The organism is Paraburkholderia sp. Tr-20389, from assembly GCF_017104565.1.
Lineage (GTDB): Bacteria > Pseudomonadota > Gammaproteobacteria > Burkholderiales > Burkholderiaceae > Paraburkholderia.
On the sequence record NZ_JAAGPD010000041.1, the window covers coordinates 57,672 to 111,607 of the forward strand.

53 protein-coding genes and 4 tRNA genes (1 of these 57 only partly in view) are annotated in these 53,936 nt (G+C 63.2%); 18 read left to right on the forward strand and 39 right to left on the reverse strand.

The window, feature by feature from the left end; genetic code table 11:
- Positions 1-881: the 5' portion of a transglycosylase SLT domain-containing protein gene (locus tag G3N95_RS30670; RefSeq protein ID WP_205973852.1), read on the reverse strand. The gene continues 805 nt to the left of window position 1, outside the view; the window shows 881 of its 1,686 coding nt (coding positions 1-881); the start codon lies at positions 879-881; the stop codon falls past the left edge of the window.
- Positions 882-1,036: 155 nt separating this feature from the next.
- On the reverse strand, positions 1,037-1,840 hold the full coding sequence (gene gloB / locus G3N95_RS30675) for a hydroxyacylglutathione hydrolase (RefSeq protein WP_205973853.1): 804 nt from the start codon (positions 1,838-1,840) through the stop codon (positions 1,037-1,039).
- 19 nt (positions 1,841-1,859) lie between these two features.
- Here gloB and G3N95_RS30680 point away from each other — a divergent pair, with 19 nt between their 5' ends.
- The 7 genes from G3N95_RS30680 to G3N95_RS30710 all read left to right on the forward strand — a co-directional run bounded on the left by G3N95_RS30680 (position 1,860) and on the right by G3N95_RS30710 (position 7,535).
- Positions 1,860-2,675 carry a class I SAM-dependent methyltransferase gene (locus G3N95_RS30680; protein ID WP_205973854.1) on the forward strand — a complete coding sequence of 272 codons (816 nt, stop codon included), beginning with the start codon at positions 1,860-1,862 and terminating at the stop codon, positions 2,673-2,675.
- On the forward strand, positions 2,672-3,118 hold the full coding sequence (gene rnhA / locus G3N95_RS30685; protein WP_205973855.1) for a ribonuclease HI: 447 nt from the start codon (positions 2,672-2,674) through the stop codon (positions 3,116-3,118). Before G3N95_RS30680 ends, rnhA begins: the two co-directional genes overlap by 4 nt.
- A gap of 74 nt (positions 3,119-3,192) precedes the next feature.
- On the forward strand, positions 3,193-3,942 hold the full coding sequence (gene dnaQ / locus G3N95_RS30690; protein ID WP_205973856.1) for a DNA polymerase III subunit epsilon: 750 nt from the start codon (positions 3,193-3,195) through the stop codon (positions 3,940-3,942).
- 49 nt (positions 3,943-3,991) lie between these two features.
- Positions 3,992-4,066, forward strand: a tRNA-Val gene (locus G3N95_RS30695).
- A gap of 234 nt (positions 4,067-4,300) precedes the next feature.
- The gene (locus tag G3N95_RS30700; RefSeq protein ID WP_205973857.1) at positions 4,301-5,284 is read left to right on the forward strand and encodes a glycosyltransferase family 2 protein; all 984 of its coding nucleotides are present in this window, start codon (positions 4,301-4,303) and stop codon (positions 5,282-5,284) included.
- The gene (locus G3N95_RS30705) at positions 5,281-5,670 is read left to right on the forward strand and encodes a GtrA family protein (RefSeq protein WP_205973858.1); all 390 of its coding nucleotides are present in this window, start codon (positions 5,281-5,283) and stop codon (positions 5,668-5,670) included. Before G3N95_RS30700 ends, G3N95_RS30705 begins: the two co-directional genes overlap by 4 nt.
- On the forward strand, positions 5,667-7,535 hold the full coding sequence (locus G3N95_RS30710) for a glycosyltransferase 87 family protein (protein WP_205973859.1): 1,869 nt from the start codon (positions 5,667-5,669) through the stop codon (positions 7,533-7,535). The genes G3N95_RS30705 and G3N95_RS30710 overlap by 4 nt, the downstream gene beginning before the upstream one ends.
- A gap of 47 nt (positions 7,536-7,582) precedes the next feature.
- On the opposite strand, the gene G3N95_RS30715 is transcribed toward G3N95_RS30710, so the two are convergent.
- The 3 genes from G3N95_RS30715 to G3N95_RS30725 all read right to left on the reverse strand — a co-directional run bounded on the left by G3N95_RS30715 (position 7,583) and on the right by G3N95_RS30725 (position 10,279).
- Positions 7,583-8,041 carry a DUF2214 family protein gene (locus tag G3N95_RS30715; RefSeq protein ID WP_205973860.1) on the reverse strand — a complete coding sequence of 153 codons (459 nt, stop codon included), beginning with the start codon at positions 8,039-8,041 and terminating at the stop codon, positions 7,583-7,585.
- 78 nt (positions 8,042-8,119) lie between these two features.
- Positions 8,120-8,977, reverse strand: coding sequence for a hypothetical protein (locus G3N95_RS30720; protein WP_205973861.1), 858 nt, complete (start codon positions 8,975-8,977; stop codon positions 8,120-8,122).
- A gap of 237 nt (positions 8,978-9,214) precedes the next feature.
- The gene (locus G3N95_RS30725) at positions 9,215-10,279 is read right to left on the reverse strand and encodes a glycosyltransferase family 4 protein (RefSeq protein ID WP_205973862.1); all 1,065 of its coding nucleotides are present in this window, start codon (positions 10,277-10,279) and stop codon (positions 9,215-9,217) included.
- A 738-nt stretch (positions 10,280-11,017) separates the two neighbouring features.
- Here G3N95_RS30725 and G3N95_RS30730 point away from each other — a divergent pair.
- Positions 11,018-12,853 (forward strand): ABC transporter ATP-binding protein, encoded by a 1,836-nt coding sequence (locus tag G3N95_RS30730; protein WP_205973863.1) that lies wholly within the window; start codon positions 11,018-11,020, stop codon positions 12,851-12,853.
- A 93-nt stretch (positions 12,854-12,946) separates the two neighbouring features.
- Here G3N95_RS30730 and otsA read toward each other — a convergent pair whose 3' ends face one another.
- Positions 12,947-14,383, reverse strand: a complete 1,437-nt coding sequence (otsA, locus tag G3N95_RS30735; RefSeq protein ID WP_205973864.1) for an alpha,alpha-trehalose-phosphate synthase (UDP-forming) — start codon at positions 14,381-14,383, stop codon at positions 12,947-12,949.
- A 52-nt stretch (positions 14,384-14,435) separates the two neighbouring features.
- A complete protein-coding gene (otsB, locus tag G3N95_RS30740) occupies positions 14,436-15,185 on the reverse strand; it encodes a trehalose-phosphatase (protein ID WP_205973865.1) in 750 nt (249 codons plus the stop codon).
- Positions 15,186-15,590: 405 nt separating this feature from the next.
- On the opposite strand from otsB, the gene G3N95_RS30745 reads away from it, so the two are divergent.
- From G3N95_RS30745 to G3N95_RS30755, 3 genes are read left to right on the forward strand one after another with little or no spacing between them, the layout of a single operon-like run.
- Positions 15,591-16,190, forward strand: a complete 600-nt coding sequence (locus G3N95_RS30745; protein WP_205973866.1) for an SCO family protein — start codon at positions 15,591-15,593, stop codon at positions 16,188-16,190.
- Between the two features lie 17 nt (positions 16,191-16,207).
- Complete coding sequence (locus tag G3N95_RS30750; RefSeq protein WP_205973867.1) at positions 16,208-16,687, forward strand: copper chaperone PCu(A)C; 480 nt, start codon at positions 16,208-16,210, stop codon at positions 16,685-16,687.
- Between the two features lie 52 nt (positions 16,688-16,739).
- Positions 16,740-17,630 carry a cytochrome c oxidase assembly protein gene (locus G3N95_RS30755; RefSeq protein ID WP_205973868.1) on the forward strand — a complete coding sequence of 297 codons (891 nt, stop codon included), beginning with the start codon at positions 16,740-16,742 and terminating at the stop codon, positions 17,628-17,630.
- 13 nt (positions 17,631-17,643) lie between these two features.
- Here the strand turns inward: G3N95_RS30755 and G3N95_RS30760 are convergent, their stop codons facing one another.
- The 6 genes from G3N95_RS30760 to uvrC form a co-directional block, all read right to left on the reverse strand.
- The gene (locus G3N95_RS30760) at positions 17,644-18,126 is read right to left on the reverse strand and encodes a GNAT family N-acetyltransferase (RefSeq protein ID WP_241019043.1); all 483 of its coding nucleotides are present in this window, start codon (positions 18,124-18,126) and stop codon (positions 17,644-17,646) included.
- A gap of 187 nt (positions 18,127-18,313) precedes the next feature.
- Positions 18,314-18,387 (reverse strand) — tRNA-Cys (locus tag G3N95_RS30765).
- A 145-nt stretch (positions 18,388-18,532) separates the two neighbouring features.
- Positions 18,533-18,608: transfer RNA gene (locus G3N95_RS30770), tRNA-Gly, on the reverse strand.
- 69 nt (positions 18,609-18,677) lie between these two features.
- Positions 18,678-18,753: transfer RNA gene (locus tag G3N95_RS30775), tRNA-Gly, on the reverse strand.
- 146 nt (positions 18,754-18,899) lie between these two features.
- Positions 18,900-19,490 (reverse strand): CDP-diacylglycerol--glycerol-3-phosphate 3-phosphatidyltransferase, encoded by a 591-nt coding sequence (gene pgsA / locus G3N95_RS30780; RefSeq protein ID WP_012400260.1) that lies wholly within the window; start codon positions 19,488-19,490, stop codon positions 18,900-18,902.
- A gap of 132 nt (positions 19,491-19,622) precedes the next feature.
- Complete coding sequence (gene uvrC, locus G3N95_RS30785; RefSeq protein WP_205973870.1) at positions 19,623-21,806, reverse strand: excinuclease ABC subunit UvrC; 2,184 nt, start codon at positions 21,804-21,806, stop codon at positions 19,623-19,625.
- Between the two features lie 109 nt (positions 21,807-21,915).
- Here uvrC and earP point away from each other — a divergent pair, with 109 nt between their 5' ends.
- The 4 genes from earP to G3N95_RS30805 all read left to right on the forward strand — a co-directional run bounded on the left by earP (position 21,916) and on the right by G3N95_RS30805 (position 26,020).
- The gene (gene earP, locus G3N95_RS30790; protein WP_205973871.1) at positions 21,916-23,097 is read left to right on the forward strand and encodes an elongation factor P maturation arginine rhamnosyltransferase EarP; all 1,182 of its coding nucleotides are present in this window, start codon (positions 21,916-21,918) and stop codon (positions 23,095-23,097) included.
- Between the two features lie 331 nt (positions 23,098-23,428).
- A complete protein-coding gene (gene efp / locus G3N95_RS30795; protein WP_012400257.1) occupies positions 23,429-23,986 on the forward strand; it encodes an elongation factor P in 558 nt (185 codons plus the stop codon).
- A gap of 308 nt (positions 23,987-24,294) precedes the next feature.
- Positions 24,295-24,501: a CsbD family protein gene (locus G3N95_RS30800; protein ID WP_012400256.1), complete on the forward strand. Its 207-nt coding sequence runs from the start codon at positions 24,295-24,297 to the stop codon at positions 24,499-24,501.
- 136 nt (positions 24,502-24,637) lie between these two features.
- A complete protein-coding gene (locus G3N95_RS30805; protein ID WP_205973872.1) occupies positions 24,638-26,020 on the forward strand; it encodes a sigma-54 dependent transcriptional regulator in 1,383 nt (460 codons plus the stop codon).
- A gap of 84 nt (positions 26,021-26,104) precedes the next feature.
- Here the strand turns inward: G3N95_RS30805 and nagZ are convergent, their stop codons facing one another.
- The 22 genes from nagZ to G3N95_RS30915 form a co-directional block, all read right to left on the reverse strand.
- Complete coding sequence (gene nagZ / locus G3N95_RS30810; RefSeq protein ID WP_205973873.1) at positions 26,105-27,136, reverse strand: beta-N-acetylhexosaminidase; 1,032 nt, start codon at positions 27,134-27,136, stop codon at positions 26,105-26,107.
- 66 nt (positions 27,137-27,202) lie between these two features.
- The gene (gene acpS / locus G3N95_RS30815) at positions 27,203-27,610 is read right to left on the reverse strand and encodes a holo-ACP synthase (protein ID WP_205973874.1); all 408 of its coding nucleotides are present in this window, start codon (positions 27,608-27,610) and stop codon (positions 27,203-27,205) included.
- A 23-nt stretch (positions 27,611-27,633) separates the two neighbouring features.
- A complete protein-coding gene (gene pdxJ, locus G3N95_RS30820; RefSeq protein ID WP_205973875.1) occupies positions 27,634-28,398 on the reverse strand; it encodes a pyridoxine 5'-phosphate synthase in 765 nt (254 codons plus the stop codon).
- Positions 28,395-29,411 carry a DNA repair protein RecO gene (recO, locus tag G3N95_RS30825; protein ID WP_205973876.1) on the reverse strand — a complete coding sequence of 339 codons (1,017 nt, stop codon included), beginning with the start codon at positions 29,409-29,411 and terminating at the stop codon, positions 28,395-28,397. Before recO ends, pdxJ begins: the two co-directional genes overlap by 4 nt.
- A complete protein-coding gene (gene era / locus G3N95_RS30830) occupies positions 29,398-30,297 on the reverse strand; it encodes a GTPase Era (RefSeq protein ID WP_205973877.1) in 900 nt (299 codons plus the stop codon). The genes recO and era overlap by 14 nt, the downstream gene beginning before the upstream one ends.
- Before the next feature lie 64 nt (positions 30,298-30,361).
- Positions 30,362-31,636 (reverse strand): ribonuclease III, encoded by a 1,275-nt coding sequence (rnc, locus tag G3N95_RS30835; protein ID WP_205973899.1) that lies wholly within the window; start codon positions 31,634-31,636, stop codon positions 30,362-30,364.
- A 174-nt stretch (positions 31,637-31,810) separates the two neighbouring features.
- A complete protein-coding gene (gene lepB, locus G3N95_RS30840; protein WP_205973878.1) occupies positions 31,811-32,704 on the reverse strand; it encodes a signal peptidase I in 894 nt (297 codons plus the stop codon).
- A gap of 19 nt (positions 32,705-32,723) precedes the next feature.
- Positions 32,724-34,517 (reverse strand): translation elongation factor 4, encoded by a 1,794-nt coding sequence (gene lepA / locus G3N95_RS30845; RefSeq protein WP_205973879.1) that lies wholly within the window; start codon positions 34,515-34,517, stop codon positions 32,724-32,726.
- 165 nt (positions 34,518-34,682) lie between these two features.
- Positions 34,683-34,961, reverse strand: a complete 279-nt coding sequence (locus G3N95_RS30850) for a glutaredoxin family protein (RefSeq protein ID WP_205973880.1) — start codon at positions 34,959-34,961, stop codon at positions 34,683-34,685.
- Complete coding sequence (locus G3N95_RS30855; protein ID WP_205973881.1) at positions 34,958-36,475, reverse strand: DegQ family serine endoprotease; 1,518 nt, start codon at positions 36,473-36,475, stop codon at positions 34,958-34,960. Before G3N95_RS30855 ends, G3N95_RS30850 begins: the two co-directional genes overlap by 4 nt.
- Before the next feature lie 19 nt (positions 36,476-36,494).
- Positions 36,495-37,535, reverse strand: a complete 1,041-nt coding sequence (locus tag G3N95_RS30860) for a MucB/RseB C-terminal domain-containing protein (RefSeq protein ID WP_205973882.1) — start codon at positions 37,533-37,535, stop codon at positions 36,495-36,497.
- Positions 37,536-37,539: 4 nt separating this feature from the next.
- Entirely contained in the window at positions 37,540-38,181 is a 642-nt protein-coding gene (locus tag G3N95_RS30865) for a sigma-E factor negative regulatory protein (RefSeq protein ID WP_205973883.1), read from the reverse strand.
- 96 nt (positions 38,182-38,277) lie between these two features.
- Entirely contained in the window at positions 38,278-38,877 is a 600-nt protein-coding gene (gene rpoE / locus G3N95_RS30870; RefSeq protein ID WP_012400242.1) for an RNA polymerase sigma factor RpoE, read from the reverse strand.
- 131 nt (positions 38,878-39,008) lie between these two features.
- Complete coding sequence (locus G3N95_RS30875) at positions 39,009-39,494, reverse strand: protein YgfX (protein WP_346778425.1); 486 nt, start codon at positions 39,492-39,494, stop codon at positions 39,009-39,011.
- Positions 39,495-39,498: 4 nt separating this feature from the next.
- Positions 39,499-40,737 carry a beta-ketoacyl-ACP synthase II gene (gene fabF / locus G3N95_RS30880; protein ID WP_041763284.1) on the reverse strand — a complete coding sequence of 413 codons (1,239 nt, stop codon included), beginning with the start codon at positions 40,735-40,737 and terminating at the stop codon, positions 39,499-39,501.
- Between the two features lie 352 nt (positions 40,738-41,089).
- The gene (gene acpP, locus G3N95_RS30885; protein ID WP_004197638.1) at positions 41,090-41,329 is read right to left on the reverse strand and encodes an acyl carrier protein; all 240 of its coding nucleotides are present in this window, start codon (positions 41,327-41,329) and stop codon (positions 41,090-41,092) included.
- A 148-nt stretch (positions 41,330-41,477) separates the two neighbouring features.
- A complete protein-coding gene (fabG, locus tag G3N95_RS30890) occupies positions 41,478-42,227 on the reverse strand; it encodes a 3-oxoacyl-ACP reductase FabG (RefSeq protein ID WP_205973885.1) in 750 nt (249 codons plus the stop codon).
- Between the two features lie 67 nt (positions 42,228-42,294).
- Entirely contained in the window at positions 42,295-43,227 is a 933-nt protein-coding gene (gene fabD, locus G3N95_RS30895; protein WP_205973886.1) for an ACP S-malonyltransferase, read from the reverse strand.
- Between the two features lie 96 nt (positions 43,228-43,323).
- The gene (locus G3N95_RS30900; RefSeq protein ID WP_205973887.1) at positions 43,324-44,313 is read right to left on the reverse strand and encodes a beta-ketoacyl-ACP synthase III; all 990 of its coding nucleotides are present in this window, start codon (positions 44,311-44,313) and stop codon (positions 43,324-43,326) included.
- The gene (gene plsX, locus G3N95_RS30905; protein ID WP_205973888.1) at positions 44,313-45,443 is read right to left on the reverse strand and encodes a phosphate acyltransferase PlsX; all 1,131 of its coding nucleotides are present in this window, start codon (positions 45,441-45,443) and stop codon (positions 44,313-44,315) included. The genes G3N95_RS30900 and plsX overlap by 1 nt, the downstream gene beginning before the upstream one ends.
- Before the next feature lie 136 nt (positions 45,444-45,579).
- Positions 45,580-45,759 carry a 50S ribosomal protein L32 gene (rpmF, locus tag G3N95_RS30910; RefSeq protein WP_012400235.1) on the reverse strand — a complete coding sequence of 60 codons (180 nt, stop codon included), beginning with the start codon at positions 45,757-45,759 and terminating at the stop codon, positions 45,580-45,582.
- 113 nt (positions 45,760-45,872) lie between these two features.
- Positions 45,873-46,511 (reverse strand): DUF177 domain-containing protein, encoded by a 639-nt coding sequence (locus G3N95_RS30915; RefSeq protein WP_205973889.1) that lies wholly within the window; start codon positions 46,509-46,511, stop codon positions 45,873-45,875.
- Between the two features lie 239 nt (positions 46,512-46,750).
- Between G3N95_RS30915 and G3N95_RS30920 the strand changes: the two genes are divergently transcribed.
- Together G3N95_RS30920 and G3N95_RS30925 are read left to right on the forward strand one after the other, a co-directional pair.
- Entirely contained in the window at positions 46,751-47,368 is a 618-nt protein-coding gene (locus tag G3N95_RS30920; protein WP_205973890.1) for a Maf-like protein, read from the forward strand.
- A complete protein-coding gene (locus tag G3N95_RS30925; protein WP_205973891.1) occupies positions 47,365-48,084 on the forward strand; it encodes an SAM-dependent methyltransferase in 720 nt (239 codons plus the stop codon). The genes G3N95_RS30920 and G3N95_RS30925 overlap by 4 nt, the downstream gene beginning before the upstream one ends.
- 54 nt (positions 48,085-48,138) lie before the next feature.
- Here the strand turns inward: G3N95_RS30925 and G3N95_RS30930 are convergent, their stop codons facing one another.
- Genes G3N95_RS30930 through G3N95_RS30945 form a run of 4 tightly spaced genes read right to left on the reverse strand, consistent with a single transcriptional unit; the run spans position 48,139 to position 51,287 of the window.
- Positions 48,139-49,149, reverse strand: coding sequence for a S49 family peptidase (locus G3N95_RS30930; protein WP_205973892.1), 1,011 nt, complete (start codon positions 49,147-49,149; stop codon positions 48,139-48,141).
- 47 nt (positions 49,150-49,196) lie between these two features.
- Positions 49,197-49,589, reverse strand: a complete 393-nt coding sequence (locus tag G3N95_RS30935; RefSeq protein ID WP_205973893.1) for a Rieske 2Fe-2S domain-containing protein — start codon at positions 49,587-49,589, stop codon at positions 49,197-49,199.
- Positions 49,586-50,245: an HAD-IA family hydrolase gene (locus tag G3N95_RS30940; RefSeq protein WP_205973894.1), complete on the reverse strand. Its 660-nt coding sequence runs from the start codon at positions 50,243-50,245 to the stop codon at positions 49,586-49,588. Before G3N95_RS30940 ends, G3N95_RS30935 begins: the two co-directional genes overlap by 4 nt.
- Positions 50,226-51,287 (reverse strand): RluA family pseudouridine synthase, encoded by a 1,062-nt coding sequence (locus G3N95_RS30945; protein WP_205973895.1) that lies wholly within the window; start codon positions 51,285-51,287, stop codon positions 50,226-50,228. Before G3N95_RS30945 ends, G3N95_RS30940 begins: the two co-directional genes overlap by 20 nt.
- Positions 51,288-52,054: 767 nt before the next feature.
- Between G3N95_RS30945 and G3N95_RS30950 the strand changes: the two genes are divergently transcribed.
- A partial coding sequence (locus G3N95_RS30950) for an Rne/Rng family ribonuclease (protein ID WP_205973896.1) occupies positions 52,055-53,936 on the forward strand: 1,882 nt, incomplete at its 3' end.

Genomic DNA, 53,936 nt, shown 5'->3' on the forward strand with positions numbered 1-53,936 from the left:
AATTCGTCGGGCGTCATGTTCGCGAGCTTCGCCGCCGTGTCGACGTCGATGTCGTGCGACGTCGTCACGGTGACGAAGTACGGGTGGTTCGGAATGGACGGCAGCGTGAGCCCGTACACCTGCGGGTTCGACACGATGTTCTTCACGGCCTGCAGTTTGGGCACGTAGTTGCGCGTTTCCATCGGCATGCGCAGGCTCTGGTAGTCCGTCGGCAGGCCGGCCGCCTCGTTGCGCGCGATCGCGCGCTGCACATTGCCCTCACCCCAGTTGTACGCGGCGAGCGCCAGATACCAGTCGCCGAACATATCGTGCAGACGCGACAGATAGTCGAGCGCGGCACTGGTGGACGCGAGCACGTCGCGGCGCTCGTCCTGCCACATGTTCTGCTTGAGGTTGTACGTGCGGCCCGTGCCCGGCACGAACTGCCACATGCCCGCCGCCTTCGCGACCGACAGCGCCTGCGGGTTATACGCGGATTCGATGAACGGCAGCAGCGCAAGCTCCGTCGGCATATGGCGCGCCTCGAGCTCTTCGACGATGTGATACAGGTACTTCTGCGACCGTTCGGTCATGCGCTGGACGTAGTCCGGGCGCTGTGCGTACCAGTTCGCCTGCATGTCGACGAGGTCGCTCTGCAGGTCGGGCATCTGAAAACCACGGCGGATACGGCCCCAGAGATCGCTGTCTGCACTCGTCAACTGGTCGACGGAACTCTGGTCGACATTGATGGTTTCTTTGGCGGTGGCGGTCTTGCGGAGGGCGTCGGCTACGGCTTGCTGGTTAGCGGGATTGGAAGCAGTGGAAAGGCTATTCGTCGTAGGTCCCTGGCTCGCACACGCGGCGAGCGTCAGGACCAACAACGCGCAAAAGATGAATCTCATGAACGTCTCGGCTTCCAAAGGGGCTGGAATTTGCAGCCGATAGTACGAAAGTGCGCCGTTCCCGTCAATCAGAAAGATGTGAAAAAGTCTGCCAAATCTGAGGCTTGGCGATTGTTTCTACGATTGGGATGAGCATGCCCCCATGAATGGAGCGGTTAGCGGAACCTGTTCTTCCACTCCCGCATCAATGTGAAAGCGGCCAGCCGGTCCGGCACCGATTCATGCAACTGGTCGGCGAGCGCCGCCTGCACGGACGCTTCGCCCGCGCGCAAGAACGGGTTGACGGCGCGCTCATGCGCGATGGTCGTGGGCAGCGTCGGCACGTGGCGCGCGCGCAGCGCGGCCGCTTCGTCGCGCCATGCTTGCAGTTGGGCGTTGTCCGGCTCGCAGGCGAGCGCGAAACGGATATTCGACAAGGTATATTCGTGCGCGCAGTGCACTTCCGTTTCGCCGGGCAGCGCGGCGAGTGCATCCAGCGACCTGAGCATCTGCGCGGGCGTCCCTTCGAACAGCCGGCCGCAGCCGCAGGCGAACAGCGTGTCGCCGCAGAACACGTGCGGCGTGCCGCGCGAGTCGGCCGCCTGGAAGTACGCAATATGGCCGCTCGTATGGCCGGGCACGTCGAGGATCGTGAAATCGAGCGAAGGCGCGGCGACGTGCACCGTGTCGCCCTGCACGAGGCGCTCCGTGAGCAACGGAATCGCCTCTCCGGCGGGCCCATAGACGGGCAAACCCTGGGGCGCATCCTGGCCGTTCAGCAGATCGGCCACTCCGCCGACGTGGTCGGCATGATGGTGGGTGAGTAAAATAGCGCTCAGCCGCCATCCCCGTTTCGCCAGATAAGCCTTGACCGGGGCGGCGTCGCCCGGATCGACGACGACGGCATAATGTCCATCCGACACGACCCAGATGTAATTGTCATCAAACGCCGGGACGGGCACGTACTCGAGCGAATTCATAGGCGACGCATTCTTTAACATGTCTGACCGATCGATTATAGACTGGCCTGCCTGGACCACCTCCCCGCCCGGACGCTATGTGCTGGAGTGGGAGCAGGCGCAGCTCGACCGCGTCGTGTCCGACGTCTTCGGCTATCACGCGCTGCAGCTCGGCCTGCCGCAACTCGACGCGCTGCGCGAAAACCGCATGCCGTGCCGCGGCCTCGTGCTCGACGCCGAGAGCGGCGCGAGCGCGCCGTACACATTTCCGCGCGGCATCGCGGGCGGCCTGCCCGAACGTCACGCGCCCGCCGGGCGCAGCGCCGTCTGGTGCGACCTGCTCGACCTGCCGTTCGAGGCGCAAAGCGTCGATCTGCTCGTGATGCCCCACACGCTCGAATTCACGCGCGACCCTCACCGGCTGTTGCGCGAAGCCGAGCGCGTGCTGATGCCCGAAGGCCAGCTGATCATCATCGGCTTCAATTCGCTGTCGCTGTGGGGCGCGCGGCAGTCGGTCGGCAAGGTCGCGGGACGTCCGTTCGTGCCCGCCGCGCATGACCTGATCGCCTTCACCCGTCTGAAAGACTGGATCAAGCTGCTCGGCTTCGACCTTGAACGCGGACGCTTCGGCTGCTATCGTCCGCCCCTCGTCGGCGAAAAATGGCTGTCGCGTTATCAGTTCATGGAAGCAGCCGGTGACCGCTGGTGGCCGATTTTCGGCGCCGTCTATATGGTCACGGCGATCAAGCGCGTGCGCGGCATGCGTCTCGTCGGTCCGCTGAAAGTGAAGAAGCCCGTGCTGGCCGCCGGCCTCGCGCCCGCCGCCACACCCAACACCCGTAACAAGACCCAATGAGTTCTGATCTGATCGAAATCTTCACCGACGGCGCCTGCAAGGGCAACCCGGGCCCGGGCGGCTGGGGCGCGCTATTGCGCTACGGCACGCAGGAAAAGGAACTGTTCGGCGGCGAAGCGAACACGACCAACAACAGAATGGAGCTGATGGCCGTGATCGCCGCGCTCGAGGCGCTGAAGCGTCCGTGCAAGGCGGTCGTGCACACCGATTCGCAATACGTGCAGAAAGGCATCAGCGAATGGATTCACGGCTGGAAGAAAAAAGGCTGGGTGACGGCGGCGAAGGCGCCCGTGAAAAACGCCGACCTCTGGAAACGGCTCGACGCGCTCACGCAGCAGCATCAGCTCGAGTGGCGCTGGGTCAAGGGTCACGCGGGCCATCCGGAAAACGAGCGCGCGGATGCGCTCGCCAATCGCGGCGTGGCTTCACTGGCGGATCTCTGATCGGGCGCCAGCAGCTCACTCCGAACGAAGCAACCTATTCTTTTCACGCATCAACACAGGCAGGCAACACCGACATGCGTCAAATCATCCTCGATACGGAAACGACAGGACTGAATGCGAGAACAGGCGACCGCATCATCGAAATCGGCTGCGTCGAACTGGTGAATCGCCGGCTGACGGGCAACAACCTGCACTTCTACGTGAACCCGGAGCGCGACAGCGATCCGGGCGCACTGGCCGTCCACGGCCTGACGACGGAATTCCTGAGAGACAAGCCCAAGTTCGCCGAGATCGCCGACACACTGCGCGACTTCATCCAGGACGCGGAACTCATCATTCACAACGCGCCCTTCGACATCGGCTTTCTCGACGCCGAGTTCGCGCTGCTTGGCCTGCCGCCCTTCTCGAAGCATTGCGGCGAGGTGATCGACACGCTCGTGCGCGCGAAGTCGATGTTCCCGGGCAAGCGCAATTCGCTCGACGCGCTGTGCGACCGCTTCGGCATCAGCAACGCGCACCGCACGCTGCACGGCGCACTGCTCGACTCGGAACTGCTCGCCGAGGTCTACCTCGCGATGACACGCGGCCAGGAAAGCCTCGTGATCGACATGCTCGGCGAGGCGGCAGCGGACGAAGCCGGCGGCACGAAGCGCGTGAAGCTCGACACGCTCGAACTCGTCGTGCTCGCTGCAACGGGTGACGAACTCGCCGAGCATGAAGCATTGCTCGATGGTCTCGACAAATCGCTGAAGGGAACAAGCGTGTGGCGCACGCAACCGGCCGCGGAAGATGCGTCCGCAACAGCCGATGCGCAAATTGCTTAAAAAAGTGCTTGTCGAACTCTGAAAGTCCTGACATAATGCACAGCTCTTCGGGTGGTTAGCTCAGCGGTAGAGCACTGCCTTCACACGGCAGGGGTCACTGGTTCGATCCCAGTACTACCCACCAAATTCGAAGAAAAGAAGGCCCGGACGGAAACGCCCGGGCCTTTTTCTTTTCCGTTTTGCTTTCCGTTCGTTTCACCGTTGGCTCGCCCACCTGGCAGCGAGTTCTGGTCGACCTCACCATGCAACGATGAAAGCGCGCCAGATACGTGCGATAAAATAGCCGCGCTTTGCGCACCCGGCCGCCGCGCGCGAAACACGCGAAATACGTCACTCATCAACATCCATCACTCCGCCGATGCCGCTCTCCGATTCGCTTCGTCTAGCCGTCCTCGTTCCCTGCTACAACGAGGCAGCGACTGTCCGCTCCGTCGTGCGGGATTTTCGCGCGGCACTGCCGGGCGCGGACATCTACGTGTTCGACAACAACTCGACGGATGACACGAGCGGCATCGCGCGCGAAGCCGGTGCCGTCGTGCGCCAGGTCGTGTATCAGGGCAAGGGCAATGTGATCCGGCGGATGTTCGCGGATATCGACGCCGACGTGTATGTGCTCGTCGACGGCGACGACACCTACGACGCCGCAGTTGCGCCGCAGATGATCGAGCGTCTGGTCGAGGACGCGCTCGACATGGTCGTCGCGACCCGTCACACGGAAGAACAGGAAGCCTATCGTCTCGGCCATCGCTTCGGCAACGTGATGCTGACTCGCTTCGTCGCGTCGATCTTCGGCCGCACGTTTACCGACATGCTGTCGGGTTATCGCGTGTTCTCGCGCCGCTATGTGAAGTCGTTCCCCGCGCACGCGAAAGGCTTCGAGACGGAAACGGAACTCACCGTCCACGCGCTCGAACTTCGCATGCCCGTCGCCGAAGTCGCGACGCGCTACAAGTCTCGCCCCGAAGGCTCCGTCAGCAAGCTGAACACTTATCGCGACGGCTTCCGCATTCTCGGCATGATCGTGAAGCTGTTCCGCGCCGAACGGCCGCTCGCGTTCTTTTCGATCGGCACGGTGCTGTGCGCGCTCGCGTCGATCGTGCTTGCCGTGCCGCTGTTCGAAACGTACTTCGAAACGGGCCTCGTACCGCGCTTTCCGACGGCCGTGCTGTGCGCCGGGCTGATGATCTTCGCGGCGCTGTTCCTTGTGTGCGGCGTGATCCTCGATACCGTCACGCATGGCCGTGCCGAAGTGAAGCGTCTCGCGTATCTCGCCGTTCCCGCGCCCGGCACGCAATGCGGAGCGGCAACGGCAGCGTCGGTCACAGAACGGTCCGTCGAATGAAGCGCGAACTGCTGCGCTTCGCGATTGCCGGCGTAGTCGGCCTCGTCGTCGATGCAAGCGTGCTGTACGGCATGCTTGCACTCGGCGCCGGCTATTTCGTCGGCCGCGCGGTGTCGTTCATCGCGGCCGTCTGGTCGACATGGCAGATCAATCGCCGCTTCACGTTCGTCGAAGGCAGCAACAAATCGGCGTGGGCCGAGTGGTGGCATTACCTGTTCGCCATGCTCGGCGGCGGCGCCGTCAACTACGCGGCGTATAGCGCGACAATCCTGCTGCTGCCCAAGAGCGCGTTGCTGCCGCTCATCGCCGTCGCGATCGGATCGCTGGCGGGCATGACGGTCAACTTCGTCAGCGCGAAACTGTGGGTCTTCAAGGCCCGCTCATGACCGCTCGCCCCGTGAACCCGGATCTCCAGGCAGATGGAGCGTCGCCCGCGACACGCGCGCGCATCGTCGATCTACGCTCGCCTCGCGCGATGGCAGTCGCGTGCGTGATCGTGCCGCTGCTGTTCGGGCTGTATTCGCTGCTGCTCGGCGCCGACGCGAACTGGGATCTGTACAACTATCACCTGTACAACCCGTTTGCGTGGCTGCACGGCAAGCTGCAGACGGATCTCGCGCCGGCGGGCATGCAAACGTATTTCAATCCGCTGCTCGATACCGCGCTGTATCTGTTGAATACGCATCTGCCGTCACGCGTCGTCGGCTTTTTGCTGGGCGTGCTGCATGGCTTGACGTTCGTGCTGATCGTAGCGATCGCGCGTGAAGTGTGGCCGTCCTCGATCAGCGAAGAACGCTACCGTCTGCCCGTACTGATCGCCGCGGCCGGGTGCCTCACAGCGAACTTCCTGTCGGGCCTCGGCAATTCGATGGGCGACGACACGACGGCGCTGCTCGTGCTCGGCGGCCTGCTCGTCGCGCTGTCGAACTGGCGCCGCCTGGGTACGCGCACGGCCGGCGCATTTGCCGCAGCGATTGCGAGCGGCCTGCTCGTCGGCTTGGCGACGGGCCTCAAGCTGACGAACGCCGTGTTCGCCGTCGCGCTGTGCCTGAGTCTTCTGAGCTATCCCGGCACGCTGGTCGCGCGTGCGCGCATCGCGTTCCTGTTCGGCATCGGCGTGCTGGTCGGCATGGGCACGACGACGGGGTTCTGGATGCTGCATCTGTGGCAGCAGTTCGGCAATCCGCTGTATCCGCAGTTCGGCAAATTCTTTCCGAACCCACTGACGACCTCCGGCGCGCAAGGCGATATGCGCTGGTTGCCGCGCAACGTCGTGGAGACGCTGCTGTGGCCGTTCATCATCGCCGCGGATTCGAAGCGCGTCGGCGAAACGCCCATCAGGCAGATCATCTGGCCGATCGTCTACGTCGTGCTCGTGTGGTGGGCGCTCGTACGCATCACGCTGCGCATCAAAGGCCAGCGGTCCGCAGGTCTCGAACCGAAGCAAAGGCTCGTGGTGCTGTTCGTCGCGCTGGGCTTCGTCGTGTGGATGAAGCTCTTCAGCATCTATCGCTACATCGTGCCCATCGAGGTGCTCGCGCCGATGGTGCTCGTTCTGCTGCTCGACCGGCTGTTGCCCGCGCGTATCGCACGACGTGCATCGGCATGGCTGCTGATCGCCGCGACGGCTGTCGTCGTGACGGGCGGCGCGCGCACGTGGGGACACGAAGGCTGGGCCGATCCGCTCTATCACACGCAGCTTCCGCCACTGGAGCAGCCGGCGCGGACGACGGTTGTGATCAAGAGCGTGACGTCGGGCTGGGCGTGGATCGCGACGCGCTTTCCCGACACGGTCGCGTTCACGCAGATCGACAGCAGCTTCCCTGCGAGCGATGCGTTTCGTGCGCGCATCGTGACGCTCGTGCGCGAACGCGGCGGTCCGTCGTTCGCGCTGATCGACGGCGCGCACAACTGGCGCGAGGACAACGTCAACGGCATCAACGACGTCGCGGCGACGCTCGGACTCACGCACTCGACGCGCGGCTGCAATGCGTTGCACTGGGCGGTGTCGAAGCTGCATCTGCATGCCGCGCTCGAAGGTCCGCGCGACGCGTCGGAACAGTGCCGGCTCGGCCTGCGCGACGATGACCGCATCGACCTCGCCGCCCGCAACCGCCAGTTGGCCGCCGATGCCGCCGCCACATTCGAGCGCGCCGGATTCAGCTTCGACGCAGGCTCGTGCAAGCCGTATGAAGCGGGAATCGGCAAAGGCGTGCTCGCGTGGCAGTGGTGCCGCATCAGCCCGCGTTGAAAGCAAAACGCTCGCGCTGAGCTTGCCGCCAAGCCGCCAGCCGGCGCTTACGGCGCGCCCGCGCCGATTCCGCGCGCCATGCCCGACGCGGCGAACACCATCACGACGAGCAGAATCGACTGCCAGTGTCCGATGCGCGCGAACCGGCCCACGCGCGAAAGATCCGGCGCCTCGCCATTTCTGACGGCGACGCGCCAGCGAATCAGCGACATCATCGGCGCGACTTCGAGGATCAGGATCAGCACGAGCGCCGTCATCTTGAGATGAAAGAGCGGCTCGTGCAGGTAGTAGCCGGCGCCCTTCTCGAAGCCACCGAACACGCGCATCAGGCCCGTGACGATCAGAACGACGGCCGTGATGCCCCACACGTTGTCGGCGAGAAACACGCGCGGCAGATCGGCGGGACCGGTCAGTCGCCGCAACCCGCGTGTGCGCCCGATAATCGCCGCGAGCGCAAAACCGTAACCGAGCAGATGAACGGCGGCCAACAACAAGCGAATCAGCATGGACTCCTCCATGAGCGATGAAAGCGTTGGGTGTGTCGCAGCGAAGCGAGACTGGCGGGCGCGGCGCCCGCGGAAAGCTCAGGCCTGGCGCAGATTCGCGTCGAGCGCCCGCGCGGCGACGCGATCGCCTTCCGTCGAAAGCGGCGTCCTGAACACCGTCTGCCGGTTGTGGCCGGCTGCGGCGGGCGAATCCCACATCAGCTCGACCTTCGGACGCCGCATCAAACCACCGACGCCCGCGCGTTCGAGCGTCGCGTGACCGTTCGATATGGGCGGCACGGTGGCGGGCTGGGCGCCCGACAGATCGACGGCATGCGCGGCGCGCGCCATACCCGTCGCACGTTGCGCCCCGTCCTGCCAGCGCAGCGACAGCTCGCGCGCATCGTACTGGCCGAGCTTGCGGCTTTCGGCCCAGACGACAGCCGTGCGCGTGACGGCATCGATTGAAATGGCAAAGCGGCCGATCGCAAAGCGGCGCGCAGCAGTGTTCGTGCGCCAGAGCGCGCGCGGCCGGCAGATCCACACGACGATCGCATACAGCGCGGGCGCAGCGATCAGCCAGCCGTTCGTCGCCGCAACCGCATTGAAGGCGCGCCGCCAGCCGGCCGCCCACGCGAACGCCCCTACCGACCAGACCGCGAACAGCAGACCGAGGAAAGCAAACAGACGCAACGCCTGACGCAGCCACTGAGGCAGCGGATGAAACGGGCGTTCGGCACGCGCTTTTGCGCCCGGAAGAAAGATCAGCAGAAACAGGAAAACGAGGTTGATGCACGCCCACGGCGACGAGGCCATCGCCCGCAGCGCCGTCAACGGCTCCATCTCCCCCATCGAGAAGAGCCAGCGAGCCAGGATCACGAGGCCGATGGCGCGCAGCGCGAACAACGTGCCGGCGCCGGGCGCCGCGCTCGCACGCGTCTGTTTCGTTCTCGCCAAAGCAATCTCCTCATATCGACCGGCTGCGCCGGATTTGCGGCACGGCCATTATAGGGATATTACGGATTCGTCTCATGGTTGCCGGACCGCGAACGCACACTTTCGCCACATTCCGCGCGCCATTCGCGTCGACGTGCGGCGCAAATGCAACAACGCCCCGCATGTTCGACACATGCGGGGCGTTGTCCGGACATCGTGGAGACCGCGCCGGGACGGCGCAGTCTTCGACGAAGACGATCAGCCTGCGTTGACTTCGCGCAGCACCGTGCGGCGCTTCGCGCGCAGCATTTCTTCGTACACGTTCAGATAGTTCTGCGCCATCACCTTCGACGAGAAGCGCTCTTCGAACGCCTTGCGCACCTTTGCGCGCGGCAGTTGGTCCAGACGCTTCAGCGCTGCGACCGCGCTGATTTCGTCTTCGACGACGAAGCCCGACACGCCGTTCTCGATCACTTCCGGCACCGAACCGCGCTTGAACGCGATCACGGGCGTGCCGCAAGCCATCGCCTCGATCATCACCAGACCGAAGGGTTCCGGCCAGTCGATCGGGAACACCAGTGCGTGCGCGTTGCCGAGGAACTCACGCTTTTCGGCTTCGCCGATTTCGCCGATGTACTCGACGTGCGGCAGCGCCATCAGCGGCTTGATCACTTCTTCGTAATACGCGCGGTCAGCCTTGTCGATCTTCGCGGCGACCTTCAGCTTCATGCCTGCCTGGCCGGCGATGCGGATCGCGCGGTCAAGGCCCTTCTCCGGCGAGACGCGGCCGAGGAATGCGAGGTAACCCGGCTCGACGTTGGGGATCGGCGTGAGCACGTTTTCCGGCAGACCGTGATACACCGTCGACAGCCAGTTGGCCTGCAGCAGCGGCTGGCGCTGGTTGTCCGAGATCGACACGACGGGCACGTCGCTGAACGTGTTGAACACGGGCTGCAGTTCGGGCAGATCGAGACGGCCGTGCATGGTCGTCAGGAACGGCACCGGCTGGCGCGCAAACAGCGAGAACGGGTAGTAGTCGATGTGGAAATGCAGCACGTCGAATTCGTCCGCACGGCGGCGCACTTCTTCGAGCAGCAGCATGTGCGGCGCCATCACGTCACGGATGGTCGGATCCAGACGCAGCGCCTGCGGCCAGAATGCTTCGAGTTTCGCCGAGGTTTGCGAATCGCCACTCGCAAAGAGGGTCACGTCGTGTCCCAGCTCAACCAGCGCTTCCGTCAGGTACGACACGACGCGTTCCGTGCCGCCGTAGAGCTTGGGAGGAACCGCCTCGTGCAAGGGAGCGATTTGAGCGATTCGCATAATGGAAAACTCCTCGTAAAAAATCAGGCAAAAAGACTGCAGTTTGGAAAAAGCGACTTCGCTTGCTCGCCAGGGCGCTCGGTTCGGCATGCAGCTTGAGGCCGCACCGGCACGAGCCTGATTCTTTCGAGAAATTCCTGCGATGGATCGCTTGGTAAGACACCAGCTTGGGTCACTGTCAAAGACTGTGCTCATGCCGTAAACGCGGCGGATGAACGAACGTTGACAAACTGTCAGATATTTCCTGACGCGACCGAGCACGCATTATCAATGCCTACCTGGCGGACCCGCTCCGACATTTCAAAGTCTTTACGTTGTTACAAACGCGAAACACTCTGCAAACCCTTGTTTTCTCAAGGCGTTCTACATTGGGAGCCCTGCATCGGCGCTGGCGCCAGGAGCCGATTGTCGACAGTCCGAGAACCTGACTGCGCATGTAAGCACCGATCTGTCGGTCTCCATTGCGCCGGCTGCGTATGCAATCTGTAATTATATCCCGAAAATGCACGTCTTTGGCGTGAACCACTCGGCCCGATGCGGGCCAAGCGTGGGAAAGCTTACCGGTATCGTGTCGCGAAAATAATCGCGCCCTCTTTGGCCGTCCCGCCATGCGAAATGGCTTTTGCATGTTTACAATGCGAGTCCTACGCTGGTGTTACGGGCCGTTCCCAGGCACAACCGTTGCACGACCTGAACCCGATTCAGACCGTCTCAAACCGACCGATCTCACACGAACAATTGGAACATCTGACCATTGCCCAGCGAAACGCCCATAACGCAAAGCTCGCGAGCTATGCGAACCGGCCGCTTGCGTTCCTCTTCCGCTTTATCCGCCGCCACCCGGTCGCTCATCTGATCGTGCTGTGCAGCGTATTCGCGGCCGTGGGCTGTGCACTCGCTTCACAGTACGCGATCAAGCACCTGATCGACGTGCTGGGCGCAGGCCGTCATCATCCGGGGCCGCTGTGGGGCGCGTTCGCGATCCTCGTCGGCCTGATTGCCGCCGACAATCTGCTGTGGCGCGTCGGCGGGTGGGTGGCCGCGCATACGTTCGTGGTCGTCACAGGCGATCTGCGCAAGGACCTGTTTCAGTATCTGACGGGCCATTCGCCGACCTATTACGCGGAAAAACAGCCCGGCACGCTGGCGAGCCGGATCACGGCGACCTCGAACGCCGTCTACACGGCCGAGAACACGACTGCGTGGAACGTGCTGCCGCCCTGTATCGCGGTCGCAGGCGCGATCGTGATGATCGTTACCGTGAATCCGCTGATGGCGCTCGGCCTGCTGACCTGCTCGGCGATTCTTTCCGTCGTGCTGTTCAAGCTCGCGGGACGCGGGTCCGCGCGTCACCACAACTTCGCGACCAGGGCGGCCGCTGTCGACGGCGAGCTGGTCGACGTGATCGGCAACATGGGCCTCGTGCGCGCATTCGGCATGACGTTCCGCGAGCAGAAGCGTTTCAGCGCGACCGTGAAGTCGGAAATGGTCGCGCGTCAGCAGAGCCTGCTGTACCTCGAAAAGCTGCGCCTGCTGCATGCCGTCATCACGGCGCTGCTGTCGGCGGGTCTGCTCGGCTGGGCGCTGTGGCTGTGGGATCAAGGCAAGGCGACCTCGGGCGACATCGTGCTCGTCAGCTCGCTCGGCTTCACGATCCTGCATGGCACGCGCGATCTGGCCGTCGCGCTGGTCGACGTCACGCAGCACATCGCGCGCCTCGCCGAAGCCGTGAAGACGCTGCTCGAGCCGCACGGCATGCCCGACCGCAACGACGCAACGGAACTCGTGCCGCAAGGCGGCCGTGTGACTTTCGACAAGGTCACCTTCGCGTATCCGAAGCGCCGCCCGATCCTCGATCACTTCGATCTCGACATCCCCGCCGGCCAGCGCGTCGGCCTGATCGGCAAGTCGGGCGCGGGCAAATCGACCGTGCTCGCGCTGCTGCAACGCTTCTACGAAACGCAGGGCGGAAGCATCCTGATCGACGGCCAGGAAATCAGCGGCATCACGCAGGACAGCCTGCGCCATACCATCGCGCTCGTGCCGCAAGACATCTCGCTGCTGCACCGTACCGTCTACGAGAACATTGCCTACGGGCGTCCTGAAGCAACGCGCGACGAAGTGCTCGCCGCTGCGCGCGATGCCCGCTGCACAGACTTCATCGAAGCGATGCCGGAAGGCTTCGACACGATCGTCGGCGATCGCGGCGTGAAGCTGTCGGGCGGCCAGCGGCAGCGTATCGCGATTGCACGCGCGATCCTCAAGAACGCGCCGATCCTGCTGCTCGACGAAGCAACCTCCGCGCTCGACAGCGCGTCCGAAGAAGCGATCCAGAAGGCCCTCGACCGGCTGATGGTCGGCCGCACGGTGATCGCAATCGCGCACCGCCTGTCGACGCTGCACAACTTCGACCGGATCATCGTGATGAGCGCGGGTAAGGTGATCGACGACGGCAGCCCCGAAGAATTGCGCAACCGTCCGGGCCTTTATCGCGACCTGCTCGCCAAGCAGTTCGGCAAGCATTCGACGCTGCACGTCGGCGGCAAGAAGCTGGACGAACAGCACGTCGCGTGATCCACCCCGCGCCCATCTGGAAGGACGGGCACGCAATGCAAAAAGCCGCTTCGAATCGAAGCGGCTTTTTTTATCTGCGCGCGATGCGGGACGTCACCCTTCCGCCGTTTCCCTGATCGACTGCGCGGACGGATCCGGCATCTGCTGCAAGTCGCGCATGAAGTTGTCGCGCCACACCGACACGTTGTTCTCGCGCAGCTGCCCCATCATGTCGACGTAGCGCGCCTTGCGTTCGGCGAGCGGCATCGACAGCGCCGTGCCGAGCGCATCGGCCATGCCGTCGATATCGACGGGATTGACGATCAGCGCGCCCGTCAGCTCCTGCGCGGCGCCCGCGAAGCGCGACAGCACCAGCACGCCGGGATCTTCCGGGTCTTGAGCCGACACATATTCCTTCGCGACGAGATTCATCCCGTCGCGCAGCGGCGTCACGTAGCCGACGTGCGCCGTGCGGAACAGCGCCGCGAGCACGGGCCGCTCGTATTGCCGGTGAATGTAGCGGATCGGCGTCCAGTCGAGTTCCGCGAAGCGCCCGTTGATGCGCCCCGATTCGCCTTCCAGCTGCAGGCGAATCTCCTGATACGCGTGCAGATCGGAACGCGTCGGCGGCGCGATCTGCAGGAACGACACCTTGTCGCGATACGAAGGGGAGTGCTCCAGCAGCCGCTCGAATGCGCGGAAACGCTCGACCAGCCCCTTCGAGTAATCGAGCCGGTCCACGCTCATGATCAGCTTGCGCGCGTGCAGCGTCGCCTCGATCGTGCGCACTGGCTTGTCGCCCTCGCCCGCTTTCGCCAGCTCGGCGATCTCGTCGGGATACACGCCGATCGGATACGCGGCCGCGCGCAGCGTGCGCCCGAACGCCCGCACGACAGTCGGCGCGGCGCGCTGCCCCGGCGCCTGTGCTTCCACCGATCCATCCGCCTCGTTGACGATGTAGTCGCAGAACGCGCGCAGATCGGGCTTCGTCTGGAAACCGAGCAGATCGAACGAGCAGAGCGCTTCGACCAATGCGCGATGCGGCGGCACGGCCAGCAGCACCTGCGCCGCCGGAAACGGAATATGCAGGAAGAAGCCGATGCGGTTCTTCACGCCCGCTGCGCGCAACGCCTGCGCGAACGGAATCAGGTGATAGTCATGAACCCAGATCACGTCGTCGTCGCGCAGCAGCGGCACGAGCTGTTGCGCGAGCCACGTGTTCACGCGGCAATACCCTTCGAAATCGTGCCGGTCGAACTGCAGCAGATCCGGCCGATAGTGGAATGCGGGCCACAGCGTCGCGTTCGAAAAGCCGCGGTAGTACTGGTCATAGTCGCGGCGCACGAGGCCGATGGTCGCGAACGTCACCGGGCCGCGCTCTTCGAGCTTGATCTGCGGCTGGCCGGAGCCGAGCACGTCGCCGCTCCAGCCGAACCACATGCCGCCCGTTTCCTTCAATGCGTCGTACACGCCGACGGCGAGACCGCCCGCCGCCGGGCCGCCTTCCGAGATCGGCGCAACGCGGTTGGATACGATGATCAATCGGCTCATGTGGCGTGATTTCCGTGCTGAGTGAGGGCGAGGCGCGGACGAATAGTCGTCGTCATGCGCTGCGGGCCGCCGCGACGATTTCCGACAGCCACGCGAGCAGCGCGCTCACGGAGCCGATGCGCGAGCGCGCGATCGTATCGCCGCTGCCGACCTTGATCGACAGGCCGCCGTGGTCGTTGACGACCGCGAAGCCTTTTTCGTCGGTGAGATCGTCGCCGGCGAAGATGGGCGTGCGGCCCGTAAATGGCGGCTCGTCGAGAAACGCGCGCAGTGCGCGGCCTTTATCGACATCCTTCGGCTTGATTTCGTAGACCATCTTGCCCGGCTGCAGCACATATGCATCCGGATAGTCGGCGACCAGACGGGTCGTCGCTTCGCGCGCTACCGGCTCGCGGTCGGACGCATTCCGATAGTGCAGCGCGAGCGCCGCGCCCTTGATTTCGAGCAGCATGCCCGGGTTCGCATTGACGATGTCCGCGAGCACCTGCTCCATGCGCAGCAGGCGCTCGTCGTTGAAGCCGATGCGCTGCGTGTCGCCGTTCGCGTCGCGCCGCTCGGCGCCATGCAAGCCCGCGATGGGCAGATCGGGCATGCCGAGAAACTGGTCGATGCTGTCGATGCCCCGCCCCGACACGATCGCCACTGCGCCGTTCGTCAGACGCCGCAATTCGGTGAGAAGAGCGATTGCCTCGGGCTGCACGAGCACGCCGTCGGGTGTCGGTGCCAGATCGACGAGCGTACCGTCGAAATCGAAGAAAAATGCGGTCTCCGTGGGAGACAGAAAAGCGGGAAGTGCTTGCATCGGTGTACGTTGCCTCTCAGCCGCTTCCGGCCGGAAAAGTGTGCGCATCTTACCGCGCATCGGTCGTTTTTTCGAGAAAGTAAGTTTTCACGCAGCACGGGCGGGCGTTCCGGGCCGTCGATCGGCGGAATGCACTGCAAACTCCGCACGATCCGGCTACAGCCGCCTTTCAACGCTCCGCGGCATATTGACTCGCCTTCCGCTTCGCAGGCCCACGGTACAACGACGCGTCGCAAATTGCGATAGAGTCGCAACGGCGCCAGCCGTGGAATAACGCTGCGCGCCATCGAGTCTTATCCATCGCGGCGCGTAGTTTGCGTTCTGTTCTGAATCGAGTCGTCGAAACTGCCTTTGTTCCCTAAAGCACGGGTGTTCCACTTGCCCTCCCTCGCCCCACAAGCGCCCATGCGGCTGCGCCTCGCGGCGCTGGGCATCGCGCTGTGCGCGGCGCTCGGCAGCGCGGGATGCTCGCAGCGGGGCGAGCCGTGGCAGCTCACGGACGTCAGCGGCCACCTGCCCGACCTCGATTTCACGCTGACGGGCGACGACGGGCGGCCAATCGCAGCGGATACGCTCAAAGGGCGCGCGTCGCTGGTCTACTTCGGCTACACGCATTGCCCGGATGTATGTCCGGAAACGATGGGGCGTCTGATGCAGGTCATCGACAAGCTCGGACCCGACGCGCAGAAGGTGCGCATCCTGTTCGTCAGCGTCGATCCTGCGCGCGACACCCCGAAGGCCCTGCACGACTATGTCGCTGCATTCGATGCGCAGCATGCGAGAGGCCTGACAGGCACCGATGCGCAGATCGAGCGGATGGCGCGGCACTATCGAGTCGCGTATCAGATGGAGCAGCGCGATCCGCACGGCAATTACGAAGTGACGCATAGTTCGGCCGTCTACATCTTCGATGCGCGCAATCACGCCCGCCTGCTCGCCACGGATCACGACACGCCCGACGTCATCGCCAGGGACGTGCGCCGTATCATTGAAGACCCCTCCTGATTTCTCACAGGTTCACCATGACACAACAACTCAAAACGCTTTCGACGCTTCACACGCTGGTTTGCGCCGCCGCTTTCGCCTTCGTCGCGACGGGCAGCATGGCCGCGCACGCCGCCGACAGCAAGCAGGCCATCGCCGTGCAGAACGCATGGGTTCGCTGGCTGCCGAACAATCTGCCCGCCGCGGCCTACGTCACGCTCGCGAATTCGAGCGACAAGCCGATCGACCTCGTCGACGTATCGAGCGCCGACTACGGTAGCGCGATGCTGCATCAAACGGTGTCGAACGGATCGACGCAAAAGATGGTGATGGTCGACAAGCTGACTGTGCCCGCGCATGGGCAGGCTTCGATTGCGCCGGGTGGTTATCACGTGATGCTCGAAGACGCGAAGCATAAGATCGCACCCGGCGATACGGTTCATCTGAAGCTGCAGTTCTCGGACGGCGAGACGCTCGATGCCCCGTTCGTCGTGAAGTCGCCGGCCGCGGCGAAGTAGCGCCAGGCGAACTTGCGCCTCCATCCGCGATGAATCCGATCCTTTACCCGCGATGAACCCGCTCTACTGGCTCGAACCCTGGGAGCCGTCGCCGACTGTCGTGATCGCGATGCTGCTCGCCGCCGTGCTGTTCGCACGCGGCGTGCGCAAGGCGAACGTATCGGGGGCGCGGCAACTGTCGTTCTGGTTCGGGCTGGTAGCACTCTATGTCGCGCTGCATACGCGGCTCGACTATTTCTTCGAGCATGAGTTCTTCATGCATCGTGCGCAGCATCTGGTGCTGCATCATCTCGGACCGTTCTTCATCGTGCTGTCATATCCGGGCGCAGCGATGCGCGCGGGCATTCCATTCGCGTGGCGGCAACGCTTCCTGCGTCCCGCAATGCAGACGCGCGGCATGCGGGCGACGCTCGACGTTCTGTTTCATCCCGTCGTCGCCGTCGTTCTGTTCGTTGGACTGATCTATTTCTGGCTGCTCTCGCCGGTTCACTTCGTCGCGATGCTCGACTGGCGGCTGTATCGCGTAATGAACTGGAGCATGGTGGTCGACGGCCTGATGTTCTGGTGGCTCGTGCTCGATCCGCGGCCTGCACCGCCCGCGCGGCTCGCGCCGGGTCGCCGCGTGTTGCTGGTCGTCGCGGCTATTCCGCCGCAGATCGTGCTCGGCGCGTTCATCTTCTTCTCGCCGCGCGAGCTGTATCCCGTGTATTCGATCTGCGGGCGCGCCTTCACCTGGCTCAGCCCGATGCGCGATCAGCAGATCGGCGGACTGTTGCTATGGATTCCCGGTTCGATGATGAGCGTGATCGGCGCGGTGCTCGCGCTGCGTCACTGGATGAGACTCTCCGCGCGAGCGCGACTGCGCGATGAAAAACAGGCGGACGTCACCGCGTCTGCTCGCACGCGAACGTCATCGAGCGCGCTGCACGTCAATCAGCATTGAGACGCTGCGTGCGTCAGGCGGAACGCATCCAGATATGCGGGATGCCGTCTTCTTCGTGCACGTCCGACACCGGCTCGAAACCGAACGCGCCATAGAACGCCTGCAGATGCGCCTGCGCGTGCAAACGAATCGGCGTTGCCGGCCACTGCGCATGGATGTGACCCAGAACCTGCTCCAGCATCGCGCGGCCCAAGCCACGTCCGCGGAATTCGGCTGTCGTCAGCACACGGCCGATGCGGATGTCGGTGTCCTCGCCGTCGGGCAACAACACGCGGAGATAACCCGCTAGCGGCGCGCGTGCGCCGGGCGCGTGGTCGCCGTACGCGAGCAGATGCCATGCACCGGTATCGAGACCGTCGACATCGTCATAGAGACAGTTCTGCTCGATGATGAACACGGCTGCGCGTGCGGCGAGCATGTCGTAGACCTCGACGTTCGTCAGGTCGTTGAAGGCCTTCCAGCGCCAGTCGTCAGGAGAAGTCGTTTTGCTTTGCATACGTTGCCGCTCGGTCATGACGTTGGGTGAACAGGTTGGCGAGGCAGTCGATTATGCCGTGACGATCGGACGATGGACAGACTGCGAGATACCCTTTTCATACAGCCGACTGCACGCAGTGCGCTACACGCAAAATCACGCGCTGAAAAAAGAAAAGCCCCGAAATCTCGGGGCTTTTCTTTGCTTCTGGAGGCGCGAACCGGAGTCGAACCGGTCTAAACGGCTTTGCAGGCCGCTGCATAACCGCTTTGCTATCGCGCCACAAGCGGACTGCGGAACCGTACTCAGTTGCGTCTGCAACGGCTCGCAGATTTTTTCTTCATCAAGCCCGACACTAGGGCCGATCATGCTCAACACTTCTTACGAAGCATCAAACAAAAAGGGAAGCTTGGCTTCCCCCTGTGTTTGGAGCGGGAGACGAGTCTCGAACTCGCGACCTCAACCTTGGCAAGGTTGCGCTCTACCAACTGAGCTACTCCCGCGTAAATCTGCAACTTACTGCTACTGCAACGCCCTGCTGACTGCTTGCCGCAAAACGCTGCTTTCAAATCTGGAGCGGGAGACGAGTCTCGAACTCGCGACCTCAACCTTGGCAAGGTTGCGCTCTACCAACTGAGCTACTCCCGCATTTTGCTGCTGTTTTCTCTAGTGTTTCGCGCTGTTTGTTAGCGCGTGCACCGGAGAAACGAGATTATGTAGAAGGCGCGGAATCGTGTCAACTCTTTTTGTACGAGAGATTGAAAATTCTGGTGGCGTCTCTCGTCGCGCTTCAATTACGCCATTCCGCCGCGCTCGCGGATCTGCGGCCACGCGAGCTTCATGTAGTAAAGCATCGACCAGATCGTGAGGAACGCAGCGAGATAGATGAGCCACAAACCCCACACGCGGGTGTCGATCGAAAACGCGCCGAACGACAGCGGACCATAGAACAACAGCATCGGAATCGCCGTCATCTGGCAGGCCGTCTTGAACTTGCCGAGCGAGTTCACGGCGACGCTCTTCGATGCGCCGATCTGCGCCATCCATTCGCGCAGCGCCGAAATCGCGATCTCCCGGCCGACGATCACCAGCGCGATCGCCGAATCCAGACGCGACAGTTGCACCAGCACGAGCAGCGCGGCCGTCACCATCAGCTTGTCGGCGACGGGGTCGAGGAACGCGCCGAACGCCGACGTCTGATTCCATTTGCGCGCGAGAAAGCCATCGAACCAGTCGGTCAGCGCAGCGAGGATGAAGATCGTCGCCGCGGCCAGATTACGGTGCATCGGACTCAGCATCATGTCCGGCAGATAGAACACGCCCACCACGAGCGGAATCAACACTATCCGCAGCCACGTCAGGAAGATCGGAAAATTAAACGGCATGGGGCTGGCGTTACGTTCTGAGATAAGAGATGCAATTGTGCCGGTTCACCCGGCGCGCCACAAGCAACGCCCCGGCGCGGGCGCACGGGCGGCCTCGGTCTCGCGCCGGGCGTGATGCGGCCCGGGCCGATGTCAATGCAGCTGACGGTAAATCTGTTCCGCGAGCGCGCGCGAGATGCCTTCGACACTCGCGAGATCGTCGATGCTCGCCGCCACCACGCCGCGCAAGCCGCCGAAGCGCGCAAGCAGCCGCTGACGCCGCTTCGCGCCGACGCCTTCCAGTTCCTCGAGCCGCGACGTCTGCCGGGTTTTGCCGCGCTTGGCGCGCATCCCCGTGATTGCGAAGCGGTGTGCTTCATCGCGGATCTGCGCGACGAGCATCAGCGCCGCACTTTCCTTCCCGAGTTCGAGCGACGGCCGGCCGTCCGCGAACACGAGCGTTTCCAGACCGACCTTGCGGCCCTCGCCCTTCGCGACACCGACGAGCATACCGAGATCCAGCCCGAGTTCATTGAACACCTGGCGCGCGATCTCGACCTGCCCTTTGCCGCCGTCGATCAACACGATGTTCGGCAGTTGCCCACCCGCGGCGGCAGGTTCCGCCCCTTCGGACGCCGCAGTGGGATCGGCGGCCGCTTCGGGCTGCAATTCGGCCGCTTCGTCGTTCGCGTTCGCCGCGGCCTGAGCGACCATCTTCTCGTAGCGGCGCGTGAGCACCTGGCGCATCGCCGCGTAGTCGTCGCCGGGCGTGATGCCCGTGATGTTGTAGCGCCGGTATTCCGACGACTGCATCTTGTGATGATGAAACACGACGCACGACGCCTGCGTCGCCTCGCCCATCGTATGGCTGATATCGAAGCATTCGATGCGCAGATGCGCGAGGTCTTCGCATTCCATCGATAGCGTGTCGGCAAGCGAGCGCGTGCGCGACTGCTGCGAACCTTGTTCGGACAGCAGCCGCGCGAGCGCGATTTTCGCGTTCTGCTCGGCCATCGCAAGCCACGCACGCTTCTGCCCTTGCGGCTGCCGCAGCAGCGTGACCTTGTGCCCGGCCTGCTCGATCAGCAGATCGACGAGTTCGCGGCTCGCGGGCGCATGGCTGACCACGAGCACGGGCGGCACGCGATTGCCCAGGTAATGCTGCGCGATGAACGCTTCGAGCACTTCGGATTCAATGCCGTGTGAGCGACGCGGCTTCTTGCCTGCGTCCTCAGCGAGTTCTTCGGCCTCGCTTTCATCCGAAACGGTTTCGTCGACGCTCAGCGCTTCATCGGACTCTTCGCCCAGTTCCGCCTCGACATCGATCACCGATGCAGACTCTGCCAGAACCGGCTCATCGCCGTCGTCGAGACCGCCCTCGTCCGCTGTCAATGCGCTCTCGACATGCGTCGGAAAATAAGCCTTGTCGCCGAGATGCCGGCCACCGCGCACCATCGCGAGATTCACGCACACGCGTCCGCCGAGCGCGACGACAGCGAGGATATCGACATCGCTGTCGCCACCGACTTCGATCGCCTGCTGATGCAGCACCGTCGACAACGAACTCATCTGATTGCGCACCGCTGCCGCCTGCTCGAACTTCAGTTCGCTGGCGAATGCGTGCATCTTCTGCTCGAGCTCTTTCATCACTTCCGACTGACGTCCGAGCAGGAAGCGCGAAGCATTGGAAACGTCGCGCGCGTAGTCCTCTTCGGTGACGGCGCCCACGCAGGGCGCCGTGCATCGTCCGATCTGATGCAACAGACACGGGCGCGTCCGGTTGTTGAACACCGAGTCTTCGCAGGTGCGCAACTGGAACACGCGCTGCAGGATCTGAATGCTCTCACGCACGGCCCACGCGCTTGGGAACGGTCCGAAGTACTGATTCTTCTTGTCGACCGAACCTCGGTAATAGGCCATGCGCGGAAACTGATGGCCCGTCAGCTTGAGATACGGATATGACTTGTCGTCGCGAAACAGGATGTTGTAACGCGGCGCCAAAGCCTTGATCAGATTGTTCTCAAGCAACAGCGCTTCCGCTTCCGAACGCGTGACCGTCGTCTCAATCTTCGCGATACGCGTGACCATCATCGCGATACGCGGCGACAGCAGCGTCTTCGTGAAGTAGCTCGACACGCGCTTCTTCAGATCGCGCGCCTTGCCCACGTACAGCACGGCACCCTGTGCGTCGTAGTATCGATAGACGCCGGGCATGTGCGGCAACTGGCGCAGCACTTTTTTCGGGTCGAAGTCTTCGACGACGGCTGCGCTCACATCAGTCTTCGCGGCTTGATTCGCGGCGGGATCGGCAGCGTGGGAGGAATCGGATCGGGTCATGCAGAATCGGCTTGGACGCCGCGTACTGACGGCGCGTCATGTGGGTGATGTGCTTTAGAATCGCCAGTTTAGAACATTCCGCCCGCGCCCGAACCCAGGCGCCGCCATCATGTCCTCCGCTCCCACTCAAGCGCCCCCGCCGTCGACGATCGCGTGCGACATTTTCTGTGCGGTGATCGACAACTTCGGCGACATCGGCGTCTGCTGGCGGCTCGCGCGGCAACTCGCGGGCGAGCACGGCTGGCAGGTGCGCCTGCTGGTCGACGACCTGCACGCTTTCCACAAGCTCAACGCTTCCATCGATGTGAAACGTGCGCGACAGACGGCCGGCGGTATCGTCGTCGAGCACTGGCACGAGCCCGCGCATGCCGGCGATACGCTGCAGGTGGCCGATGTCGTGATCGAGGCGTTCGCGTGCGAGCTGCCGCACGCGTACATCGAGGCGATGGCGCGGCGCGAGCGCGCGCCCGTCTGGTTCAATCTGGAATATCTGAGCGGCGAAGACTGGGTCGCGGATTTCCATTTGCGACCGTCGCCGCATCCGCGTCACGCGCTGATGAAGACGTTCTTCTTCCCCGGACTCGGCAAAGGCACGGGCGGCGTGCTGAAAGAGCGCGATCTGGACGCGCGCCGCGCGACGTTCGAAGCGTCATCCGATGCGCGCGCCGCCTGGTGGCAAGCAAGAGCGGGCAGCACACCACCCTCGAAAGACGCCACCGTCGTCTCGCTGTTCGCGTACGAAAACCCCGCCGTCGACAGCCTGCTCGAGCAATGGCGCGACGCGAAAAGCGAAATCGTGCTGCTCGTGCCGGAGGGCCGCGTGTCGGGCGCGGTCGCGCGCTTTTTCGGCCTGCCGTCGTTCGCGGGCGGCGCGCAGGCAGTGCGCGGCAGCCTGCGCGCTCATGCGCTTTCATTCACCGACCAACCCGGCTACGATGAACTGCTGTGGGCGAGCGACATCAACTTCGTGCGCGGCGAGGATTCGTTCGTGCGCGCGCAATGGGCCGCGCGGCCCTTCGTCTGGCACATCTATCCGCAGGCCGACGACGCCCATCTGCCGAAGCTCGACGCCGCCCTCGCACACTACGCGCACGGCCTTTCCGCCGATGCTCGCGCGGCCCTCGGCCGCTTCTGGCACGCATGGAACGGCAACGGCACACCCGACTGGGAAGATCTGTGGCGCCACCGCACGCGCCTCGACGCACGTGCAGCCGCCTGGGCACAGGAGCTGGCGTCGATTGGCGATCTCACGGGAAATCTCGCCGAATTCGCAAAAAGTCAGTTAAAATAAGCGGTTATCCAACGGCCGACGACGCAAGCGCGGCACGACGGCGCGGCCGGCGGCGGATTTTGAGTCCGCCTCCACGGTCATGTCAGTCAGTGTCACACGCGTACGCGCCCGCTTCGGGTAAAAGAAGCAGACGGACGAAGCACGGAATGGCGCATCAGCAAGAGCGGGCGCCGCTCCCGCAGGCACCGGCCCCGCTCACCGCGCAACCCAGTTTGATCGACCTCCCGTGTGTCTCAACGAAGGTCTCGAACGCGCGCCGGGCGCCGAACCCGCTTACGCCGTATGCCGTTGAGCACAAGTTGAAGCACCTTATTTCGTACAGGACAGTTTTATGAAGATCGCTCAAGAACTCCGCACCGGCAACGTGGTGATGATCGGCAACGACGCGATGGTCGTGCAGAAGGCCGAATACAACAAGTCGGGCCGTAACGCCGCCGTCGTCAAGATGAAGTTCAAGAACCTGCTGACGGGCGCGGGCATGGAAACCGTCTACAAGGCGGACGACAAATTCGACGTCGTCGTGCTGGACCGCAAGGAAGTGACGTACTCGTACTTCGCCGACCCGATGTACGTGTTCATGGACGCCGACTACAACCAGTACGAAGTCGAAGCCGAAATGATGGGCGACGCGCTGAACTACCTCGAAGACGGCATGGCTTGCGAAGTCGTGTTCTACAACGAGAAGGCGATCTCCGTCGAACTGCCGACCACGCTGGTCCGCGAAATCATCTACACGGAACCGGCTGTCAAGGGCGACACGTCGTCGGGCAAGGTCCTGAAGACGGCCAAGCTGAACACGGGTTTCGAACTGCAAGTGCCGCTGTTCTGCAATATCGGCGACAAGATCGAAATCGACACGCGTACCAACGAATATCGCAGCCGCGCATAATTTGAATCGCGCCGCTGTGCATTCGTCTTAAGCCCTGAGTCAAATCAGGGTTTTTGAATTAAAAAGCGCCCTTCGGGGCGCTTTTTCTTTTTTTCGCGACCGTGTATGGTGGTGGAAAACTTTACCGGCCTGCCATGCAATTTTGCCAGGCTGGACCCTGATGAGACACTTTTTAGTCTGGTTTTAGCCCGCGCTCACGCTGCTTTTTCAAGATAGCCCGGTTTGGCACGTCTCCTGCTTATCGAGTATTTCAGGCCGAAGAGGCTTTCTTCATTCGGAATTCATACGGAAAACACGGGAGGTGTGCCATGAACAACGATATCGCTGAAGGCAAATGGAAACAGATGATCGGCAAGGCGAAAACCGCGTGGGGTGAACTCACGGACGACGAATTGACCAAGGCGGAAGGTCGCGCCGACAAGCTGGCGGGCCTGATCCAGGAGCGCTATGGCAAAACGCGCGACGAAGCGGAACTCGAAGTGCGCCGTTTTTTCGACCGCAACCGGGATTTTTGATCCCGGCTTGTGATCCCGCCATGTCCGACCGGGAGCATTGGCCGCCAGCCCACTCATCAAGCGTCCGCGCATGCGGCGCCGCCCCCGGCGGGCCGCGCGCGTCGGACATCCGTCCATCTGAACAGTTGCGCTCGTTATGCCACATGCCCTGATTGTCGAAGACGATCCCAATAGCCTGTCAGGCCTGTCCGCGATTCTGGCCGCCGACGGTTTTTCCGTCGACACCGCGATCACGCTCTCCGAAGCGCGCGCAGCCCTGACACGCTTTATCCCCGACGTCGTGCTGGTCGACCTGAATCTGCCCGACGGCAGCGGGCTCGACCTGCTTCAGCATCTGCCCGCGCAACCACCCGGCGGTGCGCTGCCCGTGATCGTGATGACGGGCAACGCGACCGTCGAGAGCGCGATCGAAGGCTTGCGACACGGGATCTGGGACTACCTGCTCAAACCCGTCAACATTCCGCGCCTGCGCAGCCTGCTGGCGCGCATACCGCGTCCGTACGAACTGACGGAGGAAGTGCAGACGCTGCGCGCCAGGCTGCGCCGCATGGGCCGCTTCGGGCCGATGATCGGCCGCAGCGGCGCGATCCAGCATATCTACGATTCGATCGAGCACATCGCGCCGACGGAAGCCGCCGTGCTGATTTCCGGCGAGGCCGGAACCGGCAAGGAAGTCGCCGCGCGCACGCTGCACGAAATGAGCCGCCGCCGCAAAGGACCGTTCGTCGTGCTCGACTGCCGCTCGGCGCAGGCCGTCTCGGGCGGCCGCCCGCTCGACAGTCTGCTGTTCGGCCACGAGCGCGGCGCGTTCGGTGGCGCGGAACAGCGCGAGCCCGGCCTGTTCGAGCAGGCGAGCGGCGGCACGATCTTCATCGACGAAATCACGTTGTTGCCGCGTCCGCAGCAGGAAGCGCTGCTGAGTGCGCTCGACTCGCAGACGTTCATGCGCGTCGGCGGCACGAACCAGGTCGCGACCGACTTCCGGCTGATCGCGTCGACGCGCAAGGCGCCGCGCGCGGCCGTCGCGGATGGCACGCTGCATCAGGATCTGGGTCTGCGGCTCGAAGCGGCCGCGCTGTCCCTGCCGCCGCTGCGCGAGCGCGGCGACGACCCGGCCCTGTTTGCGCAGGCGCTCGTCGACGAACTGAACGACGAAGCGAACGCGCGCGGCGTCGCGGACGCGACGAAGCTGGTCGGGCCGAACTTCGTCCGCGAATGCCTCGCCTATGAATGGCCGGGCAACGTGCGCGAGTTGCAGGACCGCGTGCGGCGCGCGTATCACGCTTCCGGAGACGTGCTGGAGACGTTGCGCGCCGACGAAAGCAACGGCGCGGGTGGCCGCGATCTGAACGGCGGCCGCGTGCAGGTGACGGTCGGCACGCCGCTCGCCGATGTCGAAGAAATGCTGATTCGTGCGACGCTCGATGCGGTGGGCGGCACACGTCATCGCGCGGCTTCGCTGCTCGGCATCAGTCCGAAGACGCTGTACAACAAGCTGCAGCGGATGCGGCTGAACTGAGCGGCGGCTTGTCTCCCAAGCCAAAAACAAAAGGACGGGCTCTTCGAGGCCCGTCCTTTTTTTATTGCGACCGCTCCGCGAAGATCAGGCAGCGAAGGTCTCGCGCAGCAGCGCCTGCGCCTGGCGGTATTGTGGCTCGTCCATCAACGCGGTCCATGACAACGCATCGCCGCGCGGACGCATACGCGCGAGGCGTTGCTTCGACTCGTCCGATTGCGTGAAGCGCAGCGCGTCGAGCACCTTCCCTGCCTCGTCGGGCTGATTGCAGATCAGCACCATGTCGACGCCCGCTTCGAGCGCGGCCGTGGCCGCTTCCGTCAACGTGCCGCCCTGGCGCGCCGCTTCCATCGACAGATCGTCGCTGAAGATCGCGCCCTTGAAACCCAGCTTCCCGCGCAGAATGTCCTGAATCCACACGCGCGAAAAACCGGCCGGCTTGCTATCGATCTTCGGATAGATCACGTGTCCCGGCAGCACCGATGCGAGCGACATGCCGAGCCAGTCGTAAGGGGCGACGTCTTCGCTGAGAATCTCGTCGAGCGAGCGTTCGTCGACGGGCACGGCGACGTGCGAGTCCGCCGTCGCGAACCCGTGACCCGGGAAGTGCTTGCCGCAGTTCGCCATGCCCGCGAGCGCGAGGCCGTGATTGAGACTCTTCGCGAGCATCGTGACGACGCGCGGATCGCGATGGAACGCGCGATCGCCGATCACCTGCGAGTGACCGTAGTTCAGATCGAGCACGGGCGTGAAGCTCATGTCGATGCCGCACGCGCGCAATTCGGATGCGAGCACGTAGCCGACAGCCGTCGTCACCTTGGTCGCACGCAGCACGTCCTCGTCCCACAGCGCGCCGAGCTTGCCCATCGACGGCAGCACGGTGAAACCATCGGTGCGAAAGCGCTGCACGCGCCCGCCTTCGTGATCGACGGCGATCAGCAGGTCGTTGCGGATCGCGCGGATCGCATCCGTCAGCGCGACCAGTTGCGCGCGGCTTTCGAAGTGACGTGCAAACAGGATCACACCGCCCGTCATCGGGTGCGCGAGGCGGCGCTCGTCATCGGCGTTCAGGGTCTTGCCGACGACGTCGAGCATCACCGGGCCAGGAGTCAGTTTCATCGGATTCGTGAAAGAAGGGAAAGAGCGCGGCGACGCTTGTGCGAGCGAGTGGCCGTGCGAGAAAAATCAGGCAGAAGGATCGGGGGTTTCGGCAATTACGAATGACACCGCGTAATCGCGTTCGTCGGACAAAGTCACACGCGAGGTGATGCCGCGCTCGGCGAGCCAGTCGGCGAGTTCGCCCGACGCCACGCACATCGGGCGGCCGCTCGGCTCGTTCAGCGTCTGCAAGGCGCGCCAGGTCATCGGCCAGCGCATGCCGAGTCCGATCGCTTTCGAGAACGCCTCCTTGACGGAGAAGCGGGTCGCGAGAAACGCGAGGCCACGCGCCTGGGAGCGCGCATGGCGCGCGTGATAGATGCGCAACTCGTCGGGGCCGAGCACCTTCTCAGCGAAGCGCCCGTTGGTACGCTGCATCACCGCCGCGACGCGGCTGACCTGAACGATGTCGGTGCCGATGCCGTAGATCGCCATACGCGTGCCGTCTCTCCGCGTCGTTATGCGCGCGCCGCGAGACGTGCGGCGACCATGATCGCCTTCATCTCGCGCACGGCGTTGTCCCAGCCCGCGAAGATCGCATGCGCGACGATCGCGTGGCCGATGTTCAGTTCGACGATGCCTTCGATCGCTGCGATCTGCTGGACGTTCGTGTAATGCAGGCCGTGACCCGCGTTCACCTTCAGGCCCAGTGACGCGCCGAACTCGACGCCGCGCACGATGCGCTCATACTCGCGCTGCTGCTCGCTTGCGTCGTGCGCTTCCGCGTAGGCGCCCGTGTGCAGTTCGATCACGGGAGCGCCGGCTTCGTGGGCGGCGCGAATCTGAGCCTCGTCGGCATCGATGAAGAGCGACACGCGTGAGCCCGCGTCCGCCAGTTGCTTGCACGCTGCCCGCACCGCCTCGAAGTGCCCGACGACATCGAGGCCGCCTTCCGTCGTCAGCTCCTGGCGCTTTTCCGGCACGAGACACACGTCATGCGGCTGTACTTCGCACGCGATGTCGAGCATCTCTTGCGTCACCGCGCACTCGAGGTTCATGCGTGTCTTCAGTTGCGGACGCAACGCGCGCACGTCGGCGTCGACGATGTGGCGACGGTCTTCGCGCAAATGCAGCGTGATCGCATCGGCGCCCGCTTCTTCCGCCTGGAGCGCAGCGCGGATCGGATCGGGATAGGACGTGCCGCGCGCGTTGCGCAGCGTGGCGACGTGATCGATGTTCACGCCGAGGTCGATCACATTCGGGGAAGTCAGAAAGAAGCTCATAAGTTCTGCAGGTCGATCAGAATCTGGCGCGTTGCGAGCGGCGTGCCGCCCAGATAGGTGTTGAGCAAAAAGCGCATCAGCGTCTTGCTTTGCGCGACGGTCTGCGCTCGATGGTAATCGTCCTGCTCCATGTCGAGCAAGGTCTGTCCACTGATCACGGGCCAGTTCGACGGATACTCGTCGGACGCTTCGCGCACGCCGCGCTCGGGATCGAACACGTAGCGACCCTCGGGCACCACGGCCTTGCGCGCCACCGTTCGATTGAGCGACATCGCGTAACCCGTTTCGCGCAGCAGCACGCGTTCGAAAGAGCGCAGCACCTGCACGGGAGGTTCGTCGTGTGCAAGGCGCGTCAGCGTGACGACGTAATGATGGAACAGTTGCGGATGCGGATCTTCGCGCGCGAGAAACTTCACGAGCAGTTCGTTCACGTAGAAGCCGCACAGCAACGCGTCGCCCGTGAGCGGCAGCATCCCGCCGACCCACTCGGCGCCCGTCAGCGTACGCATTTCCGATTTGCCGGACCAGTTGAGCGACAGCGGCTGAAACGTTTGCAGAACGCCACGCAGCGCGGAGTGCGGGCGCTTCGCGCCCTTCGCGACGAGCGCGATCCGGCCGTGATCGCGCGACAGCACGTCGATGATCAGACTCGTTTCACGGTAGGGATAGCTATGCAGCACGAAGGCCGGCTGCTCGCCGATGCGGAATTCGGAGGCAGGCGCGCGCGGCACGCGAGAAGGCGAACGGCGCGCCGATGTTTTGCGCGGTGTTGCTTCGGCGGGATCGCCGTCGTCGGAAAACTCGTCGCTGCTCTTACGCGACGTGCTGCGTTTCGCCGTACGCGCGGGGCGCACCGGCCTGACGGGTGTCGGCGGTGCAAAGGGTTCGTCCTGAGGCGCGCGCGCGGCGCCGTCGGGATCGACGTCAGGATCGGACGATTCGCCCGGCAGCGTCATCCATGCGTCGGAGCGGGTGCCCGTGGCGTCGTCATTCGTAACGTCACTCGTAACCATAGGCACGGAGTCCGGCTTCGTTGTCGGCCCAGCCACTCTTCACCTTGATGAACGTCTCGAGATACACCGGACCGTCGAACAGCTTCTCCATGTCGAGGCGCGCTTCCGTGCTGATCTGCTTCAGCTTCGCGCCCTTCTGGCCGATGATCATCGCCTTGTGCATGTCGCGCTCGACCAGAATCGTCGCGAAGATGCGGCGCAAGCGCCCTTCCGTCTCGAACTTGTCGATCAGCACGGTGCTGGTGTACGGCAGTTCGTCGCCCGTCCAGCGGAATACCTTTTCGCGCAGGATTTCGGCGGCAAGGAAACGCTCGCTGCGATCGGTCAGATCGTCTTCGCCGTAGATCGGATCCCCTTCGGGCAGATACGGCTTGACCGTTGCGAGCAGGCGCTTGATGTCGTCAGGATTCTTGGCCGACAGCGGCACGATTTCCTTGAACTCGCGCAGCGCGCTCATCTGCTGCATGAACGGGAACAGCGAGTCCTTGTCGCTCACGCGATCGAGCTTGTTCGCGATCAGCAGCGTCGGCGCCGACGCGGGGATCAGGTCGAGCACCTTCTGGTCGTCGGGACCGAAACGGCCGGCCTCGATCACGAACAACACGGCATCGACGGAGGTCAGCGTCGACGTGACCGCGCGGTTCAGCGAGCGGTTCAGCGCACCGCTGTGACGCGTCTGGAAACCGGGCGTATCGACGAAGATGTACTGCGCGTCGTCGAGCGTGTTGATGCCCGTGATGCGGTGGCGCGTTGTCTGCGCCTTGCGCGACGTGATGCTGACTTTCTGCCCGACGAGCGCGTTCATCAGCGTCGACTTGCCGACATTCGGACGGCCGACGATCGCGACCATGCCGCAGCGAAAACCAGTGGGAGTGGAAGCGTTCATATTCGTACTACGGCAGGTTCGTGTGGACGCGCGTCATGGAGAGCGCGTTCACGTGATATTGCGTTCAATGACCGGCATCGGCCACGCGGGTATGCACCGCGCCGGCGACGCCGGGTTCGAGATCGCCCGTGCTTGCGCCGGGCGTGGCCTCGCGAGCGCGGGACGCGGATTTGTCTGCGCTGCGGGCGTTGGTGTCGGGCTTTTCGGCGGGTTTTTCCGCAGCCTTTTCTGGTGCGCGTGAGTGCGCGTCGGGTTTGTCCGAGCCTTGACGCTCGGTTTGACGCTCGACCAGCTTCGCCACCGCTTCCGGTTTGTCCCCGCTCTTTTCGGGCGCGGGTTTCTCGGCTGCCGGCCGGTCCGTGACTCGCACGGGCCGCTCGCCCTTCTCGCCGCGATCGGGTTTGTCGCCGCCCGCAGCGTCCTGGCTATATTCGACATGCGCCGCGCGGATGACGGCAAGCGGTGCGCCAGCAGCCGCCTGTCCCGCCGACGGCACCTCCGGCCCCGCTGGTCTCGCCTCCGCCCGCGACGCGCGCTCGGCCCTGCGGCTGTCGGGTGCCCGCAGATCCAGCGCAGCCTGCACGCCCGTCACGCCCGGCACGATTTCGGCCTCCTGCCGGGTCGCGCGCGCGCCCTTCGAGCGCTTCGGCTTGGCCACCACGGCAGGCGCCGCCGCCATCACCTCGTCGAGCGCCTTTTTCGCCGCAGCCTGCTCGGCCGCACGACGGCTCGCGCCTGAACCGGACACTTTCACGTCCAGTTTGGGCACCGTGCACTCGACTTCGAACTGTTGATTGTGCGCCGCACCATGCGTGGCGACGACCGTGTAGGTCGGAAGCGGAATCTTGTGGCCTTGCAGGTATTCCTGCAGCAGCGTTTTGGCGTCTTTGCCGAGCGTGCGCGGATCGATGTGATCGAGAATCGGCACGTAGAGGCGCTTGATGACCGTCTGCGCGGCATCAAAGCCGCCATCGAGGAAGATCGCACCCAGAATGGCTTCCAGCGTGTCGGCGAGGATCGACGGACGGCGGAAGCCGCCACTGCGCAACTCGCCTTCGCCAAGCCGCAGCCCCTCCGAAATATTCAGGGCCTGAGCAATTTCATACAGTGACTGCTGTTTGACCAGATTGGCGCGAACGCGGGACAGATCACCCTCGTCCAGCTTCCCGAAACGTTGGAACAAAAGCGCGGCCACCGCGCAGTTCAGAACGGAATCGCCGAGAAATTCCAGCCGCTCGTTATGCGTGGCACTGTGACTGCGGTGAGTTAAAGCCTGGCGCAACAATTCCGCATTGCGAAATTCGTAGCGCAAACGGCTTTCCAACGGAGATAGGGGCATGTGCAGAGTATAACGCGGGCGCATCACGGGGCGGAAACCCGGCCCCGGCGCCGAAAAAGCGTGTTGTAGCGACGTTACCGCGCGTTCTTAAAGTAGCGTGATAACACGTCGCGTCCAACGCGCGACGTGTTGCGCGGGTTCAGCGCGCATCGTTGGTCGATGCGCGAAAAGCAATCACTGGAAGCCGCCGATGCGCTTCAGGTTGCTGAAGTTCATCCAGATGAAGAACGCGCGACCGACGATGTTCTTGTCGGGTGCAAAGCCCCAGTAGCGGCTGTCCGCACTGTTGTCGCGATTGTCGCCCATCATGAAGTAGTTGCCCGGCGGCACCTTGCACGTCACGCCATGCGCGTCGTACTTGCAGTTGTCGCGATACGGATAGTCTTCCGCACCGACGATGAACGGCGGTACGGCGGGATTATTCAGAATGCGGTTCTTGCGGCCGTCGATGTCTTCTTCAAACTGCTTGGCGTAGCCGATACGCTCTTCGTCGAAGTAATCGGGCAGCGGCGCTTCGGGTACCGGCTTGCCGTTGATGGTGAGCTGCTTGTCTTCGTACGAGACGATGTCGCCCGGCAGACCGATCACGCGCTTGATGTAGTCGACCGATTCATCCTTCGGATAGCGGAACACGACCACGTCGCCACGCTGCAGCGGACGGCCTTCCGTGATCTTCGTATTCGTGATGGGCAAACGGATGCCGTAGTCGTACTTGTTGACGAGGATGAAGTCGCCGACCAGCAGCGTCGGCACCATCGAACCGGACGGAATCTTGAAGGGCTCGACGACGAACGAACGCACGACGAACACGACGAGAATCACCGGAAAAAAGCTGGCCGTGTATTCGAGCCACCACGGCTGGCGCAGCTTCTCCTCACGCAGACGCGCGCGAGTCGCGGGCGCGTTTTCGTCCGCGAAGCGCTCCCCGATGCGTGCCTGCTGATTGTCGAACTCGGCGACGGCTGCGTCCGCCGCCCGGCGCCGTTTCGGCAGGAAAACCAGTTTGTCCGCGACCCATGCCACGCCCGTGAGAATCACGAGCACAAAAAGAATCAGCGCAAAATTCATAGGGTTCCAGTTCTTAGTCTTATTTGTCTTCGACGCGCAGAATCGCGAGGAAAGCCTCTTGCGGAATCTCGACGGAGCCGACCTGCTTCATCCGCTTCTTACCTTCCTTCTGTTTCTCCAGCAGCTTCTTCTTACGCGAGATGTCGCCGCCATAACACTTGGCAAGAACGTTCTTACGCAGAGCCTTGATGTTTTCACGCGCGATGATATGCGCGCCGATGGTGGCCTGGATCGCGACGTCGTACATCTGGCGCGGGATGATTTCACGCATCTTCGATGCCACTTCGCGGCCGCGATACTGGCTCTGCGAACGGTGCACGATGACGGACAGCGCATCGACCTTGTCGCCGTTGATCAGCATGTCGACCTTCACCACGTCCGATGCGCGATATTCCTTGAACTCGTAGTCCATCGACGCGTAGCCGCGCGACACCGACTTCAGACGGTCGAAGAAGTCGAGCACGATTTCGCCCATCGGGATTTCGTACGTCAACTGCACCTGGCGACCGTGATACTGCATGTTGATCTGCGTGCCGCGCTTTTGCGTACACAGCGTAATCACCGAGCCGACATAGTCTTGCGGCATGTACAGGTTCACGGTGACGATCGGCTCGCGCACCTCTTCGATCCTCGACGGGTCCGGCATCTTCGCCGGGTTCTCGACCATGATCGTCGTGCCGTCGCGCTGAACGACTTCGTAGACCACGGTCGGCGCAGTGGTGATCAGGTCCATGTCGAACTCGCGTTCGAGACGTTCCTGGACGATCTCCATGTGCAACAGACCAAGGAAGCCGCAACGGAAGCCGAAGCCGAGTGCCTGAGACACTTCCGGCTCGTACATCAGCGATGCATCGTTGAGCTTGAGTTTTTCCAGCGATTCGCGGAGCGCGTCGTACTGGTTCGCTTCGACGGGATAGAGACCGGCGAACACCTGCGGTTTCACTTCCTTGAAACCCGGCAGCGGTTCCGGGGCGGCGTTCTTCACGGTCGTGACGGTATCGCCAACCTTCGCAGCCGTCAGTTCCTTGATGCCCGCGATGATGAAGCCCACCTGCCCGGCCGACAGCGACTCGAGATTCTTCGACTTCGGCGTGAACACGCCGACGTGTTCGACGGGATACTCGGCGCCCGTCGCCATCATGCGGATACGGTCCTTCGGACGCAGCGTGCCGTTGACGATACGCACCAGCATCACGACGCCGACGTAGTTGTCGAACCACGAGTCGATGATCAGCGCCTGCAACGGCTGGTCCGCGCTGCCTTTCGGCGGCGGCACCCTGGCGATCAGCGATTCGAGCACGTCTTCGACGCCCAAACCCGTCTTGGCGCTACAAGGCGTGGCGTCGGTCGCGTCGATGCCGATCACGTCCTCGATTTCGGCGATCGCGTTTTCCGGATTGGCGGCCGGCAAGTCGATCTTGTTGAGCACGGGCACCACTTCGACGCCCAGCTCGATTGCCGTGTAGCAGTTTGCGACCGTCTGCGCCTCGACGCCCTGACTCGCGTCGACGACCAGCAGCGCGCCTTCACATGCGGACAGCGAGCGGCTGACTTCGTACGAGAAGTCGACGTGCCCCGGCGTGTCGATCATGTTCAGGTTGTACAGCTTGCCATCGCGCGCGCGATACGACAGTGCGGCCGTTTGAGCCTTGATGGTGATGCCGCGCTCGCGCTCGAGATCCATCGAGTCGAGAACCTGTGCTTCCATCTCGCGGTCCGACAGACCGCCGCAAATCTGGATGATGCGATCGGCGAGCGTCGACTTGCCGTGGTCGATGTGCGCAATGATCGAAAAGTTACGAATATGATCCATTCAGTGCCGATCAAGCGAAAAAGGCGCGCTCGGACGATTGCGGAGCACGCCTTGTAAGTAAGTGAAAAACTTATCTATTTTAGCCGAAAAGGGGGGCGGCGGGCATGACTTCCGGGTAGCGGGAGCCATTCGTGCTATCCGGACGCCTGTTCGCGGCCTGCCGGTTCATCGCGGCGGCGTTGCCGACCGGGCCGTCAACGCAGCGCGCACACGGGTTTCGTCGAGATGGTAATGACACAGCTCGACACCCTCGTGAACCAGCACGGGAACCCAGTCGTTGTAACGTGCTTCGAGCGAAGGATCGGCATCGATGTCGATCACTTCGAGCTGCGCGCCGAACTCCGCCAGCAAAGGCTCCAGCGCCGCACGCATGTCATCGCAGAGATGGCACCACGCACGTCCGTAGAGCGTCAGCGATGCCACCGGGCCGACCGCACCCGTCACTTCGACGCACGCGGACGGACAGGCACGAACTGCGTGTTTTCCCCGCGACGGACCAGCAGCGCGACCATCTTCGACGCGTCGAGATGTGACGTGACTTCTTCGAACTGCTTCGCGCTCGTGATATCCGTGTCGCCGACACGCAGGATGATGTCCCCACGCTGCAGTCCGACACGTGCCGCCGGACCGTCGACGGCATCGACCTGTACGCCGTTATGCAGCTTGAGCGACTTCATCTGGTCCGCAGGGATGTCGCTGACGGCCACGCCCAATGCGTTCGATGCACGCGGCTTCGGCGTCGGCGCCTTCTTCTGGTCGGCCTTCGCGGTCTTCTCAGGCTGCATTTCGGCGACGGTCACCGGCACCTCGCGCGTCTGGCCCTTGCGCCACAGCGTGATCGTCGACTTCGTACCCGGCTTCGTTTCGCCGACCATGCGCGGCAAATCCGTCGCCGTCTCCACGTTGTGACCGTTGAACTTGAGAATGATGTCGCCCGGTTGGACACCAGCCTTGTCGGCCGGACCGCCCGGCTCGACGCTGCTGACGAGCGCGCCCTGCGCCTTCGGCAAACCGAGCGAATCGGCCACGTCTTTCGTCACCTCGCCGATCGCGACGGCGATCCGGCCGCGCACGACCTTGCCCGACGTCTTCAGTTGATCGGCGACGCGCATCGCTTCGTCGATCGGAATCGCGAACGAGATGCCCATGAAGCCGCCCGTCCGGCTGTAGATCTGCGAGTTGATGCCAATCACTTCGCCCTGCATGTTGATCAGCGGGCCGCCCGAATTGCCGGGATTCACGGCCACGTCCGTCTGGATGAACGGCAGATAGTCACCCGTGTCGCGCCCCTTCGCGCTCACGATGCCCGCCGTCACGGTGTTTTCGAGCCCAAACGGCGAGCCGATTGCGACAACCCACTCGCCGACGCGCACCTTGTTCGAATCGCCGATCGGCACCGTCGGCAGGTTCGCTGCGTTGATCTTGACGACGGCGACGTCCGTGCGCTCGTCGACGCCGATCAGCTTGGCCTTGAATTCGCGCTTGTCGGTGAGCGTGACGTAGATCGTGTCCGCGTCGTCGATCACGTGCGCGTTGGTCATCACGTAACCGTCCGGCGACAGGATAAAGCCCGAGCCGACGCCGCTGTTCTGCTCGGTATCGGGGCCGTTATCGGGCGATTGATCCTGGTCGTTGTTGCCGTTGTTACCGTTGTTGCCGCCGCGCGGCGAATTCGGCGTACCCGGCGACTGCGGCGAATTAGGCATCGGAATGCCGAAGAAACGCCGGAAAAACTCCGACATGTCGCCATCGTCCATGCCGGGTGGAAGCCCACGCGTGCTGTTGGAGACGCGCGCCGTGGTGCGGATGTTGACGACGGCCGGCCCGACCTTGTCGACCAGATCGGTGAAATCGGGCAGATTGGCAGCGGGTGCCGCCGACGCCGTGTGGGGCGCGAGCGGCAGGCAAGCCACCAGTACTGCGGCCGCGAAGAATTTGCGCACCGAGAGAATCGTCATGTCGTAGCGAACCGAAGGATTACCTGGAAGGCTTGTATTCTATGGCAGCCGCAAATTGCTGCAACGTGGTCTGAGGCACTTCCCCGAGCAAGGTGATCCAGAAATCCCCACGCCGCTTGACCAGCACGTGCGTTGCGCCGCTGTTTCCCGCTCCTTCCTTACGGGTGCTTTTTTCGACCGGCTCGACGAAGATCGAGATTGCCGCGAGGCCGTCGGAAAAGACCATCTGGTCCACCGGGATAGGCGGATTGGACGGGTCATGCGCCGCCATCGGCCGACGCAACTCTCGAATCTTGCGGAAACCCGCAACGGGCGACGTGAGCTGCCAGCCCTGCGCTTCCATGTCGACGGGCTCGACGGGCGGACGCACCACGGTCCAGCCTGACGTGTTCTTGATACCGGACGCGATGGGCGTCTTGTCGGCAGGCACGCCGATGCGGATTTGCGAGAACGACATCTGCTCGAGCACCTGGCCGCTCGGATCAAGCGTCTGCGCACGCAGCAGCAAACCCGTTTTCGTGTCGGCCCACAGCTTGTACGCAAACCGGTTCGCGTCCTTCGGATCGAGTTCGATCACTTCGCTGTCGACGCCCGCGACACGGTCAGTGCCCAGCATCTTCGGCTCGTAGACGGTCAGCACCTGCTCGCCGGTCGCGGATAGCAGCGCCGGGAACGAGTCTTTGTTCTGCCGCTTCTCGACGACGCACAGATGCCGCTCCGGCACGAACGTATAGAGCTCGTCGTTATGGCGCAGCATCTTGCGCGGCTTGCCGTCGAGGCTTTCCAGCGACTCGAACTCGCCGTCGTTGTGCGTCGCGTAGTGGGAAATGCGCGAGGACTGCACGAAGTTGCCGCGCTGGTAGACGAACGCGCCTTCGTAGTTCTGCTGCTGCGCGGCCTGATGGATGCGGTTCAGCAGTTCCGCCGCGCGGTGCCGGGCGGCAGAGTCGTCGGTTTGCGCGAAGGTGCGCGACGTAACGGACAGCATCACGGCTACGCAGAACAGGAATGCCGGCAGCCGCCCCCAGATAGTCGTTTTTTTCAACCGCAGACTCTGCATCAGACTAGTGGCCCTGCGTGGTCAGAGAAGCTGCGCGGAGCAACGGCATCGAGCCCGATACGACAGGCTGCAGGCCGAACTGTTGATGCGCTTCCAGATATTGATCAAGGCTCGCGTCGCGGATGATGTTGCCGTCCGACACATCCGCCTGGGCTGTAGTCGCGGCAGGCATCGAAGCCATTGCCACGCGCTGCACCGAATCCGGGTGCGGCGCGACCGACGCGACCTGCGTCATGCCTGCGCCAGTATTCACACCCGACAGTTGCGGCATCACGATCCACGTCAGCGTGGCGGCGGCCGCTGCCACGGCGAACGCCGGGATCACGCGGCGGCGCAGCAATAGCAGACGGCGTGTGGCCGGCATGGCGGCAGGCGCGAGCACATGCGCCTCGCTTTCGAAGCGGGCTGAAAAACCCGCCAGAAAGGCACTGCTCGTGGCCGGGCTGACCGCCAGATCGTCGGAACGCAGCGCGTCGCCGATCAGGTGATAGCACGACCATGCCGCGCGATCTTGATGATTCAGCGCGGCCAGAATTGTGTTCGGATGCTCGCCGTCGAACAGTTCACCGTCGACGAAAGCAGACAGAAGCTCGGCGTGCGAGCTTGCTTGCGCGTTTTTTTGCATTGGCATCGAAACCGACCCCATGATGCTCCCCATCTTTCAGACACCCCGTAGTGACACCACTTGACCCAGATACTGCGCCGCTGTCCGCGAGGCGGGCTGGCCGCTGTTCAACAGCCGTTACCAGCGCTTGCCCTCGGGTGTGTCAAGCAGCGGACGCAATTTTGCCGCAATGGCCTCGCGAGCGCGGAAAATTCTTGATCTGACGGTGCCGATCGGGCAACCCATCATTTCAGCGATTTCCTCGTAGCTCAGACCTTCAATTTCACGAAGAGTTATGGCGGTGCGCAGCTCTTCCGGTAAAACCGCCATCGCAGCATTGACCGTCTCAGCGATCTGTTTGCTCATCAACATCGACTCGGGCGTGTTGATATCCCTTAGTTGGTCGGCATCCGAGAAAGTTTCCGCTTCTTCAGCATCTGCTTCCGTCGAAGTGGGCGCGCGCCGACCCTGGGTCGCAAGGTAATTCTTGGCCGTATTGACGGCAATCCGGTACAACCACGTATAAAACGCGGACTCGCCGCGGAATTGGGGCAACGCCCGGTATGCCTTGATGAAGGCATCCTGGGCCACGTCCTCGACCTCGGCAGGATCCCGCACGAGGCGCGAGATCAGCCGGATGATCTTGCGGTGGTACTTTGAGACCAGAAGCTCGAACGCAGCCTTGTCGCCATTCTGGACGCGTTCAACCAGCACCTGATCTATTTCTTTTTCGCTCACCTGATAAATCCGTTAACTTTTGCGCGTGTAGCGGGGCACCATTGTAGCGTCCCCTTCAACTCGGCACGTTACGCCCGTAACAGCCGTTACAGTCTTTACAGTCAAGGCGCGCAGCCACGCCGCGGGTGCAGTCAGACGTGCGCTGCGCGTCTCGCGAGCACGGCGAGTTCGCGAAAAACATGGCGGTCGAGCATGTCGGCCGCGAGCAGCAGCCGATGCAATCTGCCCCCTTCTTCCTCGAGCCAGAGCATCAGCAGGCTGTCGCTCCACTGGCTGCATCCAACCATACGGCCCTGAGCGCGCAATATTCCCGCCCGGCTCCAGATCGACAATCCTTCCGGCCCGATTTTAAGGGCGCCCGGCTGACTGCGCCCATGACGGACGGCTGCCAGCAAGAGAATCGCGAAAACGGCCGCCCCGGCCAACGCCGCGTGACCGACGCCAAAGCGTGCCCCGATGGTTGTACATACCGCGGCCACGGCAACGACGACGAAAAGTGCAGTCACCAGATGCAACGCGGCGGACCGCCGCAGCGCAATGCGTTGCGAGGGTCCGCCGTTCAAAGCGGCAGCGGAAGCCTGAGCCGACTCAGCCGGCCACGACGATGCCGCCGTCAAGCGTTCAGGCGCGCTTGAAAACCAGCGTGCCGTTCGTGCCGCCGAACCCGAACGAGTTCTTCAGCGCGACGTCGATCTTCATCTCCCGCGCCGTGTTCGCGCAGTAGTCGAGATCGCACTCCGGATCCTGGTTAAAGATATTGATGGTCGGCGGCGACACCTGGTGATGCACGGCCAGCACCGTGAACACCGACTCCAGACCGCCCGCGCCACCCAGCAGGTGACCCGTCATCGACTTCGTCGAGTTCACGACGATCTTCTTCGAGTGATCGCCGAATGCGCGCTTGATACCCGTCGTTTCGGCGAGGTCGCCGAGCGGTGTCGAGGTGCCGTGCGCGTTCAGGTAGTTCACCGAATCGGGGTTCACGCCCGCGTTCTTCATCGCCGCGATCATGCAGCGGCGTGCGCCGTCGCCGTCTTCCAGCGGGGCCGTCATGTGATACGCGTCGCCGCTCATGCCGTAGCCGCCGACTTCCGCGTAAATCTTCGCGCCGCGCGCCTTCGCGTGTTCGTACTCTTCGAGCACCATCACGCCAGCGCCCTCGCCGAGGACGAAACCGTCGCGGTCCTTATCCCACGGACGGCTCGCCGTCGCCGGATCGTCGTTACGCTGCGACAGCGCGCGCGCCGCCGCAAAGCCGCCGATACCGAGCGGCGAAACAGTCGATTCCGCGCCACCCGCGATCATCACGTCGGCATCGCCGTATTCGATCAGACGCGATGCCTCGCCGATGCAATGCAGACCCGTCGTACATGCCGTCACCATCGACAGATTCGGGCCCTTCAGGCCGAACTTGATCGACAGATGCCCGGAGATCATGTTGATGATCGACGCCGGCACGAAGAACGGCGAAATGCGACGCGGGCCGCGATTCAGCAGTTCCGTCTGCGTGACTTCGATCATCGGCAGACCGCCGATGCCCGAACCGACGACGACGCCGACGCGTTCCGAGTTTGCATCGGTGATTTCGAGGCCGCTGTCCTGCATCGCCTGGATGCCGGCAGCCACGCCGTAATGGATGAACGTATCCATGTGGCGCGCTTCCTTGCCGGCGATGTAGTCTTCAATGTTGAAGCCCTTCACCTCACCGGCAAAACGCGTGGAGAAGTTCGACGCGTCGAACTTCGTGATGTTGGCGATGCCGGACTTGCCGGCGACCAGATTGGCCCAGCCGTCGGCAACATTATTGCCAACAGGCGAAATAAGCCCCAGGCCTGTAACAACAACACGACGACGGCTCACGGTAACCCCTTTTCCATAGATGACAAAACAAAAGCCACAGAAGCGCACAGGAAAGCGCCCTGTGTGCCCTGTGGCTGTTTAACCTGACGATCGCGCTGACCAGGGCGCTGACGAATACGCTGACCGGTGCACCGGCGACAACGCCGGAACATGCACCAGTAAGCGCAATGGCGAAAGAGCCGACGTTTGCTTCATCGGCCAGTGCGCCTTGAACGACGCCGTCAGGCTCGCGCGCATGCGCATCGGCATTGACGCCTGCCCTGCTTGCGCCCTCCGGCGCATCAAGGCTGCCGGCACGACGGACACTGCGAACTTCACAGCAGCCGAAGCAGCCAGCCAGGCGCGAATGACCTTAGGCCTTGACGTTAGCGCGAGCGTAGTCGATCGCTTGCTGAACCGTCGTGATCTTCTCGGCTTCTTCATCCGGAATTTCCATGCCGAATTCGTCTTCGAGAGCCATCACCAGCTCGACCGTGTCGAGCGAGTCAGCGCCGAGGTCGTTCACGAACGATGCTTCGTTCTTGATTTCCGCTTCAGCAACACCGAGTTGCTCTGCAACGATCTTCTTGACGCGCTGTTCGATATTGTCCATTACCCCTCCAAGGGAAAAAAGTTCATAAATACAGGTGCGCGCATTTTATCAGGTTTGCATCTGTAAAAAAGCGGCGCACTGGGTTGCTGTAAAGCCGTTCTGTCCGCGCTTTGAATGGCGTCAAGGCGCGGATAGTAACCGAATTTGATTACGACATATACATGCCGCCGTTCACATGCAACGTCGTGCCGGTGATATAACCGGCCTGCGGCGATGCGAGGAACGTGACAGCATGGGCGATATCTTCCGGGCTGCCGAGCCGGCCGAGCGGAATCTGCGCCTTCAGCGCGGTTTGCTGCTCTTCGGGCAAGGTCTTCGTCATGTCGGTATCGATGAAACCCGGCGCGACGCAATTCACCGTGATGTTGCGGCTGCCGATCTCGCGTGCGAGCGCACGCGTCATGCCCGCTACGCCCGCCTTCGCGGCTGCATAGTTGATCTGACCGGGATTACCCGCCGAGCCGACCACCGACGTGATGTTGATGATGCGGCCGCCGCGCGCTTTCATCATCGGGCGCAGCACCGCGCGCGACAGGCGAAACACGGACCGGAGGTTCGTGTCGATCACGTTGTCCCAGTCTTCGTCCTTCATGCGCATCGCGAGCTGGTCCTGCGTAATGCCCGCGTTGTTCACCAGCACGTTGAGCGCGCCGAATTCCTTCACCGTGCCGTCGATCAGCGCTTCAGCAGCAGCAGCATCGTTGACGTTGAGCACCGCGCCGCGGCCGTTCAGGCCCTCGGCCTTGAACGCGTCCGAGATCGCGTTCGCGCCGCTTTCGCTCGTTGCCGTGCCGATCACCGTCGCGCCTTGACGCGCGAGTTCGATGGCGATTGCGCGACCGATGCCACGCGAGGCACCCGTCACGATCGCGATCTGTTTATCGAGAGTCTTTTCCATCGTTCAGTTCCGCATTCCCCTGCATGCGCAGGGCTGTTTGATTCGTTGCTGCCGTACAAATAGACGTTCAGGCCGTGACGACTTTCAGCACTTCGTCGAGCGTGGCGGGATCGACGATTGCCGCGCCGACCAGATTGCCGTCGATACGCTTGGTCAGGCCCGCCAGCACCTTGCCGGGACCGCATTCGATCACATGGCTGACGCCCTGCTTCCCGATCGACTGCACGCATTCGACCCAGCGCACGGCGCCCGCCGCCTGACGTACCAGCGCATCCTTGATGCCCGCCGGCTCGTTGACGATAGCCACGTCGACGTTGTTCACGACGGGGATGGACGGCACCTGCACGTCGACGCTCGCCAGATACTCGCGCAGTTGATCCGACGCGGGCTTGAGCAGCGACGAATGGAACGGCGCCGACACGGGCAGCGGCAACGCGCGCTTGGCGCCCTTTGCCTTCGCGACTTCACACGCCTTTTCGACGGCAGCCTTGTGACCGGCGATCACGACCTGTGCGGGCGCGTTGAAGTTGACGGCTTCGACGACGCCTGCCGCCGACGCTTCCTTGCACACTTCACGCACGGTGTCGTCGTCGAGGCCGAGAATCGCGGCCATGCCGCCCTGACCGACGGGCACCGCGTTCTGCATGGCTTGCGCGCGAAAACGCACGAGCGGCACCGCGTCGCGGAACTTCAGCGCACCAGCAGCGACCAGCGCCGTGTATTCGCCGAGGCTGTGGCCGGCCACGATTGTAGGCGCAGGACCGCCTGCTGCCTGCCACGCGCGAAAGATCGCGTAAGCAGCCGTCAGCATCACGGGTTGGGTGTTGGTGGTCAGATTCAGGTCTTCAGCCGGGCCTTCGGCGATCAGTTTGCCGATGTCCTGGTTGAGCGCGTCGGACGCTTCCTGGAGGGTTTCGCGCACGATCGCGTTGTCGGCGAACGCATTGAGCATGCCGACCGCCTGCGAGCCCTGCCCCGGAAAAACGAACGCAAATTTCATATCGTCCCCAATTCGATGAGTTCAAATGTGCGTGACGCGCACGCATGGCGTGCGCTGCCGCTTGAAGCGGCGCTTGCGCGCCGCTGCGCGCGATCATCAGAAACGGATGACCGACGCGCCCCATGTGAAGCCGCCGCCGACGCCTTCGATTAGCACGTTATGGCCGCGCTGGATGCGTCCGTCGCGGACCGCGACGTCGAGTGCAAGCGGAATCGACGCCGCCGACGTGTTGCCGTGTTCGTGCACCGTCACGACCATCCGTTCCTGCGGCAGGCCGAGCTTGCGGCACGTGCTCTGCATGATGCGGATGTTGGCCTGGTGCGGAATCAGCCAGTCGACCTGTTCGGGCTGAAGATCAGCCTTCTGCAGCGCCTCGACCGCGACTTTCTCCAGCACGTTGACGGCCAGCTTGAACACCGCCTGACCGTCCATGTGCAGGAACGCACTGCCTTGCACGATGCCGCCGTTCACATTGCCCGGCGTGCAGAGAATGTTCGAATGGCTGCCGTCCGCGTGCAACGCACTTGCCAGTACGCCCGGCTCGTCCGATGCCTGCAGCACGACTGCACCCGCGCCGTCGCCGAACAGCACGCACGTGGTGCGGTCGTTGAAATCGAGGATGCGAGAGAACGTTTCAGCACCGACCACCAGCGCAGTACGATGTTGCCCGCTTCGAATGAAGCTGTCAGCCGTCGCAACGGCATAGGCAAAACCTGAGCACACGGCCTGCACGTCGAACGCAGCACCGTTGTTTTTGATGCCCAGCTTTTTCTGCAGCAGACAGGCCGTACTCGGAAACACGAAGTCCGGCGTCGACGTGGCGACGATGATCAGGTCGATGGCTTGCGGATCGACGTCGGCGGCTTCGATCGCACGTTGCGATGCGATCAGTGCGAGGTCGCTGGTCGTGACATCAGGTTCGGCGAAGTGGCGCGCATGGATGCCCGTGCGGGCCACGATCCATTCGTCGCTCGTCTCGATGCCCTGCTTCGCGAGACGATCGGCCAGATCCTGATTGGAAACGCGGTTGGGCGGCAGATAGCTGCCCGTGCCCAGCACGCGGGAATAGGTAGTGGATTGAGCCATTATGCCTTCGAGGATTGTGCGCTATAGGGCTCGGCCGGCTGGCCAGAAATCGGACCTGCGATCGGGCTGGCCATCTGGCTCGCGGAACCCGGTCCGCCTGCGTCGCGCTTCGCCTGTTCGAGTGAACCCGCGTTCTCCTCCATCGCGCGGGCAAGGCGTTCGAGAACGCCATTTTTGACGGCATCATACCCGCGTTTGATTGCCCACTCAAACGCATAGGCATCGGCCGAACCGTGACTCTTGATCACAAGCCCGCGCAGGCCGAGCAGCGCCGCGCCGTTGTACTGACGGTGATCGACGCGCTTCTTGAAGCGCAACAGCACGGGCAGCGCGAGCACGGCCATCACCTTGGTCAGCCACGAGCGGCCGAACTCTTCCTTGATGATGTCGGAGAGCATCTGCGCAAGGCCTTCGGACGTCTTCAGCGCAACGTTGCCGACAAAGCCATCGCAGACGATCACGTCGACGGTGCCTTTGTAGATATCGTTGCCTTCCACGTTGCCGCGGAAATTGAGGGTGCTGTTACGTAGAAGTTCGCCCGCGCGCTTGATGATGTCGTTGCCCTTGATCACCTCTTCGCCGATATTCAGGAGCCCGATGGTCGGACGTTCCTTGCCTTCGACGGCGGCAACCAGCGCATGCCCCATCTCAGCGAACTGCAGCAGATGCTGCGGCTCGCAGTCGACGTTCGCGCCGAGGTCGAGCATCGTCGTGTAGCCGGTGGGATTGGGCAGGGCGAACGCGATCGCCGGACGTTCGATGCCCGGGAGCGTTTTAAGAACATAGCGGGAAACGGCCATCAGCGCGCCGGTGTTGCCGGCGGAGATGCAGGCCTGCGCCTCGTCGTCTTTGACGCGATTGAGCGCTACGCGCATCGACGAGTCTTTCTTCTTGCGAAGCGCGACTTCGACGGGATCGTCCATCGCGACGATCTCGGACGCGGGCACGACCGTGAGTGCCGGATTGTTTGTCGCCTTCAGCTTTTTGAGCTGCGCACGAATCGCGCTTTCGATGCCAACGAGCATCAATTGCGCATCGGCGTGCGAGCGAACGAAGTTGACGGCAGCGGGAACGGTCACGGACGGGCCGTGGTCGCCTCCCATGCAATCTATCGTGAGCTTTACAGTCATGGAATGCGACGAATTTCAGGCACAAAAAAGCGGCAGTTGAATGCCGCCTTTTTGATGAACCGGGAAAATGTCAAGCGAGCCGATCGCCACGCGTAACGCCAATGGGCTAAACCCAGTTGAGCGCAATGCTGGACGATTAGTCGTTCTTCGTCTTGACGACTTTCTTGCCGCGATAGTAGCCGTTCGGGCTGATGTGGTGACGCAGATGCACTTCACCCGTGCTCGGCTCAACTGCCAGCGGCGCTGCGTTGAGGAAATCGTGCGAGCGGTGCATGCCGCGCTTCGACGGCGACTTCTTGTTTTGTTGAACTGCCATGATAACTCCTGAAAATTTTCCGAATTCTAACACAGCCCGACGCGGCAACCGCCATAGGCCACGTGGCTAACCCACCGCGCCCGGCGCGCCTCATCGCGCTCCCATGCAACCGTTCAGTGCTTCTTGTCGCCGGATCCGCCCGACTTCAGGCCTTCGAGCGCCGCAAACGGATTCGGCCGCGCGGGTTCTTCACCCTCCTCGGCCTCGCCTTCGGCGGCCTCTTCACCTTCTAGCCCGGCCGCGCCCGAGGTGAGACTCTCGTGCACTTCAGGGCAGACGTCGTGCTTGGGCACGAGCGGCAACGAAAGCAGCAATTCCTCTTCGATCAAGTCGACAAGATCGAACTGGCGTGACCCAACGATCACATCGACTTCATCCTCGTCCAGAGGGAACTCTTCAGCTTCCTCTTCCGTATTGACGATCCGGTAAGTCGCATCGACGTTGAACGCCTGCTCATACGGAGACAGGCAACGCTGACATTCGAGCCATGCGGCGCCGTGAATTGCGAGCCTCAGATACGGCTGCGGACCCTCGGTGCCGTCGTCCTGCAATTCCGGCTGCGTCGTCCCTTCGGCTTGCCAGGTGAACGCGGTATCGCGGTCTGGCGCTTCCTCCGGGACTTCGTTTAACATGCGCGGCAGTTGCGAGACGCGCACGGTACCCGCGGCCTGCCGCCCACTGCGTGCAAATTCGAACAGGTCGAGTGCGCGCGGGTCGACGAGACCAGCAGGTTTGCCAGGATGTTGAGTCATGTGCGCTCCTGCGTCGGCAAGGATTTCAGCCGGTTGATCACTATGCCCTGCCTGGTGGCGCCAAAGCGACGGACAGAAGGCCGTCCGGGGCGCCATTTGGCAAAGCATACCGATGAAAAGCCCAAAATCATATCCGTTTTGTCTTTTCGAGTCAAACACTTAAGGCCCGCTGCGCGGACGTGTCCGCACCCCGCCTTTTCACACTCCGTTTTACCGACAGATCAAGGTTCTTCCCCAGCATGCCGGATTCCTCCAAACGCCCGCCCCGCCTGATTCTGGCGTCGAGTTCACCCTATCGGCGCGAACTGCTCGAACGCCTGCGCATTCCGTTCGACGTCGTGGTGCCTGCCATCGACGAAACACCGCTCGCCGGCGAATTGCCGGAACAGACCGCGCTGCGCCTCGCGCAGGCAAAAGCTCGCGCCGTCGCAGCTGCGCTTGCGGCCGACGAGCATGCGCTCGTCATCGGCTCGGACCAGGTCGCGACGTACGACGCTCAGCAGATCGGCAAACCCGGCACACATGACAAGGCACTGGCGCAACTGCAGGCGATGCGCGGTCGCGAAGTGCTGTTCCACAGCGCGCTTTGCCTGCTCGACAGCGCGTCGGGCGATGCCCAGACGGCCGACGTGATCACGAATGTGCATTTTCGCGACCTGCCCGACGCCGCGCTCGACGCCTACCTGCGCGCCGAAACGCCGTACGACTGCGCTGGCAGCGCGAAAGCGGAAGGCCTCGGCATCGCGTTGCTCGACGCCATCGAATCCGACGATCCGACGGCATTGATCGGCCTGCCGCTGATCGCGCTCACGCGCATGCTGCTTGCCGCGGGTTACCCATTGCTGGAGGCACGATGAGCGGCGTTCTCTACCTGATCCCGAATACACTCGGCGACGGCGATGCCTCCGCGCTCGACGCGGTCCTGCCCGCACCCGTTCGCGCCCGCGCGGCGGCCCTGCACTATTACATAGGCGAAAACGCGAAAACCACGCGCGCGTTCCTGAAGAAAGTCGGCACGGAGCGGCCGATTCAGGAAATCGAGATTCGCGAACTGAACGTCAACACGCCGGCCGGCGAAATCGACAAGCTGCTGGCGCCTGTTCTGGCAGGGACCGATGCGGGACTCGTCTCGGAAGCCGGGTGTCCCGCCGTCGCCGATCCGGGCGCGTTGCTCGTGCGACGCGCGCACGAACGCGGCGTGAAGGTAGTGCCGTTCGTCGGGCCGAGTTCGATCCTGCTCGCGCTGATGGCGTCGGGGCTGAATGGCCAGAGCTTTGCATTTCACGGCTACCTGCCCGTCGACGCCAACGAGCGCGCGAAACGCTTGCGTGAACTCGAGCAGCAGTCGCGCAAAGGCAAGCAGACGCAGATTTTCATCGAAACGCCGTACCGGAATCGCGCGCTGCTCGACACGCTGGTCGCGACGTGCGCGCCGTCGACGCTCGTTTGCGTCGCCGTCGACCTGACGCTGGAAAGCGAAACGATCGTGAGCCGGACGGTCACCGACTGGAAGAAGAAGCCAGCGCCCGATCTGCACAAGCGCCCGGCGATTTTTCTGATCCTGGCGAACTGACGCCCAGGAAGGAAGGCGGCAGCCAGTTTTCTCGCCGCCGCTGAACAGACGCACTTATCGCAGATTCAATTTCCCGATCGTCACCATTGCGCGCACGGCGCCGCCGCCCACGGCAGCGCCGAACTTGCGCGCCACCCGGTCCGTGATGCTTTCCTTCACCGTGTAATCGACCACATCGGGCGCCTTGATGATTTCGCGCGCGACGTAATCGGTATCGCCGAAGCCGTCGGCGAGGCCCAGTTCGACACTCTTCTCACCTGTCCAGAAGAGGCCCGAGAAGATGTCGGGTTTATCCTGCAGCCGCTTGCCACGCCCCTGCTTCACGGCATCGATGAACTGCGCGTGGATTTCGTCCAGCATCGCCTGCGCATGCTCGTCCATCTTCGGCGTATCGGGCGAGAACGGATCGTAAAAGCCCTTGTTCTCACCGGAAGTGCGCATCCGGCGCTGGATGCCGAGCTTGTCCATCAACCCCGTGAAGCCGAAGCCGTCCATCAGCACGCCGATCGACCCAACGATGCTTGCCTTGTCGACGTAAATCTTGTCGGCGGCCGCCGCGGCGTAATATCCGCCCGACGCGCACATGTCACCCACGACGACGTAAAGCGGAATCGACGGATATTTGCCGCGCAATCGGCGAATTTCGCGGTAGATGATGCCCGCCTGCACAGGACTGCCGCCCGGGCTGTTGCAGCGTAGAACGACTCCCGCGGTACCGGCGTCATCGAAGGCACTGGCAAGCGCCGCGTCGATATCTTCGGCATTCGCGTTGGTATCCGACGCGATTTCACCTTCAAGTGTCACGAGCGCCGTATGTCGCCCGGTCGTGGCAACCTTCTCGCCGCTGAAGTCGAGCACCGCCCACGCGATCACGACCAGCACCGCAAGAAAAACGAAACGGAAGAAAATGCGCCAGCGCCGCGCAGCGCGCTGTTCGTTGACGGCGGCAAGCGCAATCCGCTCCAGCGCGGCGCGCTCCCAGTTCGGCTCGTCGCCGGGCGCCCGGTGCGTTTCACGGCCCGCCGCGGCTGGTTCCTTCGGATCGGGAGTCAGATTGTCGGACATGCGTTGCCGCCGATTGAAATCGAGGTTGGGAAAATGATGCTGGAAAATCAGGCAGACGCCGGACGCAGATCGGCGTCCGGCAGCCAGAATACGGCGCGGCCTTCAGGCGTATCCCGCTCGTCGACGTGCAAGGGCCGAAGCCTGCCGCCGCGGCACGGGCCGCCCACGCATTTGCCCGTATCTGGCGCGTAAATCGCGCCATGTGTTGCGCACATCAAGTATAAGCCGGACGATTCGAAGAACTGTCCCTCGTTCCAGTCCAGCTCCATCGGCACGTGCGCGCACTGGTTCAGATAACCATAGGCAACGCCGTCGTAGCGCACGAAAAACACCACGGCATCGCCGCCCGCGTGCGTCGCGTTGACGCGTACACCTGCTCCGCCGTCGACGAGTTCCTCCGACGCACACACGCGCACCGGTTCGAGCGCGGCGTCCGTCATGCATGCTCCCGCAGCCAGCCCGACAGCGACGCGATACTGTCCGCGACGAATTTCGGCTCCAGCGCCTCCAGCGAACCGGCGGGATGCGCGCCATACGTGACGCCGATGCCCGACACGCCCGCGTTGATGGCCATCTGCAAGTCGTGAGTGGTATCGCCGATCATCACCGTGCGCACGGGATCCTGCCCCAGTTCACGCGTCAACTCGTGCAGCATCGCCGGATGCGGCTTCGAGAATGTTTCGTCGGCACAGCGGGTGCCGTCGAACAGGCTCGTCAGGCGCACCTGATCCAGCGCGCGGTTCAGCCCGACGCGGCTCTTGCCCGTCGCGATCGCCAGCAGATAGCCCTGGTCGCGCAGATCGGCCAGCATCTCGCGCACGCCCGAAAACAGCTCGGTCGTCTGATCCTTCACCAGATAGTGAAAGCGATAGCGCTCGGCGAGCCGCGGGTAGTCAGACGGATCGAGCGTCGGCGCGGCAATCTGGAGCGCGTCGCGCAAGCCCAGACCGATCACGAAACTCGCGGCCTCGTCGGCGGGCACAGGCAACCCGAGATCGCGGCAGGCCGCCTGGATGCTGCGCGTGATGTGGACGGTCGAATCCATCAACGTACCGTCCCAATCGAAGACGATCAGATCAAATTGCTGTCGGGCCATGCGTTCCTGTCTCGGTATGTGGTTGTGTGTGATCCGCCGTCTGGCCGACCATTTGGGCAAGCTGCGCGACGAAACGCTTGCATTCCGCCGGCAGCGGCGCATCGAACTGCACCGTGTCGCCTGAAGCCGGGTGCGTCAATTTCAGCCGGTACGCGTGCAGGAACATACGCTTGAGCCCGGGATTCGCGTTCGCGCGCGCCAGCGCCTTGTTCAGTGCGAAATCGCCGTATTTGGCGTCGCCGACGATCGGCAACCCCAGATGCGCCAGATGAACACGGATCTGATGGGTCCGACCCGTTTTCAGTTCCGCCTCGAGCAGCGCGTAGCCTGGCCAACGGCCGATCAGGTTAAAAACAGTGTGCGATGGCAGGCCGTCGGGCTGAACGCGTACGCGCCGCTCCCCATCAGGCAGCAAATACTTGTGCAGCGGCTCTTTCACCGCCCGCCGGCGACCCCAGTCGCTCGCCCACTCGCCATGCACGCAGGCGTAGTAACGCTTGTCCATGCGATTTTCGCGAATCTGCTCATGCAGATTGACCAGCGCCGCGCGCTTCTTCGCGAGCATCAACACGCCCGACGTCTCGCGGTCCAGCCGGTGCACCAGTTCGAGAAACTTCGCCTGCGGGCGCGCCGCCCGCAACTGCTCGATCACACCGAACGCGACACCGCTGCCGCCGTGGACGGCCACGCCTGCCGGCTTGTCGATGACGAGCAGATGATCGTCCTCGAACAGGATATCGAAATGCGCAGACGGCGCCGGCGCGTGCGCCGGCTCGTCGCTCTTCGCGACGCGGATGGGCGGCACGCGCACCAGATCGCCATAGGCCAGCCGGTATTGCGCGTCGACTCGCCCTTTGTTCACGCGCACTTCGCCGCTGCGCAGAATGCGGTAAATGTGACTTTTCGGCACGCCCTTACAGACGCGCAACAGGAAATTGTCGATCCGCTGACCGGCCGCGCCGTCGTCGATTTCGATCATCGAAACCTGATCGCTAGCGACTCCCGTCACCGATTTCTGGGATGTTTTGCCTAACTCTTTCATTCTGAATATAATTTGCCCAGCAGTCCGCGGCGGCCGACTATATAGGATCGGCGCATTAAACCGAATCGCGGGTGGATTGCGCAGGTGCAAGCGATAAAACGTTATTTTACTTGCGCCGGGGGTTGGTTGCTCGCCCTGAAAATGAGATGCAACAAGTTGCACGCACGGTGCACGACACGGCAGGGACGGCGCCCACAGGCACGTTCGGTCACAGTCGGCACCGTCGGTAACGGAATTTTGGTCAAAAAGAATTTGACTGGCGAGCTTCGGCGACGGACGGCTTTCATGTCCCTTCAGCGCGAAGCGGCCGGTGGCGAAAATACGGCGTGCGCCCGAGGCGTCCCGCAGAAAGTGCGGGACATGGCGACGTCAAAATGATGCGAGACACCCCTGAGCGGGACAGGCGCGCGTTGTGAGCGAGCTTTCCCGCTGCGGCAAGACCGCGGCTTTCGAACCCGTCCGGACGCGCGCCCAGCTGGCGCGGCAGCGCACGTGGACGAAAGCCTATGCAAGTCGGCTGCCAGGACCCGCGGCGTGTCGGGCCATTATTTGAAGCCGTGTTCGCATGTGCCCTGCGGCAGCACGTCCGTTTTCTTTCGGCCGGCGCCCTTTCAAGGCAATTCTCCCCACCATCTTTCCCGCTCCAGCGTGCTTGTGAAAACACAATAAGGCGCGGCATGCCGCTGTCCTTGCCTCCGGCCGGACGGGTTCGATTCGATCCCGCGCGCCGTCGGCCAGGACACGCAGAGCCGCTCTGGAGCCGTTCAATGAAACGCATGTTGTTCAATGCGACGCAGCAGGAAGAATTGCGCGTCGCCATCGTCGATGGGCAAAAACTCATCGACATCGACATCGAAACTGCCGGACGCGAACAGCGTAAAGGCAACATCTACAAGGGGATCGTGACGCGCATCGAGCCGTCGCTCGAAGCCTGCTTCGTCAACTACGGTGAAGACCGCCACGGTTTTCTCCCGTTCAAGGAAGTCGCTCGCCAGTACTTCCGCGAAGGCATCGACATGCGTTCCGCGCGCATCCAGGACGCCCTCAAGGAAGGACAGGAACTGATCGTCCAGGTCGAGAAGGAAGAACGCGGCAACAAGGGCGCGGCCCTGACCACGTTCATCTCGCTCGCCGGCCGCTACCTCGTGCTGATGCCGAACAATCCGCGCGGCGGCGGTGTGTCGCGCCGGATCGAAGGCGACGACCGCCAGGAACTGCGCGAAACCATGTCCCAGCTGCAATTGCCCGAGGGCATGAGCATCATCGCGCGCACGGCGGGCATCGGCCGCAGCGCCGAAGAGCTGCAGTGGGACCTGAACTACCTGATGCAACTGTGGCGCGCGATCGAAGCCGCGTCGCAAAGCGGTACGCAAGGTCAGCCGATGCTGATCTATCTCGAATCGAGCCTCGTCATCCGCGCGATTCGCGACTACTTCCAGCCGGACATCGGCGAAATCCTGATCGACACCACGGAAATCCATGACCAGGCGCGCGCCTTCATGGACATCGTGATGCCTGACAATGTCAACAAGGTGAAGCGGTATCACGACGACGTGCCGCTTTTCTCGCGTTTCCAGATCGAGCACCAGATCGAGACGGCGTATTCGCGCACGGTGCCGCTGCCGTCGGGCGGCGCGATCGTGATCGACCACACGGAAGCGCTCGTCGCAATCGACGTGAACTCGGCACGCGCCACCAAGGGCGCCGACATCGAGGAAACGGCCACGCGCACGAACCTCGAAGCCGCCGACGAAGTCGCGCGTCAGTTGCGTCTGCGAGATCTGGGCGGTCTGATCGTGATCGACTTCATCGACATGGAGTCGGCCAAGAGCCAGCGCGAAGTCGAGCAGCGTCTGAAGGACGCCCTCAAGCACGACCGTGCGCGCGTCCAGATGGGCAAGATTTCGCGCTTCGGCCTGATGGAGCTGTCGCGTCAACGCCTGCGTCCGGCGCTGTCGGAAGGCAGCCACGTGACCTGCCCGCGCTGTAACGGCACGGGCCACATCCGCGATACCGAATCGTCCGCGCTGCAAGTGCTGCGGATCATTCAGGAAGAAGCGATGAAGGAAAACACGGCAGCCATCCACTGCCAGGTGCCCGTCGAGGTCACGGCTTTCCTGCTCAACGAAAAGCGCTCGGAAATCAACAAGATCGAGTCGCGCTTCAAGGTCAACGTCGTGCTGGTGCCGAACAAGCATCTCGACACGCCGCACTACAAGCTCGAGCGTCTGCGTCACGACGACGCGCGTCTCGACGACCCGCGCGCCTCGTGGAAGATGGCCGAAGAAGCGGCTCGCGAACTGGAGTCCGAAACGGGCTACAGCAAGCGTGCAGAAGAAGTGAAGCCGAAGCAGGAAGCGGCCGTCAAGGGCATCACGCCCGAGAAGCCGGCACCGAGCGCACCCGTGCGCACGCCGGCTCCCGCTGCCGCTACCGTCGAAGTGAAGCCCGCGACGGGCGGTTTCATCGGCTGGCTGAAGGGCCTGTTCGGCATGCAGCCGGCTGCCCCGGCGCCCGCACCCGCGCCTGTCGAGAAGACGGCCAAGCCGGCACGCGGCGAACGCACCGAGCGCGGTGAGCGCACGGGCGAGCGCGGCGGCGATCGCAACCGCAACCGTCGTAGCGGCGGCGCAGGCAGCCGCGATGCGG

What these genes read in the sequence shown, in the direction of transcription:
- plsX (WP_205973888.1), bottom strand. Translation starts at nt 45,443, where the DNA reads ATGACTGTAAAGCTCACGATAGATTGCATGGGAGGCGACCACGGCCCG.
- acpS (WP_205973874.1), bottom strand. Translation starts at nt 27,610, where the DNA reads ATGGCGATCTACGGCATCGGCACCGACATCGTTCAGGTCAGCCGCGTC.
- G3N95_RS30860 (WP_205973882.1), bottom strand. Translation starts at nt 37,535, where the DNA reads ATGCAGAGTCTGCGGTTGAAAAAAACGACTATCTGGGGGCGGCTGCCG.
- pgsA (WP_012400260.1), bottom strand. Translation starts at nt 19,490, where the DNA reads ATGCCGTTTAATTTTCCGATCTTCCTGACGTGGCTGCGGATAGTGTTG.
- G3N95_RS30930 (WP_205973892.1), bottom strand. Translation starts at nt 49,149, where the DNA reads ATGTCCGACAATCTGACTCCCGATCCGAAGGAACCAGCCGCGGCGGGC.
- G3N95_RS30745 (WP_205973866.1), top strand. Translation starts at nt 15,591, where the DNA reads ATGCGGCTGCGCCTCGCGGCGCTGGGCATCGCGCTGTGCGCGGCGCTC.
- efp (WP_012400257.1), top strand. Translation starts at nt 23,429, where the DNA reads ATGAAGATCGCTCAAGAACTCCGCACCGGCAACGTGGTGATGATCGGC.
- lepA (WP_205973879.1), bottom strand. Translation starts at nt 34,517, where the DNA reads ATGGATCATATTCGTAACTTTTCGATCATTGCGCACATCGACCACGGC.
- earP (WP_205973871.1), top strand. Translation starts at nt 21,916, where the DNA reads ATGTCCTCCGCTCCCACTCAAGCGCCCCCGCCGTCGACGATCGCGTGC.
- uvrC (WP_205973870.1), bottom strand. Translation starts at nt 21,806, where the DNA reads ATGACCCGATCCGATTCCTCCCACGCTGCCGATCCCGCCGCGAATCAA.
- otsB (WP_205973865.1), bottom strand. Translation starts at nt 15,185, where the DNA reads ATGCAAGCACTTCCCGCTTTTCTGTCTCCCACGGAGACCGCATTTTTC.
- G3N95_RS30755 (WP_205973868.1), top strand. Translation starts at nt 16,740, where the DNA reads ATGAACCCGCTCTACTGGCTCGAACCCTGGGAGCCGTCGCCGACTGTC.
- fabD (WP_205973886.1), bottom strand. Translation starts at nt 43,227, where the DNA reads ATGAAATTTGCGTTCGTTTTTCCGGGGCAGGGCTCGCAGGCGGTCGGC.
- dnaQ (WP_205973856.1), top strand. Translation starts at nt 3,193, where the DNA reads ATGCGTCAAATCATCCTCGATACGGAAACGACAGGACTGAATGCGAGA.
- G3N95_RS30855 (WP_205973881.1), bottom strand. Translation starts at nt 36,475, where the DNA reads ATGACGATTCTCTCGGTGCGCAAATTCTTCGCGGCCGCAGTACTGGTG.
- G3N95_RS30900 (WP_205973887.1), bottom strand. Translation starts at nt 44,313, where the DNA reads ATGGCTCAATCCACTACCTATTCCCGCGTGCTGGGCACGGGCAGCTAT.
- rnc (WP_205973899.1), bottom strand. Translation starts at nt 31,636, where the DNA reads ATGCCCCTATCTCCGTTGGAAAGCCGTTTGCGCTACGAATTTCGCAAT.
- acpP (WP_004197638.1), bottom strand. Translation starts at nt 41,329, where the DNA reads ATGGACAATATCGAACAGCGCGTCAAGAAGATCGTTGCAGAGCAACTC.
- otsA (WP_205973864.1), bottom strand. Translation starts at nt 14,383, where the DNA reads ATGAGCCGATTGATCATCGTATCCAACCGCGTTGCGCCGATCTCGGAA.
- gloB (WP_205973853.1), bottom strand. Translation starts at nt 1,840, where the DNA reads ATGAATTCGCTCGAGTACGTGCCCGTCCCGGCGTTTGATGACAATTAC.
- G3N95_RS30940 (WP_205973894.1), bottom strand. Translation starts at nt 50,245, where the DNA reads ATGGCCCGACAGCAATTTGATCTGATCGTCTTCGATTGGGACGGTACG.
- pdxJ (WP_205973875.1), bottom strand. Translation starts at nt 28,398, where the DNA reads ATGAGCTTCTTTCTGACTTCCCCGAATGTGATCGACCTCGGCGTGAAC.
- G3N95_RS30725 (WP_205973862.1), bottom strand. Translation starts at nt 10,279, where the DNA reads ATGCGAATCGCTCAAATCGCTCCCTTGCACGAGGCGGTTCCTCCCAAG.
- G3N95_RS30710 (WP_205973859.1), top strand. Translation starts at nt 5,667, where the DNA reads ATGACCGCTCGCCCCGTGAACCCGGATCTCCAGGCAGATGGAGCGTCG.
- G3N95_RS30750 (WP_205973867.1), top strand. Translation starts at nt 16,208, where the DNA reads ATGACACAACAACTCAAAACGCTTTCGACGCTTCACACGCTGGTTTGC.
- G3N95_RS30800 (WP_012400256.1), top strand. Translation starts at nt 24,295, where the DNA reads ATGAACAACGATATCGCTGAAGGCAAATGGAAACAGATGATCGGCAAG.
- G3N95_RS30715 (WP_205973860.1), bottom strand. Translation starts at nt 8,041, where the DNA reads ATGCTGATTCGCTTGTTGTTGGCCGCCGTTCATCTGCTCGGTTACGGT.
- G3N95_RS30705 (WP_205973858.1), top strand. Translation starts at nt 5,281, where the DNA reads ATGAAGCGCGAACTGCTGCGCTTCGCGATTGCCGGCGTAGTCGGCCTC.
- lepB (WP_205973878.1), bottom strand. Translation starts at nt 32,704, where the DNA reads ATGAATTTTGCGCTGATTCTTTTTGTGCTCGTGATTCTCACGGGCGTG.
- G3N95_RS30935 (WP_205973893.1), bottom strand. Translation starts at nt 49,589, where the DNA reads ATGACGGACGCCGCGCTCGAACCGGTGCGCGTGTGTGCGTCGGAGGAA.
- fabG (WP_205973885.1), bottom strand. Translation starts at nt 42,227, where the DNA reads ATGGAAAAGACTCTCGATAAACAGATCGCGATCGTGACGGGTGCCTCG.
- rpmF (WP_012400235.1), bottom strand. Translation starts at nt 45,759, where the DNA reads ATGGCAGTTCAACAAAACAAGAAGTCGCCGTCGAAGCGCGGCATGCAC.
- G3N95_RS30680 (WP_205973854.1), top strand. Translation starts at nt 1,860, where the DNA reads ATGTCTGACCGATCGATTATAGACTGGCCTGCCTGGACCACCTCCCCG.
- nagZ (WP_205973873.1), bottom strand. Translation starts at nt 27,136, where the DNA reads ATGAAACTGACTCCTGGCCCGGTGATGCTCGACGTCGTCGGCAAGACC.
- G3N95_RS30865 (WP_205973883.1), bottom strand. Translation starts at nt 38,181, where the DNA reads ATGGGGTCGGTTTCGATGCCAATGCAAAAAAACGCGCAAGCAAGCTCG.
- G3N95_RS30805 (WP_205973872.1), top strand. Translation starts at nt 24,638, where the DNA reads ATGCCACATGCCCTGATTGTCGAAGACGATCCCAATAGCCTGTCAGGC.
- G3N95_RS30945 (WP_205973895.1), bottom strand. Translation starts at nt 51,287, where the DNA reads ATGAAAGAGTTAGGCAAAACATCCCAGAAATCGGTGACGGGAGTCGCT.
- G3N95_RS30920 (WP_205973890.1), top strand. Translation starts at nt 46,751, where the DNA reads ATGCCGGATTCCTCCAAACGCCCGCCCCGCCTGATTCTGGCGTCGAGT.
- G3N95_RS30700 (WP_205973857.1), top strand. Translation starts at nt 4,301, where the DNA reads ATGCCGCTCTCCGATTCGCTTCGTCTAGCCGTCCTCGTTCCCTGCTAC.
- G3N95_RS30915 (WP_205973889.1), bottom strand. Translation starts at nt 46,511, where the DNA reads ATGACTCAACATCCTGGCAAACCTGCTGGTCTCGTCGACCCGCGCGCA.
- rnhA (WP_205973855.1), top strand. Translation starts at nt 2,672, where the DNA reads ATGAGTTCTGATCTGATCGAAATCTTCACCGACGGCGCCTGCAAGGGC.
- recO (WP_205973876.1), bottom strand. Translation starts at nt 29,411, where the DNA reads ATGGTTACGAGTGACGTTACGAATGACGACGCCACGGGCACCCGCTCC.
- G3N95_RS30760 (WP_241019043.1), bottom strand. Translation starts at nt 18,126, where the DNA reads ATGCAAAGCAAAACGACTTCTCCTGACGACTGGCGCTGGAAGGCCTTC.
- era (WP_205973877.1), bottom strand. Translation starts at nt 30,297, where the DNA reads ATGAACGCTTCCACTCCCACTGGTTTTCGCTGCGGCATGGTCGCGATC.
- G3N95_RS30925 (WP_205973891.1), top strand. Translation starts at nt 47,365, where the DNA reads ATGAGCGGCGTTCTCTACCTGATCCCGAATACACTCGGCGACGGCGAT.